Source organism: Microbacterium sp., from assembly GCF_047605725.1.
Lineage (GTDB): Bacteria > Actinomycetota > Actinomycetes > Actinomycetales > Microbacteriaceae > Microbacterium.
Map to the genome: position 1 here is coordinate 1 of NZ_JASGFE010000015.1, position 51,403 is coordinate 51,403.

The following is a 51,403-nucleotide window of genomic DNA, read 5'->3' on the forward strand; positions in this document are numbered from 1 at the left end:
CTGCGCCCCCGACAACCAGAACAAGGAGAAGACCCGCTTCCGCTACCAGCGCCGCGCCGACAGCACCGTGCAACTCGTCTCACCCACCGGCTACACCACCCGACAACCCCGACCCGGCGAAAAAGAAGCCGCGGCGATCCTCACACGCCTGCGCACACAGACCGCTACGACGCCCCGCATCCCTCCGTTCTGACGGGCGGCGACGGTAGTATTACATTGGTCGATCGCGAGGTATTACAGAGGTGGGATGTGAAGCTCAACACGAAAGGACAGGTCACGATCCCCGCCGAGCTGCGGCGGAAGCATGGCTTCGCTGCGGGCGACGAGGTGAGCGTGATCGATGACGGAGGAGTCCTGCGGATCGTCCACCACGACGACCTGACAACGGGCCAGCGCGCTGTGCTGCGCGTTCGCGGGAGCGCAGGGAACGGTCCCGCGACCGACGACATCATGGCCATGACCCGTGGAGAATAGGCGACCTGCCGTCCTGGTGGACACGAACGTCCTGCTCGACGTCGTGACGAACCATCCGCGCTGGTCGGACTGGTCGAGCGATGCGTTGGCACGCGCTCTTGACGCCGGTGATCTCGTCATCAACCAGCTCGTCTTCGCCGAGTTGTCCGTGCGATTCGCGTCCGAAGACGAGCTCACTGCCGTGATCGGTCAGCTGCGATTGATACGCGAGAACCTGCCCTACGAGGCGGCCTATCCCGCCGCGAAGGCATTCGCCGACTATCGACGACGCGGAGGATCGCGTACTGCGATCCTCCCTGATTTCTACATCGGCGCCCATGCTATCGTCAGGGGCCATACGCTTCTGACGCGCGATGCACGTCGCTACCGCACCGCCTTCCCGACGCTGAGGGTCATCGCACCCGACTGACGCTCGTGGGGATACCACCATCCGCTGACCCCGGCCCGCCGTAGGCGGCGCACAGCTGAGCCGGCAGCGGCCTGTCAGGACGCGCGGACGATGTCGACGCCGACACCGAAATACTGATGGACGAGGATGTTCCTGAAGCCGCGGATCTGCGGCCAGGCGGGATCCATCTCGACGAGGATGTCGATGTCGCTGCCGGTATGCGCGGTGCCGCGCGCGACCGAGCCGAACAGCTTCGGGGCCGTCGCCGCGGGGAGCGACCTCTACGGGCGATGGACGATCGGCCCCATGCCGCTGTGCGGGACATCCCACGATGCACGTCGGCACCCCGGTTACGCTGGGTGCCCGTGACCGCATCAGCCCGCCCTCGCATCGGCATCGTCGTCACGGACGAGTACTCCCCCGAGGATCCCGACCACGACACTCCGATCCTGCTCGCCGCGCTCCGCGAGCGCGGCGCCCTCGCCGAGCCCGTCGTGTGGCACGCCGACGAGACGGACCTCGGCGCCTTCGACCTGCTCGTGATCCGCTCGCCGTGGGATTACCCCGTCCGCTTCGACGAGTTCCACGCGTGGCTCGACCGGGCCGAGGCCACCACGCACGTGCTGAACTCGCCGTCGATGGTCCGCTGGAACCTCGACAAGCGCTACCTGCGCGGCCTGGAGAGCGCCGGCATCCGCGTCGTGCCGACGCAGTACTGCGCCACGGCCGACGAGGCGCGCGCGGCGCTCGACGCACACGGCGCGGAGCGGGTGGTCGTCAAGCCCGTCATCTCCGGCGGGGCTCGCGACACCGGGTTGTTCGACGCGCACGACCCGCGGGCGGCCGCCCTCGCCGCGCGCATCGTCGCCGGCGGCGGCGTCGCGATGATACAGCCCGAGGTCCCCGAGCTCAGCGCGGGTCGAGAGAAGGCGCTCTACGCGATCGACGGGCACCACACGCACGCGATCGCCAAGGGCGCGCTCCTCGAGCACGGCGGAAGCCTCATCGGCGGCGTCTACATCGAGCACCCCGAGCCCGTGCCCACGACCGCGGCCGAGCGCGCGTTCGCCGAGGCCGCACTGCGCGCGGTCGCCGAGCTCACCGGCGAGCCCGCGCCGCTCTACGCTCGCGTCGACACCGTCGACTCCGCCGACTTCGGGCTGGTCGCCCTCGAGGTCGAGCTCGTCGAGCCCGCCCTCAACCTGCACATCGCGCCGCACGTGGTCGGCATGGTGACGGATGCCGTCCTCCGTGCCGCCGCACGCACTTCCCCCCTACGATCGGGACTATGACCGATTCCTGGCTCGTCCTGGTCGCCAACGCCGGCGACGGAAGCATCAGCACGTTCCGACTCGACGGCGACGCGTTCGTCCGCATCGCGGTGACCGAGGGCCTGCCCGGCTGCTCCACCTTCGCGATCGACCCCGAGCGGAACCTCGTCCACGCCGCGGTCAAGGGCGATCCCGTCGGCATCCTGACCCTCTCCCTCGACCGCACGACCGGACGGCTCACACCGCTCTCGCGCCTGGATCTGACCGACGGCGGCATGAACTACCTCGCGCTCACGCGCGGAGGCACGGGCCTGCTCGGCGCCTCGTACGGCGGGGGCTACGGCATCTCCTGCCCGATCGTCGACGGTGTGGTCAAGGCGCCGGTCTCGCGGATCGCCTTCCCCAACCTGCACTCGGTGATCCCCAGCGCCGACGGCCGCTTCGCGTATTTCGTCTCGCTGGGCGCCGACCTCGTCGCCCAGTACGCGCTCGACGACGAACTCGCCCTGGTTCCGCTGGAGCCCGGGACTGTGGCCTGCCCGCCCGGAAGCGGCCCGCGACACCTCGTGCTGAACGAGGCGCAGGATGCCGTCTACGTGCTGACCGAGTTCTCCGGCGAGGTGCTGAGCTTCGCGCGCGACACCGCTGCCGGCGCGCTGACCCTGCGTGAGGCGACCACCGCGTACGACCCGACGAAAGGTCTCGGTCACAGCGTGTTCGGCGCCGACCCGATGGCCAACCACTTCATCTGGGGTGCCGACCTGCACCTCGCCGACGACGGGCGCCGCCTTTGGTGCACCGAGCGCACCGAGAGCACACTGGGCGCGGTCGCGATCGCCGCCGACGGCTCGGTGTCGGCGCCCGACCGCTTCTTCGTCACCGAGCCGCAGCCCCGCGGCTTCGCGGTGAGCCCCGACGGCGCCCACCTCGTCGCGGCCGGCGAGCGCTCCACGACGGTGTCGCTGTACCGCGTCGAGGGCGATCGGCTGGAGCTGCGTCAGCGCGCCGAGACCGGCGGCGGCGCCAACTGGGTGCGCTTCGTCGCGGCCTGCTGAGCGGTCACAGCATCCACAGCTCGAACTCCATCCCGCCGCCTCTGGGCGGATCGGCGATCACCGGCGGAGGCTGCTGATGGCGGCGCAGAGCCCGCAGCGGCGCGTCCCGCACGCGGCCCGCAGCTCCCGGCGCCCCGGCGCGCAGCCGGGTGAGCTCGCGGGCCCGGGGACCTGTCGGGATGTCGTCGGGAAGCGCCCCCGCGGCGACCAACCAGCCCGGCAGGCCCAGCAGCCGCGCCACGCCCGCGAGGCGCTCCGACTCGAACACGCTGTCGGGGTCGAGCTCCTCCCCGAGCAGCTCGGTCAGCCGTCCCGCGGCCTCCTCGTGCCCGCACAGCGCGGCGAAGGTCTCGGCGTGTTCTGTGCCCACCGGCTCGGACAGCACGTCCTTGTCGGCATCCGGCTCCTGGGACGGATCACTGGAGTATCGGCCGAGCTCCTCGCCGGACCGCCAGGCCACGAGCGCGAGCTGGCGATCTCGTCTCACGCGCACGGCGAGCACGACCCCCGGCATCCGCTCGGCGACGAAGGCGGCCGCCTCGATCACGCCGCGCCGCCCGTCGGCGACGACCCCGTCGCCGGGCTCACCGATCACCACCGCCCAGCCGTCGCCGGGCGGGGCGACCCACCCCGAGAAGTGGAGCTGGAGCAGCAGCGGCAGCAGTGCCTGCGCCGAGGCGCCGGCGGCGGGCAGCAGCATCGCCCCGTAGCTCATCCCGCCCTGGCTCGCCGGCACGGGCACGGACGGCAACGGCAGGTACACGCATCGATCATCCCCCATCCGGCGCCGCCGTGACGGCCCCCGGATGCCGGGAACCTGAGATACTGCTGGAGTCGACCACTCAGGAGAACGCACATGAACGACACCGGATCCATCACCCGCACCCCCGGCACCGAGACGGCCGTCCTCGCCGGCGGCTGCTTCTGGGGCATGGAGGATCTCATCCGTCACCAGCCGGGCGTGCTCGCCACCCGCGTCGGCTACACCGGCGGGCAGAACGACCACGCGACCTACCGCCACCACCCCGGTCACGCGGAGTCCGTCGAGATCGTCTTCGATCCGACGAAGACGACGTACCGAGACATCCTCGCGTTCTTCTTCCAGATCCACGACCCCTCGACCCTCAATCGTCAGGGCAAAGACCTCGGCACCAGCTACCGGTCGGCCATCTTCCCGCTCACGCCGGAGCAGGAGGAGATCGCCCGCGACACCATCGCGGACGTCGACGCCTCCGGCCTGTGGCCGGGCAGGGCCGTCACGTCGATCGAGCCCGCGGGACCCTTCTGGGAGGCCGAGCCCGAGCATCAGGACTACCTGCAGCGCAACCCGGAGGGGTACACGTGCCACTTCCCGCGCGCGGACTGGGTGCTGCCCCGGCGCAGCGCCACGGTCTGATCCGGCGCCCCGTTCAGCCGACCCCGCCGCCGCTCCGCCACGAGCACGTGGCAGACTCGGACGGGTGTGGATGGGCTGGATCGAGTTCGACCTCCTGCTCGGCGACGTGCGCTCGCTGAAGGAGAAGCGCAACATCGTGCGGCCGATCGTCGCCGGCCTGAGCCGGCGCACCGAGGCCGCCGCGGCCGAGGTCGGCTCTCTCGACCTGCACCGGCGCGCAACGGTCGGCGTGTGCGCGCTGGCCGGCAATGCCGCGCACGTGCGGGACGTGCTCGACCGCGCCGAGCGCCTGCTCGCCCAGGAGCACCCGGAGGTCACCGTGCTCTCGGCACGGCGCGGGCTGCACTCCAGCGACGACTGATATGTGACTCGTTTTGTCAAGTGCGCAGGGGGAAGCGCCGCCAGACTGGATGCCTGGCGGCGCTTGGTCGTTCGCCGGGGGGCTGGTCCGGGGTGCGGCGTGTCTGGTGACGCGTGGTCAGTCTGATATGCGCGGGTTGGTTACCGCATGACCCTTGTTCCGGCGAGAGCGTTCGAGCGTGTCTGAGGTCGAGCGTGGCCCGCCGGGGGGCGGCTGCTCACAGTCGGTCCGCTGGTGCGCTCCTCACGCTGCATGCGTTCCCGGGCGCCTGGCCGGGGGCGAACGAGCTTCTCGGGTCAGTCCATGACGGCCAGCGACCAGCACCAACCGGCGAGCTCGCGGGCGATCGCGGTGTTCGCGACGGTGTGCTTCTTGTGCTTCGCGGACAGCACCATCCATCGGTGGTGCAGGCGCCGGTTCCCCACGTCGCCGCGGGCCGCGGCCGCGGCCGGCGCTGCCGCCCATCGCGCCTTCATGACCTTCCCGGGTGCGTAGCGGGCCTTGTGATGCCAGGCCGCTTCGATCAGCAGCCGGCGGGCGTGCGTGTTGCCGGTCTTGGTGATCGCCCCGAGCGAGCGGGAACCGCCGGAGGAGTGCTCGGACGGCACCAGGCCCAGATACGACGCGATCGTGCGGCCGGTGAACCGGTCCCAGTCGCCGACCTCGACCGCGAGGGCGAACCCGGTCAGGGTGGAGATCCCGCGCAGGCAGCCCAGCCGCCTGGTCACGGCGGTGAACTCCGAATCCTCAGCCATCGTCAGGATGTCGCGGTCGAGCCGGTCGCGGCGCGCCAGGATGGCCGTGACGGCGTCGTAGCCGGCGTCGAACGCGTGCAGCGTTCCGGGACCCGCGTCGTCCAGCCCGTCGCGGCGGACCCGCCGCAGCCAGGCGTCATGCGCCCCGGTCCACGCGTCTTTCCCCGCCTCATAGACGATCCCGCGGCGCAGCAGCAGCTTCGAGAGCCGGTGCCGGGCCGCCATCAGCTCGACCCGGGCATCATCGCGGGCGCGCACCAGGTCGCGGGCGGATTCCTCCGCCACCGTCGGCACCCGCACCGCGGTCAGCTCGTCCATCCGCAGCAGCCGCGCGATCAGCAGCGCATCCCGGGCGTCGGTCTTCACCCTGTCCCCGGCCGGCCGGATGATCTTCGACGGAGCCGCGACCGTGCACGCCACACCCGCCGTCTCGAGCTTGCGTGCCAGCCCGAACCCCGTCGGGCCGGCCTCATACGCGGCATGCACCGGCCCATGCCGGCTCGCGATCCGCGTCACCCAGTCGACGACTTCCGCGTTCACCCCGGGAAGCTTGACCTCGATCACCTCACCGGTCGACAAGTCGATCGCCGCCGCCCGCACGCTCCGCGCGTGCACATCCAAACCAATCGCCGTACGCTCGTTGAACACCAGGGCCTCCGCTGCATGTCGGCATCCCGAGGCCACTCCTCGAGATGATCCACGAATCTGCACCGTGAGGCCCTGGGCCCACAAGAGCTTCAGAACCCCACACTCATAGGGTCTGAATCAGTCCTGCGGGCCGGCGAAGTCCTCGGGGTCGACGTCGTCGAGGAAGCGTTGGAACTCGGCGAGACTCTCCGCGGCTTCGGCCTCGGTGAGCACATCGGGCACGCCCGCCTCGTCCATGACGGCCTCGGCGACGCTGATCGGGATGCCCAGGCGCGAGGCCAGCGCGACGGCATCCGACGGCCGCGCATCGACGACGCGGTCGCCGCCGGGCGTCGACAGCGAGATCTCGGCGTAGAACGTGCCCTCATCGATGCGTGTGATCTCGACCCCAGTCGCCTCGGCGCCGGCCGCGGTCAGCAACTCGCGCATCAGGTCGTGCGCGAGCGGACGCGGCGGGGTCGCGCCCTGCACCGCGATCAGGATCGAGGTCGCCTCCAGCTGCCCGATCCACACGGGCAGGATCTCGCCCTCCCCCGGCAGTTCGTCGAGGGGCTTGAGGAGGAGGACGTGCTGATGCGCGCCGTCGAGCGCGACGCCGGCGACGCGTACCTGGACCATCTCGCCTCCCTCCAGCCATCGTAGGCACCGCGGCAGACATCGGGCGCGGCCCGGCCGAGACCCGTCACGGGCCGACGGATGCCTCCGCGAGGGCCGCCAGCTCGCCGCCTGCGTGATCGAGACCGGGCACCCCGACGATCGGCGCCTGGATCAGCACGGGCAGGCATGCCGCGAAGGGCGACGCCTCATCCCGCCAGCGCCTCGGCGATCGGCACGTCGCCCGAGTTGAAGCGGATCGTCGCGCCGACAGTCGCCGGCGTCTCGATCGCGGCCAGGACGACGGCCGCGACATCGGCACGCGACACCGACCCCGACGTCGCGGCGCGCGCGTCGATGCTCCCCGTCGGCGGGTCGAGCGTGAGCGTGCTGGGCGCGACGATCGTCCAGTCCAGACCGCTCCCGCGCAGGTGCTCGTCGGCGGCCGCCTTCGCCTCCGCGTAGGCGAAGAATCCGTCGGCGGGGGCGACGCCGTGGTCGAGGCGTGCACGGAAGTACGACACCATGACGTACCTGCGGACCCCCGCGGCGCGTGCCGCGTCGATCGAGCGGATCGCGGCATCCCGATCGACGGAGTACGTGCGGCCCGTGCCACCGCCGCCCGCGCCGGCGGACCACACCACGACGTCGTGGCCGCTCACGAGCCCTGTCAGTTGGTCGGTGTCGAGCGTCTCGACATCGGCGACGAGGGGAACCGCCCCGGTAGCGGCGACATCCGCCTCGTGATCGGGATTGCGGAAGACCGCCGTCACGTCGTGGCCTGCGGCCACGAGCAAAGGCTCGAGCAGCAGCGCCACCTTGCCGTGTCCGCCGATGAGCAGGATGCGGGCCATGAGGGCTCCTTCCGTCGCTGAATCGAGCCTATGCGTCACGGCCGTCCACCGCCGGGCCCGCGCGAGCTGGACCGCCGAGCAGATCACCCCGGCGTCGGCTCAGGGGATCCACTCCAGCTCGGGTCCGAGTCGCTCCGTGCGGGCACGACGCGCCTCCTCGGCCGCTGCGCGGTGCGCGCGGGCGAGGATCTCGTCGGCGTTGGCGGCCGCATCGCGCGCGTAGAGGCGCGCCTGCGCGGCGAGGTGGGCGGGTCCGAGGCACTCGAAGTACGAGAAGAAGCCGCGCGTGGGGTTCCGCACGGCCTGGACGGGGATGGTGTCGGTGTCGGCCATGCGCTCAGGTAACGCTCCCCGCATGACGAAACGTGATGAGAGCGGTGACGGGCCCGTTAATCCGGACTGTGAGTCCACCGAGTGCCGCGAGCCCGCCGCTCGCGCTCATCGGCCATGCCAACCCCGGAGAGTTGCGCGAAGCTCGGAGGATTTCGGCTGGATCCTCCGAACTTCGCGCGATCCTCCGAAGTTCGTGGCGGACACCTGGCCGTGGCATCCATTCAGCGGAATGCATTCGGCCCGCGTACCGTTGACCTCACCATGCAGCGCTTCGGAACCCTCTCCTTCGGACACTACGGGCCGCTGGGCGGCGGACGGATCCTCTCCGCGCGGGACTCGATGGTCCAGGCGATCGAACTGGCCGAGGGCATGGACGAGCTCGGGGTCAACGGCGCCTACTTCCGGGTCCACCACTTCGCGCGGCAGCAGTCCTCACCCATGCCGCTGCTGGCCGCCATCGCGGCGCGCACGCGGCGGATCGAGGTCGGCACCGGCGTCATCGACCTGCGCTACGAGAACCCGCTGCAGCTGGCCGAGGAGGCGGCATCCGTCGATCTGATCAGCGACGGACGGCTCGCACTCGGCGTGAGCCGCGGGTCACCGGAGACCGTCGTGCGCGGCTACGAGGCGTTCGGCTACACGGGATCGTCCGACCCCCGTGGCGCGGATCTGGCCCGCGATCACTTCGACACGTTCCTGCGCGCCGTCGAGGGCGAGGGCATGGCCGACCGCGATCCGCACAGCCCGTTCGGCGGCGGCACGGGTCGGCAGCGCATCGAGCCGCACTCCCCCGGCCTGCGCTCCCGGGTCTGGTGGGGAGCAGGCAACCGCGACACCGCGCAGTGGGCGGGCCGCATGGGAGTGAACCTCATGTCGTCGACGCTCCTCACCGAGGACCGCGGACTGCCGTTCGACGAGCTGCAGGCCGAGCAGATCGCCGCCTTCCGCGACGCATGGCGCGAGGCCCGGCACGCCGGCGAGCCGCGCGTGTCGGTGAGCCGCTCGATCTTCCCGATCACGACCGCGGAGGACGAGCTGTACTTCGGAGGGCGGCAGGACGGCGACCAGGTCGGCGTCATCGACGGCATGCGCTCCACCTTCGGCAAGACGTATGCCGGGGCGCCGGACGTCCTGGTCGAGCAGCTGAAGGCGGATGCCGCGATCCGCAGCGCCGACACGCTCATGCTCACGATCCCCTCGCAGCTGGGCGTCGCCTTCAACCTGCACCTCGTCGAGTCGTTCGCCCGGCATGTCGCGCCGGCGCTCGGCTGGCAGCCGAACACGGAGGGACCGGTCGAAGGAGACGCGATCTGAGTCGCGGCACGACCCAAGTACCTCCGCACGAGCAAGCGACGGTGATGAAAATGACAAAGCAAACGAAACCAGACGAAGTACTCGCTGACCGTTTCGAGAACTTCGATTTTGAGAACGCGGTTCACTCCGGACGTGACCCATTGCGTGCCCTGCACTGGGCGGCGCAGTTCCGGGACTACGCCAATCAGCAACTCACCGTTGTCGTTGCGGAAGCGCGAGAGTCAGGCGCGACCTGGACGCAGATCGGAGACGCGCTCGGCGTCAGCCACCAGGCTGCGATGAAGCGCTACAAGCAGTCCGCCTGAAGCCTTCCCGACGAGTTTCTCGTGCGCCATAGTGTTGGGGCGTGGAGATTCTGCGACTCGCTGGGCCGCCGGGCGTCGGGAAGTCAACGGTTGCGTGGACGCTCGCTCAGCACGCAGCCGAAACCGGCATCCCCGTCGCGTATCTTGACATCGACCAACTGGGTATGTGCTATCCCGCCGCCGATGATGACCCAGATCGTTGGCGGCTCAAAGAGCGTGCACTTCGACGGTTGGCGCGAAAATTCGCGGCTGCGGGCGCGGAGCGCTTGATCGTTTCGGGAGTGGCGTCCCCCGACGCTCCCCCGCCAGCCAGTGAGTTTCCCACCTGGTCTCTCTGGCTCAATGCGCCCGAGACGGTTCTTGGCGCGCGTCTGGCAACACGGGGCTGGACAAGCGAACGCGTTGCAGAGGTCGCGTCGATCGGCGCCTCCGAATCGAGCCGTGCTGATCCGAGTTGGACTCGGCTCGAGACCGGTGAGCGAGCACCGCATCAGACGGTGGCCGACGTGCTCAGGGCCCTGGATGCCAGCCCTCCACTCCATGCTGCCGCACCCTTCTTCACCCCCGAGTCCGCAGATCAGCACCGAAGTGACAGTGGGCCATTTCGCGTGTTGTGGTTGTGCGGACCGCGCGTAGCCGGCACTTCAAGCGTTGGTTGGGCTGTTGCCACTGAGGCATGGAGCAAGGAGTATCGCACCGGGTTCATCGATGCGGCACAACTCAGCTTCGTCTGGAACATCGACCGCCCTGTCGGGGCATGTCATGCCCAAGAGCTTGCACACGTCTTCCGAGACGCTGGCGCCCAGAGCGTGGTCATCGTCGCACCCCTGCTGGTCGACCCCCGCGCGGTGCGTCAGACGCTGGCTTCTGACGGCTTCGGCTGGGTTCGGATACGTGCCGACGAGGATGCCCGCCGTGAGCGCATCCGGCATCGCCGCCAAGGGCGCGGTCCCGTCCTGCCTGGCGATGATCTGGTTGCGGCGCCCGAATCAGTGCTCGAATCGGTACTCGCGGAGGGAAGCACGCAACTCGGGATGCCCCTTCGTGACGGCGAGGCTCTGCTCGACACCAGCTGCTTGACGGTTCTCGAGGCCGCCTCGCGCGTCCAGGCAGTCGCTGAGTCGTAATGCGACTCTCGTGGTCTCAGCCGAGATCACGGTGGTTCCCGTCATCCGCGGGCTTCCCGGGTCAGAGGTCTCGGACGGTCATGAGCGAGTGGCCGCGCTCCGGGTCGACGCGGATGGTTTCGGCCGCGGTGAAGCCGAGCCTCGCCAGCACGCGTCGCGAGGCGGTGTTCCACTCCCACACCGATGCGCGCAGCCGGGAGACCCCCCCCGTCGGCATCGATCCAGCGATGAGGCGGGACCCGAGGGTCGCGCTCGCTCCACAGCTCGCGGTGGAACGCGGCATCCCCCTCCGCCCAGGGACGCAACGTCAATCGTTCGGTCTGGAGCAAACTCGTCCTCTCTGCCACGGGTGCTCGCACGTCTCAGCGCGCCGCGAGCGCGTTCTTGGCCAGGAACGTCGCCGGCTTCAGCCCGAGTCGTGGCTCGGCAGCACGGAAGAGGCGGATGGCCTCGAGCTGGGTGGTGATCTGCCGGCCGGCGGTGCCCCGCAGCAGGTCCGCCGCCCAGTCCATCGCCGGCTGAGGCGGCTGTGCCGCCTCGGGCACGTCGCCGCCGAATAGCTCCGCGAGCCGCTTGCGCGGGTCCTCACGGTCGCCGAATACCAGCGCAGATGCTCGTCCTTGCATGATGACCTCCTGATTCCGGTTCCCTTGTCACGGTAGGGGACGGCGGATACCGCGACCTCCACCACGAGGCGGATTCCCGCCGATTCCGTCCTGTGCTGCGAGGCCCGCACCCTCCCCCGCGTGGCGGACCCACGACGCGAGTAGCCTGTGCTCATGGCCCAGCGTGAACTCGTCGTGTTCCTGCATGGGCTCGGCACCGGCCCCTCGTCGTGGGCGTCGCAGCTCGCGTCGCTGCCACCGGGCTTCGCCGGCTTCGTTCCGCCCATCGCGGGGCTCGACGCCGGCGACCCGACCCCGTTCACGCTCCGTCGCGCCACCGCTCGTCTCCTCGACGAGCTGGATGCCCGGGGCGCCGCACGCGTCCACCTGTGCGGGCTCTCCCTCGGCGCGATGGTGGCCACGCAGCTCGCGATCGACCATCCCGAGCGCGTGGCCTCGCTCGTCCTCTCCGGCGGTCAGGTGCATCCGCCGCGTGCGCTCATGGCGCTGCAGTCCGTGCTCCTGCGCGTGCTCCCGGAGCGGATCGTCGCCCCCGACGGCACCGGCAAGGAGCGCGTCATCGCCGTGTCGCGCGAGATCGCCGGCACCGACTTCCGCGACCGGCTCGCAGCCATCACGGCGCCGACCCTGGTGCTGTGCGGCGCGAGGGACGTCGCGAACCTGCGCGGCGCGAGGGCTCTGGCGGCCGGCATCCCGAACGCACGCCTGCATCTCGTCACGGGCGGCGGTCACGAGCTGAACACGGACAAGCCCGCGGAGTTCACCGGCCAGCTGCTGGCCTTCCTCGCCTCAGTCGGCCCGTCACTCCACGGGGACGAGGGCGGAGATCACCCGATCGGGCCGTGAGTAGAGGTTCATCGTCGCGCCGCGGAGGAATCCCACCAGCGTGAGCCCGGACGCCTCGGCGAGGTCGACCGCCAGCGACGAGGGCGCCGACACCGCGGCCAGCACGGGGATGCCGGCCATCACGGCCTTCTGCACCAGCTCGAAGCTCGCGCGGCCGGACACCTGCAGCACCGTGCCGCGCAGCGGCAGGCGGTCGTGCAGCAGCGCCCAGCCGACGACCTTGTCCACCGCGTTGTGCCTCCCCACGTCCTCGCGGGCGACGAGCAGCTCCCCCGTCGAGCCGTCGAACAGGGCCGCCGCGTGCAGGCCCCCGGTCTTCTCGAAGGCGGCCTGCTGCGCGCGCAGCCGGTCGGGTAGGCCGGCGAGGAACCCGGCATCCACCCGCACCGCATCGCCGGCCACCTCGAAGGACGACACCGCCTCGACCGCGTCGATCGACGCCTTGCCGCACAGCCCGCACGAGCTCGTCGTGTAGAAGTTGCGGGCGAGGGAGAGGTCGGGCCGCACGGCCCCGGGCGCGAGGGTGACGTCGAGGACGTTGTAGGTGTTCCCGGTGCCGTCGGAATCGATGAGGTCCGGGATGCCGGTGGGCTCTGCGGCCGGCCGATCAGCCGGCCCGCCGCAGTGGATCGCCGAGCGGAACTGCTCGCCGCGCGAGATCACGCCCTCCGAGACGAGGAAGCCCGCGGCCAGCTCCACGTCATGGCCCGGCGTGCGCATCGTCACGACCAGCGGCGACCCGCCCAGCCGGATCTCCAGCGGCTCCTCCACGACGAGCGTGTCGGTGCGGCGGGTCGCTCCGTGGTCGTCCGCCGAGCCCACGGTGACCCGTGTGATCGAGCGGCGCGCCGTGATCCGACCCATGGCGCCATGCTAGCCCGGCGGCAAGGCCCGGGTGGCGTCAGGCTCGGGCCAGGCCCGGATGGACCCGGTCAGCCGCCGACCGCGTCCCGCTTACAGGGCGAAACGGCCCCGCGACCCCGCCCGGGCCCTGAAACCACCGATCGGCCCTGTAAGCGGGACGCACGAGCCGGCTGCCGCGGCTCGGGAGGGCCCGACCGCGGCTCCGGGGGCCGGACCGCGGCGGGAGGAAGCGGCGACCACGCCGGCACCGACCGGTCAGCCGCCGATCGCGTTCATGCCGCGCGCGGGCTGCAGGAACGCCGGGTCGTTGATGGCGTGCCCGGGGAGCTTGCCGCGCGCGCACGAGCGCAGCATCGCGTCGATCGCGCCGTCCCGGCCCCCGCCGCGCAGCACCGGGATGAGATCGTACTCGGTCGTGGAGAACAGGCAATTGCGCAGCTGTCCGTCGGCGGTGAGCCGCAGCCGGTCGCAGTCGCCGCAGAACGGCGCGGTCACCGAGGCGATCACCCCGACGGTGTGCGGCCCGCCGTCGAGCATCCAGCGCTCCGCGGGCGCTCCCCCGCGGCCCGGCACGGGGGTCAGGCTCCAGCGGGCCGAGAGCGTCGCGAGGATCTCGTCCCGCGTGACCATGCGCGTGCGGTCCCACGTGTGCCCGGCATCCAGCGGCATCTGCTCGATGAAGCGCAACTGCGCGTCGTGCGCGATCGCGAAATCGACCAGCTCGATCAGCTCGTCGTCGTTGACGTCGCGCATCGCCACCGTGTTGAGCTTGAGTGGCCGCAGGCCCGATGCCGCAGCCGCCGCGATTCCGGCCAGCACGTCGTCGAGGCGGTCACGGCGTGTGAGCGCGTGGAACCGGTCGCGGCGCAGCGTGTCGATCGAGACGTTCAGGCGGTCAAGGCCCGCCTCGATCAGCCCCGGCAGCAGCTCGGGAAGGCGGATGCCGTTCGTCGTCATCGCGAGCTCCACCGGACCCGACGAGCCCTCGACGGCGGCCAGGCGCCCCACGACCTCGACGATGTCGGGGCGCAGCAGCGGCTCGCCGCCGGTGAGCCGGAAGGTCGTGATGCCGTCGGCCGCGGCCACCCGCGCGACCCGCTCGATCTCGTCGAGCGTCAGGATGCTGGACCGGGCCAGCCACTCGTTGCCCTGCTCGGGCATGCAGTACGTGCAGCGCAGTGAGCAGCGATCGGTGAGCGAGATGCGCAGGTCGCGATGCACGCGGCCGTGGGTGTCGACCAGCGGGTCGCCGAGGGTCGCACACGGATCGGTCGTGGCGGCTCGCAGCGCCGCGGGCAGCGGCAGATCGCGCACGCCGGTGCGCGGCATCCCGATCGTCACCGGAATCGCCGTCACGGCCTGCTCCGTCGACGTCCCATCCCTTCGAGGGTATCCGCGCCCCGCCAGGACCGGCACACCCCCTGCCGGGCGGTTTCGGCGCCAGTTCCCTGCGATGGCGCCACATGTTCGTACGGGCCGAAGCAGTAAACTGGCGCCAACCCCGCGGGGCGACGCTACGGGATGCAGGAAGGTGTCGCCAACAGGGGAAGAAGGGATGCCGGCACTGGGGGGCGGATCGGCGCCGACACCGGGCAGGCACGGGAGGTGCTCAGGTCGGGCGCCGCTCCAGGCGGACGACCACGGACTTCGAGGTCGGGGTGCCGCTCACGGCGGCGGTCGAGTCGAGCGGCACCAGCACGTTCGTCTCCGGGTAGTACGCGGCGGCGTTTCCGCGCGGCGTCGAGTACGGCACGATCCGGAACGCCTCGGCACGGCGCTCCTCGACGTCTCCGTCGGGACGGACCCACTCCGAGACGAGGTCGACGACCTCGCCCTCGGCGAAGCCGGCCGCACGGACGTCCTCCGGGTTCACGAGCACGACGCGCCGCCCGCCGTGGATGCCGCGATACCGGTCGTCCTTCCCGTAGATCGTGGTGTTGTACTGGTCGTGCGACCGCAGGGTCTGCAGCAGCAGTCGCCCCTCCGGGATGACGGGGTATTCCAGCGGGTTGGCGGTGAACTGCGCCCGGCCATCGGAGGTGGCGAACCGGCGCGCGTCGCGCGGCCCGTTCGGCAGGAGCAGCGTGCCGCCCTTGTCGATGCGCCGCTCGTAGTCGTCGAACCCGGGCACGACGCGCTCGATGTGCCCGCGGATCAGCGCGTAGTCGTTCTCCAGCGCAGCCCAGTCCGCGTGCGGCACGTTCGCCCGCTCGGCCCCGTCGAACAGCAGAGCGCACAGGCGCGCGACGATCGCGACCTCGCTGAGGAGGTCGTCGGCCGGCGGGGCGAGGCGCCCGCGCGAGGAGTGCACGGCACCCATGGAGTCCTCGACCGACACCCGCTGCTCGGCGCCCCCGCGACGGTCGCGGTCGGTGCGTCCCAGCGTCGGGAGGATGATCGCCCGGCGACCGGTCACCACGTGCGAGCGGCTGAGCTTGGTCGACACCTGCACGGTGAGCCCGACGCGCGCCATGCCCTCCTCCACGACGGCGGTGTCCGGCGTCGCGCTGACGAAGTTGCCGCCCATCGCGAGGAACACGCGGGCGCGGCCGTCGCGCATCGCGCGGATCGCCTCCACCGTGTCGTGGCCGTGCGCACGGGGCGCGGTGAAGGAGAACTCGCGGTCGAGGGCGGCGAGGAACGACTCGGACGGCTTCTCGTAGATGCCCATCGTGCGATCGCCCTGCACGTTGGAGTGCCCCCGCACCGGGCACACCCCGGCGCCCGGCCGGCCGATGTTGCCCTGCAGGAGCAGGACGTTGACGACGTCGCGCAGCATCGGGACGGAGTGCCGGTGCTGCGTGAGCCCCATCGCCCAGCACACGATCGTGGCACTCGACGCGCGCACCCGCTCCGCGACGCGTCGCAGCTCTTCTTCGGGGATGCCGGTGGCTTCGACCAGCTCCGTCCACTCGACCTCGCGCATCGCCGCGGCGTAAGCATCGAACCCGCTCGTGTGCGCGTCGACGAACGCGCGGTCGACCACACCGCCGTCGCGGTCCTCGGCCTCGAGCAGATGCTTGCCGATCGCCTGGAACAGCGCCTGATCGCCGCCCAGGCGGATCTGCACGAACTCGTCGGCCAGCGCCGTGCCGCCCAGGATCACCCCGCGCGGGGTCTGCGGGTTCTCGAACCTCAGCAGGCCCGCCTCGGGCAGCGGGTTGACCGCGACGATGGTCGCGCCCCGCTGCTTGGCCTTCTCCAGGGCGCTGAGCATGCGCGGATGGTTGGTGCCCGGGTTCTGCCCGGCGACGATCAGGAGGTCGGCTCGGTGGACGTCCTCGATCGACACCGTGCCCTTGCCGATCCCGAGCGTCTCGGTGAGGGCCGACCCGGACGACTCGTGGCACATGTTCGAGCAGTCCGGCAGGTTGTTCGTGCCGAGGCCGCGCACGAGCAGTTGATAGAGGAAGGCCGCCTCGTTGGAGGTGCGGCCCGACGTGTAGAAGATCGCCTCGTCGGGGTCGTCGAGCTCGCGCAGGGCCTCCGCGATCTCCCGCAGCGCGGCGTCCCACGAGATCGGCCGGTAGTGCGTGGCGCCCTCGTCGAGGATCATCGGGTGCGTGAGCCTGCCCTGCTGGCCGAGCCACCAGTCGTCGTGCCCGCGCAGCTCGTCGACCGAGTACGCGGCGAAGAACTCGGGAGTGACCCGGCGCAGCGTGGCCTCCTCGGCGACCGCCTTCGCCCCGTTCTCGCAGAACTCGGCGATGTGCCGCTTGTCCTCCTCCGGCCACGCGCAGCCGGGGCAGTCGAAGCCGTCCTTCTGATTGACCCGCAGGAGCGTGCGGATGCTGCGGGTCACGCCCATCTGCTCGTTCGCGATCTCCAGCGCATGGAGCACGGCGGGAACGCCGACGGCGACCTTCTTGGGCGCCGTGACCCGCACGCGCGACTCGTCGATGTCGGCGGTCGGGGGCTTGCTCGCCATGGCGTCTCCCTGGTCGGCTGGTCACGCAGGATCGGTCCCATGCTACGACCGTGGTCGCAGCGGGCGGGCTCCGGCGTCCCCCCGCGCGCCCGGGTCTGTCGTGGGGCAGTGCTAGCGTGACGAGAACAACCCGCCGCGCCGGCGCGCGCACTGCACCCCTGGAGCCGACATGGAGCTGCTCGACCCGCTGCTGCTGGCACGATGGCAGTTCGGCCTGACGACGCTGTATCACTTCATCTTCGTGCCGCTGACCCTCGGCATGAGCGTCTTCGTCGCCATCTTCCAGACCGTGTGGCACCGCACGGGCGATGTGCGGTGGCTGCACCTGACCCGCTTCTTCGGCAAGATCTTCCTCATCAACTTCGCGATGGGCGTGGTCACCGGCATCGTGCAGGAGTTCCAGTTCGGCATGAACTGGTCGTCGTACTCCCGCTTCGTGGGCGACGTGTTCGGTGCGCCGCTCGCGTTCGAAGGGCTCATGGCCTTCTTCTTCGAGGCCACGTTCATCGGACTGTGGATCTTCGGGTGGGATCGCCTGCCGCGCGGCATCCACCTGGCGAGCATCTGGATCACCGCTGCGGGCACCTGGATGTCGGCGTACTTCATCCTGGCCGCCAACGGGTTCATGCAGAACCCGGTCGGCTACCAGATGGCCGCCGACGGCAGTCGCGCCGAAATGGTCGATTTCGGCGCTCTGCTGGTCAACCCGGTCGCCCTCACCCAGTTCCCGCACACGATCTTCGCCGCCGGCATGTTCTCCGCCGGCGTCATGATCGCCGCCTGCGCGTGGCTCATGCGCACCGAGCACAAGGAGACGGTGCGCCCCGCACTGCGGTTCGGCCTGTGGGCGATGGTCGTCTCGTTCGCCGGCGTCGCGCTGTCGGGCGACCAGCTGGGCTTGGTCATGGTCGAGACGCAGCCCATGAAGATGGCCGCCGCAGAGGCGATGTTCGACTCGGCGTGCGGGGCGGATGCCTCGTTCTCGATCTTCTCGATCGGAACCCCCGACGGGACCGCCGAGATCTGGTCGCTACGCGTGCCGTACGTTCTCGCATTCCTCTCCACGCATACGTTCGACGGCTGCGTCGAGGGCATCAACGACCTCAACCTCCACTACGCGCAGGAGCTGTTCCCGCAGTTCGCCGACCAGGTCGACGGCAACTTCGCGCCCATCCTGTGGGTCACCTACTGGTCGTTCCGCTGGATGATGGGCTTCGGCGGCGCCGCCGCGCTGGTCGCCGTGGCGGGCCTCTGGGTCACCCGCAAGAGCGCGAAGCGGCCGGTCGCCCCGTGGATGTGGACGATCGCGATCCTGCAGGCGCCGTTGGGTCTGCTCGGCATCCTGGTCGGCTGGATCTTCACCGAGATGGGCCGTCAGCCCTGGATCGTGTTCAGCCTCATGCTCACCCAGGACGGCGTCTCGGAGAGCGTACCGGGCTGGAACGTGCTGGTCTCGCTCATCGCGTTCACGCTGCTGTACGCGGCGCTCGCGGTCGTCGAGTTCGGCCTCATCTTCAAGACCGTGCGCAGGGGCCCCGACCGCCTGCCCAGACCCGGCGAACCCGATCCGTCCGCGCTCCCGGTTCAAGACACCCCGACGACGGTCTACTGAGGAGGACGGCCATGGAACTCGCACAGCTCTGGTTCTTCATCGTCGGCGTCCTGTTCGTCGGCTACTTCGTCCTGGACGGCTTCGACTTCGGCGTCGGGATGTCACTGCCGTTCCTCGGCAAGGACGACGTCTCGCGACGGCAGATCATCAACACCATCGGCCCGGTGTGGGACCTCAACGAGACGTGGGTCATCGTCGCGGGCGCGTGCCTGTTCGCCGCGTTCCCGGAGTGGTACGCGACGATGTTCAGCGGCTTCTACCTCGCGCTCCTGCTGATCCTGCTCGCCCTGATCATGCGCGGCGTCTCGTTCGAGTACCGGCACCAGCGCGACGACCCGCGCTGGAAGGCGCGCTTCGACCGCATGATCGTGATCGGCTCGGCCGCTCCGGCACTGCTGTGGGGCGTCGCGGTCGGCAACATCGTGCAAGGCGTGCCGATCGACGCGGACCACGAGTTCACCGGGTCGCTCCTGACTCTCCTGAACCCGTACGGGCTGTGGGTGGGCGTCACGACGCTGCTGCTGTTCTTCCTGCACGGCGTGTACTTCGTGGGGCTGAAGACCGACGGACAGGTGCGCGAGGACGCGCACGCGCTGGCTCTCAAGGCCGCCATCCCGACAGTCCTGTTCGCGGCGGGAACCGTCGCCTGGACGATCATGCTCGCGGTCGGGCGCGAGGCGCCGCTGCTGTGGGCGGTCATCGCGTGCGGCGCCGTGGCCGCCGTCATGCTCGTCAACTCGATCGTCTTCGCCCGGATGCGCAAGGACGGCTTGGCGTTCGCGATGGGGGCGGTCACGATCGTCTTCGCCGTGCTGATGCTGTGGCTCGCGCTGTTCCCCTATGTCATGCCGTCGTCGACGGATCCGGCAGGCAGCCTCACGATCGAGAACGCGTCGAGCACCGAGTACACGCTCACGATCATGAGCTGGGCGGCGGTCATCTTCCTGCCCCTCGTCCTGCTGTACCAGGGCTGGACGTACTGGGTGTTCCGCAAGCGTGTCACTCGCGCACGCATCGAGAAGGCAGCCGCCACCGCGCACTGAGCCACGGCATCCATCCCCGGATCCCCGAAGGAGAGTCCATATCCGAGCCCGTCGTGGTCACCGCGATCTTCGCGCCGAATGAGGGCTCTCGCGACGCCGTGCTCGACGGGCTGCGCGTGCCGATCCGGGCGGCGCGCGAGTACGGCAGGATCGAAGGATGGCGCGACGCAGGACGACGGATGCCGGTCGCCGCCCCGGCGCGTCCACCCGGGGTCGCGACGGCACCGACCCCGGCCCGGCCCCGCGCGCCGCGCCCGTGGACCCGCGGCTCCTGCGCTACGCGACGGCCTCGCGCGGGTTCTTCGCCGTGGCCGCCGCCATCGTGCTCGCCCAGTCGGCCGTCATCGTGGGGTTCGCGTGGCTGGTGACCCGCGCGCTCGTCGGCGCGATCGACGGTGAGCCTCTGGACCGGCTCTGGCCCCTGCTCGCGGGGGCCGCGGGACTGCTGCTCGCGCGCGGAGCGCTCGTCGTGGCATCCGAGACCAACGCCGCCCGCGGCGCTGCGCACGTCTCGCTGCAGCTGCGCGCGCGGCTCGTCGAGGCGATCGGGACCCTCGGCCCGGACTGGATCGGCCGCCGCAACGCCGCCGCGCTCGCCGTCACCGCCGGTCACGGGCTCGAATCCCTCGACGCCTACTTCGGCCGCTACCTGCCGCAGCTGGTCGCGACGATCTTCACGACCCCCGTCGTGCTGATCGCGATCTGGGTGGCCGACCCGATCTCCGGCCTCACGGTGCTCGTGACCCTCCCGCTCATCCCGCTGTTCATGGTGCTGATCGGACTTGCGACCCGCACGGTGCAGCGGCGCCAGTTCGACACGCTCCGCCGGCTCGCGGCGCGCTTCGCCGACACCGTCGGAGGCCTCGGCACGCTCAAGGTCTTCGGCCGGCAGCATCGCGCGGCCGACTCGATCGAGACGGTCACACGCGACTACGCACGCGAGACGATGACGGTGCTCCGGGTGTCGTTCCTGTCCGGCTTCGCGCTGGAGTTCCTCGCCTCGCTGTCGGTCGCACTCGTCGCCGTGACGATCGGACTGCGCCTGCTCGAGGGCGAGCTGTCGCTCCTGATCGGCCTGTTCGTGCTGCTGCTCGCGCCGGAGGCGTACCTGCCGATCCGCCAGGTCGGCGTGCAGTTCCACGCCGCTGCCGAGGGCGTCGCCGCCACAGACGACCTGTTCGCGGTGCTCGACGAGGCGAGTGCACGTGATCCGGCGCCCACGCCACTCTCCGCGAAACCTCCCGTCTGCAACGATTTCCGCTCGGAAACGTTGCAGACGGGAGGTTTCGCGCGTCGGGAACGGGATGCCGACCGTCGACCGGACGGGATGCGCGCCGCCACGGGGCTCATCGTCGACGGGGTCCGCGTCCGCCGCGGCGACGCGCTCCTGCCGCCGGTGAGCCTCACCGTCGCGCCTGGCGAGCTGGTGCTCGTGGAGGGGCCGAGCGGGACCGGCAAGTCGAGCGTCGTCGCGGCGATCCTGGGCTTCGCCGAGCACGAGGGTCGTGTGAGCGTCGACGGCGACTCGGATGCTGCGGCCCGCCGCCGCCGCATCGCCTGGACCGGCCAGCGCCCCGGCCTCGTCGCCGGCACGATCGCCGACAACGTCGCGCTCGGCGACGGCGTCCCCGACCCCGTCCGCGTCGCCGATGCACTGCGTCGCGCGCAGGCCGGCGGCCTCGACCCCGCCCACGTCCTCGGCGCGGCCGGGGCCGGCCTCTCCGGCGGTCAGGCGCAGCGGGTCGCCGTTGCGCGGGCGCTGTACCGCCTCGACGTGCTGTCCGAACGCGCCGGCGCCCCCGGCATCCTGATCCTGGACGAGCCGTCCAGCGCGCTGGATGCCGAGACCGAGGCCGCCCTGTGGCGTCAGCTGCGCGCCGTCGCCGACGGCGGGGCCGGGGCCCTCCTCATCTCGCACCGCACCTCGGCGCGAGAGGTCGCCGACCGCATCGTGCGCCTGAAGCCGGCGGAGGTTCGCGGATGACCGACGCGCGCGGCATCCTGCGCGCCGCCCAGCCTCCGGCGCGACGCTTCGCACCCGCGGTCCTCGCCGGCCTCGGCACCGCGCTCAGCGCCATCGCGCTTCTCGCGGCGAGCGCGTGGCTCATCGCGCGGGCGGCCGAGCAGCCGGCGCTGATGTACCTGTCCGCGGTCATCGTCGTGGCGCGCGCGTGCGCGCTCAGCCGCGGCGTCTTCCGCTACCTGGAGCGGCTCGCCGGTCACCAGGCGGCCCTCGCCCAGCTCGCCGCCGTGCGCGCGGCGCTCGTGCGCCGGATCGTGCCGCTGGCCCCCGACGGCATCGGCCACGCCCGACGCGGCGACATGCTCTCCAGCCTCGTCGACGACGTGGAGGAGCTGCAGCACCTGCCGCTGCGGGTCGTTCAGCCCCTCGTGGCGGCGGCCCTGGCTGCCGCGGCGAGCGTCGTGTTCGTGTGGCTCCTCTCCCCCGTCGCAGGAGCGGTCACCCTCGCGTGTCTGGTCGCGGCCTTCGCCGCCGCCGTGCGGCTCGGCTGGGCCGTGGGAGCGCGCGCCGAGCGCGCGCTCGCCCCGCTCCGGGCCCGCGTCGCCGATGCCCTCCTCGACCAGTTCGTCGCGCTCGACGTGCTCACCGCCTACGGCGCGCTGCCGCAGTCGGTCCGCCGCGTACACGAGGCCGATGCGGCCCTGCGAGCAGCGACAGTCCGGCGCGCGTCGGCCCAGGGGCTGACCGCGGGCACCGTCTCGCTCCTGGCCGGCCTCGCCTCGCTGGGCGTCCTGGTCGCCGCCGCGCCGCACGTGGGCCAGGGCGGGTTCACCGGGCCGGCGCTGGCCGTCGTCGTGCTCCTCCCCATGGCGGTGTTCGAGATCTTCGGCCCGGTGCCGCTCGCCCTCGCCTCGTGGCGGCAGGTGCGCTCGGCCGCCGCGCGCATCGCCGAGGCGGTGCCGGATGCGGTGCCCGACGGCATCCCGCACCACGAGCCGGCGCCCACCGGCACGGCTTCCGCGGTGGGCGACGGAATCGTGCTGACGGATGCCGCCGCGCACTGGCCCGGCACCGATCGGGGCGTGCGCGGGGTCGACCTCGCGATCGCACCCGGCGAGCGCGTGCTCGTGATCGGCCCGAGCGGGGCGGGCAAGACGAGCCTGGCGCACCTGCTCGTACGCTTCCTCGACTACACCGGCTCGTACACGCTGGGCGGCGTCGAGGCGCGTACCCTCTCGGGAGACGACCTGCGCCGCACGGTCGGCCTGTGCGAGCAGTCGCCGTATCTGTTCGACGAGTCGGTGCGGCAGAACCTGCTGTTCGCGCGGGAGGATGCCACCGACGCCGACCTGCACGCCGTGCTCGACCGCGTCGGCCTCGGACCCTGGCTGACCGCGCGCGGCGGGCTCGACGCGCGCGTCGGCGACCGGGGATCGCTGGTGTCGGGTGGTCAGGCGCAGCGCCTCGCGCTGGCGCGGGCGCTCCTGGCCGACTTCCCGGTGCTCGTGCTCGACGAGCCCACCGCGGGGGTCGACCCCGCGGCATCCGACGCCCTGCTGGCGGAGCTGCTCGGAGCTGCCGGCGGCCGCACGGTCGTGCTGATCTCGCACGTCGAGGTGCCGCTGGGCCTCGTCGACCGCGTGGTGCGGATCGAGGACGGCGGTCTCGTCCCCTGACCCGCCGCCCCCGGCGGCCCGCCCTGTCGGACCGCACTTCGAGCTCATCGACCGGAATGGTGCCCGGACGAAGGCTGGATGCGCGGGCGCTGTGCCGTCGGCTTGGAAGTCGGAAGGCGCTTGCGCATGGCCATGAGAGCAGCAGCGCGCACGGCACGGTGCCGCGGGACTCGGTCGGTCTCAGACCGGCACGAACCGCACGTCGGCGGGGTCCGCCCGCAGCCGCACGACCGTCCCGGCGGCAAGGCCGAGGCCTGCGACGGTGTCAGCTGCGACGTCGACGGCGACGGCCGGCTCTACCGTGTGCACGCGTGCGCCGGAAGGCGTCTGCTCGAGCCGCGCGATCCGGGCGAGCCACGTGCCCGGGACCGGCTCGGTCGCCCCCGCGAGCCGGGTCGGGCCCGTCCACGACGGGTCCACCACGCCTTCCAGCCGTACGGCACCCGGCCGCACGAGCGCCGCGATCGGCCCACGGGGCGACGCGGCGGCGCGGGATGCCGCGTCCGCAGACTCCAGGACGACTCCACCCGAGCGCCACCTTCCGGCATCCGCGTCGCCGACGAGGCGGTTCACGCCCGCGACCGCCGCCGCGAACCGCGACCCAGGTGTCGAGAGCACCTCGCGCACCGCCCCCTCCTGGCTCACGCGCCCGTCCTCGACGATGACGAGGCGCCGTGCCAGGGATGCCGCGTCCACGGCGTCGTGCGTCACGACGAGCGTCGTCACCTGCGCGTGCAACAGCTGCTCGGCGACGAGCGCGCGGATCTCGCCCGCCGTCTCGGGGTCGAGCGCCGTGAGCGGCTCGTCGAGCAGCATGACGCGGGGAGAGGTCGCGAGCGCGCGGGCGAGCGCGACGCGCTGCTGCTGACCGCCGGACAGCTCGGCCGGACGCTGGGCGCCGAACCCGTCGAGTCCGACGCGGCCCAGCCAGTCGTCGGCCTCACGCCTCGCGTGGTCGCGATCCGCGCCGTGCGCGCGCAGTCCGAAGGCGACGTTGTCGCGCGCCGACATGTGCGGGAACAGGCGGGGCTCCTGCCCGAGCAGCACGATGCCACGCCGGTTCGGCGGAACGGGGCGGCGACCCGCGACATCCGTCCCGTCGATCCGGACGAATCCCTCGCGCAGCCGCGTCAGGCCCGCGATCGCTCCGAGCAGCGTCGACTTGCCCGCGCCGCTCGGCCCCATGATCGCGACCGTCTCGCCGCGCGCCGCCGACACGGCGACATCGAGCCGGAAGTCGCGCCGCGCGACGACGACGTGCGCGTCGAGCTCGCCCGCCGTCACCCGGGCGCTCCCGGGCGCCAGCCGCGCACGAGCAGCAGTGTCCCGACCGCCGTGACCAGCAGCAGGAGCGAGAGCGCCACGGCGGTGCCCTGCCCCACACCGGCACCGTTGAAGGCCGTGTAGATCGCGAGCGGCATCGTCTGCGTGACGCCCGGCGCGTTGCCGGCGAACAGTGCCGTCGCACCGAACTCGCCGACCGCGCGGGCGAAGCACAGCACGGTGCCGGCCACGAGCCCGGGCGCCGCCAGCGGCAGCGTGACCCGCGTCAGGATGGTCCACCGGCCCGCGCCGAGGGACGCCGCGGCCTGCTCGTACCCGACCCCGGTCGTGCGCAGCGCTCCCTCCAGGGCGAGCACGAGGAAGGGCAGCGCCACGAAGGTCTGGGCCACCACGACCGCCGCCGTCGTGAACGGGAGGCGGATGCCCCACCACTGGTCGACGAGCGACCCGACCGGACTCGTGCGTCCGAGCAGGAACAGCAGCGCGACGCCGCCGACCATCGGCGGCAGCACGAGCGGCACTGTCACGAAGGCCCGCAGCACGGCGCTCACACGAGGCCCGGAGCGCGCGATGAGGATCGCGAGCGGAATGCCGAGGACGAGGCACGCGGTCGTTGCGACGAGGCCGGTCGACAACGACAGCACGAGCGCGTCGATCGCCGCCGCCGCAGTGATGTCGGCCCACAGCGTCGACCACTCGACGCGCCCGACGAGCGCCGTCAGCGGCAGCACGAGGAACGCGAGACCCGCGAGGGCGGGCAGCAGCAGCCAGCGCGGCGAGTAGCCGCGCGACTCGTCGTGACCTGTCATGCTCTGGCTCTCACGGATCAGGGCGCACCGAACCCGTACGACGCGAGGATCTCCTGCCCCGCGGGGCTCAGTACGAACGCGACGAACGCGTCGGCCGCTTCGGGGTTGGGCGCGTCGTCGAGGGCGACGAGCGGATACCGGTTCACGACGTCGGCCGCTCCCTCCGGCACGAACGACTCGACGTCGTCCTTGCCGATGACGTCGGTCGCATATACGAGCCCGGCATCCGCCTCGTCGGCCTGCACCTTCGTGAGCACGGCCGTCACGTTCTGCTCGAGGCTCGCGGGCGTGACGGCGACGCCGGCGGCCTCGAGCAGGCGCTGGGATGCCGCGCCGCACGGCACCTCGGGGGCGCACAGCACGACTGTCGCACCGGCGAGGCCCTCGAGGTCGTCGATGCCTGCGGGGTTTCCCGCGGGCACCGCGACGACGAGCGTGTTGGTCGCGAACAACTCGGCGGCGGAGGCGAGGCCGGCATCCGTCACCTTCGTCATGTTGTTCTCGTCGGCTGAGGCGAAGACGTCGACCGCCGCCCCCTCGATGATCTGCGTCGCGAGCGTGCTCGACCCGTCGTAGCGGATCGGCTGCACGTCGACGTCGGGATGCTCGTCCTCGAACGCCGCCGCGATGTCGTCGAACGCCGCGGTCAGCGACGCCGCCGCGAAGATCACGAGGTCGCCTTCCAGCGCCGGCTCGGCCGACGCCGTGGCGGTCGGAGACGGGGATGCCGCGGGCTCGGCGCTCGCGCATCCGGCGAGGAGGACGACGGCAGCAGCCGCAGCGGCGGCGAGGACAGGTCGGCGCATTTTCAGCCTTTCGGGGTCTCGACGATGACGGTGGTGGCCTTCACGACGGCGACGGCGAGCGACCCGATCTCCAGGCCCAGTTCGCGCACGGCCTCCGCCGACATGAGGGATACGACGCGGTGCGGTCCCGCCTGGATGTCGACCTGCGCCATGACGCCGTCGGCCTGCACGCGCGTGACGATCCCGACGAACCGGTTGCGGGCGCTGGAGAGCACGTCGGCGGGATCGGGCGGCGTCGATGCGAGCTCGACGGCGCGCGCGGCCAGCGCTTCACCGGCGATCTCGACGGGCGATCCGTCGAGAGCGGGCAGCTGCCCGTGCTCGATCCAGCGGCGGACGGTGTCGTCGGAGACGCCGAGCAGCCGCGCGGCATCCGCTATGCGATAGCTGGTCATTGATCAACCGTAGCCGTCTTTTCACCGCGGATGCGGAGTCTTCATGCCATTAGCCACCGCTCTTGCGGCTCCCGACCTCACGTGGTCGGGCAGCGGGTAGCGTGAGGGGATGCCCCTCCCCCCGCTGGTCGAGCCTGTCGCCGCGCTCACCGACGCGGAGCGCGAGCGCACCGCACGGCACGCCGCGCTCGCGGGCTTCGGCGAGCTCGCGCAGCGCCGCCTCGCCGCCGCGCACGTCGCGGTCGTCGGAGCGGGCGGTCTCGGCTCCGCCGTCGTGCTCGCCCTCGCCGCGGCCGGCATCGGCACGCTCACCGTCATCGATGACGACGACGTCGACGCGTCCAATCTGCAGCGTCAGGTGATGCACCGCAGGTCGGACATCGGGTCGCCGAAGACCGACAGCGCCGCGCGGGTCGCCGCCGACCTCTCCGACACCGTCGTCGTCCCGGTCGCGCGACGACTCACGCGCGAGAACGCCGCCGAGCTGCTCTCGGGTGCCGACGTCGTGATCGACGGCTCCGACCTGTTCGCGACGCGCGCGGCGGTCGCCGCCGGTGCGGAGGCCCTCGGCATCCCGCTCGTGTGGGGCACTGTTCAGGAGTTCGACGCGCAGGTGACGGTGTTCTGGAACCGCCCGCCCGAAGGCGTCGCGCCGGTCGTGCTGGCCGACCTGTATCCGGCGGACACCGTCGGCGCCCTGCCGACGTGCGCCGAGGTCGGCGTGCTCGGCGCACTGTGCGTCCAGGTCGGCGGGATGCTCGCGCTCGAGGCGATCAAGCTCGTCGCCGGCGTCGGCGAGCCGCTGCTGGGCCGCATCATGCTGGTGAACGCCCTGCGCGGCCGGCAGACGGAGGTGACGCTGCGCTCCGCCGCTCGGATGCGGCATCCTGTGGGTATGACCGACGACCTCCCGCACGATGCCGCACCCGCCGCCCCCGCGCAGCTGACAGCCGCCGAGATGCTGGCAGCCCAGGATGCCGGCGCGACGCTCCTCGACGTGCGGGAGCCGTGGGAGACGGATCGGGGCATCGTCGCGGACTCGCTGCTGATCCCCCTCGGCACGCTGCTCGCGGACCCGGGCCAGGTCGATGCCGAGCGCGTCGTCGTCATCTGCGAGCACGGCCTCCGTGCCGCGCGCGCCGCGGAGGCGCTGGCGGCGTGCGGCGTCGCGGCCGATGTCCTCGCCGGCGGGCTCGCTGCCTGGCGAAACGGCGCCTGATGCAGCCCGGGCTGCGCAGCGTCGAGGAGCAGCTGGGGCGCGTGCTGTCGCACGCGCATCCGCTCGGCGTCGAGGAGGTCGAGCTCGCCGACGCGCACGGACGCACGCTGCGCGCCCCGCTGCGCGCACGAGTCGACATCCCCGTCTTCGACAACTCGGCGATGGACGGCTTCGCGGTCCGCTTCGACGACGTCGCGGATGCCGCGACCGACGCTCCCGTTCGCCTCCGCGTCGTCGCGGACCTTCCCGCGGGCAGCCCGCTCGACCCGCGCTTGGGCGCGGGCGAGGCCGTGCGGATCATGACGGGGTCGGTCGTGCCGTCGGGTGCCGATGCGATCGTCCCCTTCGAGGACACGCTCGGCGGGCTCGGCGACTCGCTCGGCGACATCGCCGTCACCGCGGCTCCCGCTCGGCGCGGTGCGCACATTCGGCGGCGCGGGGAGGATGTCCGCGCGGGCGACGAGGTGCTCGGAGCCGGAGCGGTGCTGGGTGCGCTGCAGCTGGCGGCGGCCGCAGCCGCCGGCATCCCGCGCGTCACCGTGTCCCGGCGCCCACGCGTGGCCATCGTCTCGACCGGCTCGGAGCTCGTCGAGCCGGGGCTGCCGCTGGAGCGCGGGCAGATCCCCGAGTCGAACAGTGTGCTGCTGGCCCGCCTCGCCGAGGAGGCCGGCGCCGACGTCGTCGTGCGGCGCAGCGTGCCCGACGACGGCGAGGGCCCCGTCCAGGCGGTCGCGGAGGCAGCCGCGCTCGGAGCGCACGTCGTCGTGTTCTCCGGCGGCGTGAGCGCCGGCGCGTACGAGGTCGTCAAGAACACTCTCGCCGGCGACATGGAGTTCGCCAGGATCGCGATGCAGCCCGGCAAGCCGCAGGGCTTCGGCGTCCGCGACGGGATGCTGCTGTTCGGGCTCCCGGGAAATCCGGTCAGCGCCGCCGTGTCGTTCGAGGTGTTCGTGCGGCCCGCGCTGCTCGCGCTGCACGGGCGGACCACGCTCACCCGACCCGTGCTGCGCCTTCCCGCGGCAGCGGCGTGGCGCACGCCACCGGGACGTCGACAGTACCTTCCCGCGGCGATCGACCGTTCCGACCCCGGCCGGTGGACCGTGGCGCCGGCGACCTCGGGCGGGTCGGCGTCGCACCTGGCCGGCGGACTTGCCAGCGCTGAGGCCTACGCCGTCGTCCCCGCCGAGGTGGCTGCGGTCGCCGTCGGCGAGCTCGTCGATGTCATGCTGATCTCATGAGTCCCGCAGACGCCGCGAGCAGCCCGGCCTCCGGCGAGCACGCCGGCACGCCCGCACCGCGCTTCACCCATCTCGACGACGCCGGCAACGCGCGCATGGTCGACGTCACGGCCAAGCGGCCCACCGTCCGCGCCGCGACCGCGCGCGGGTTCGTCCGCTGCTCTCCCGACGTCGTGGCGGCGCTCCGCGACGGCACGGTGCCGAAGGGCGACGTCCTCGCCGTCGCCCGGATCGCCGGCATCCAGGCCGCCAAGCGCGCGCCTGAACTGCTGCCGCTCGCGCACGTCATCGGCGTGCATGGCGCCGTCGTCGACCTCGCCGTCGGTGACGACGGGGTCGCGATCGAGGCGACCGTGCGCACCGCCGACCGCACCGGCGTCGAGATGGAGGCGCTCACCGCCGTCGCCGTGGCCGCGCTCACGATCGTCGACATGGTGAAGGGGCTCGACCGTGCGAGCGTGATCGAACACGTCCGCATCATCGCGAAGGAGGGCGGGCGCTCGGGATCGTGGATGCGCCCCGGCGAGCCGTGAACGCCTTCGGCGCCTCGCGCCCCGCGTCCCCCACGCTCGGCGCGATCCCGACACTCGGCGGATCCCCCACGCGCCCCGCGTCCCCCACGCTCGGCGCGATCCTCCTCGCGGGCGGGCGGGCGACGCGCCTCGACGGCGAGGTCAAGCCGCTTCTCGACGTGGGCGGACGCACCCTGCTTCAGCACGCCGTCGACGCCGCACGCGCCGCCGGCGCGCATCCGATCACTGTCGTCGCCCCCCGGCTCGTACCGGAGCTCGACGTCGAGTGGACGCGCGAAGACCCGCCCTTCGGCGGCCCCGCCGCGGCGATCGTCGCGGGCCTGGCCGCATGGGCGGCGCGCGGGCACGATCCTGACTGGATGCTTCTGCTCGCATGCGACCTCCCTCGTGCCTGCGCCGCCGCTGCGCGGTTGATGGAGGCCATCCTGCTCCTGCCCTCCGACACCGACGGCGTGTGCCTCGGCGACGCCTCATCGAGGCCGCAGTGGCTCACCGGCGCCTACCGCACGGCGGCACTGCGCAGGTCCGCGGCATCCCTCCCGCGCGGCGGCCGGGATGCGCCGATGCACGCCCTTCTCGACGATCTCGCGATCGCGGTGCTCGCCGCCCCCGACGACATCGTGCAGGATGTGGATACCTGGGACGACCTGGACCGCGCACGAGGAGAAGCACGATGAGCGACCGCACCCTTCCGCCCGAGGCACTCGACGACTGGGCCGCCGCACTGCAGGCCGAGCTCGGCCTCGCCGACCCGCTGCCGATCTCGCTCGTGCTCGACCTCGCGCGCGACGTCGCAGTCGGAGTCGCGCGGCCCGCCGCCCCGCTCAGCGCGTTCGCCGCGGGACTGGCCGCGGGCACCGCAGGCGGCACGCCCGAGCAGGTGCGCACCGCCGTTGCCGCCGTCACCCGCCTCGCCGATCAGTGGGAGGGCTGATGGCCCGCGTCCGCCTGTTCGCCGCCGCGGAGGACGCTGTCGGCGCCGACACGCTGACCCGCGACGAAACCACGCTCGGCGCCCTCCGGGCGGCGCTGACGGCGGAGTTCCCGGACCTGGACGGCCTCCTGCCCCGCTGCGCCGTGCTCGTCGGCGGTGCCCGCGTCGACGACGACACCCCGCTCGGCGTCGACGACGTCGTCGACGTGCTTCCCCCGTTCGCCGGCGGCTGATCCGCGCGCGACGCAGGCGGGCAGCAGCCCCGGCGGCTGTGCTCAGCCGCCCAGACCCTTCCAGCGGGTCGTGCCGTCGGTCTCGACCTGCCGCTTCCACACCGGCAGTTCGCGCTTGACGGCCTCGATGAGGTCGCGGCACACCTCGAACGCCTCGGCGCGGTGCGCCGAGGCCACGGCGATGACCACGGCGAGGTCGCCGACCTCCAACCGCCCGATCCGGTGGCTGACCGCGACGAGCGCGTCGGTCGTTCCCCGCGCCACCAGCGCGATGCGGCCGAGCACGGCCTCGGCATCCGGATGCGCGGAGTACTCCAGTGCGACGACGGGGGACGCGGCATCCGGATCGTGATCGCGCACACGACCGAGGAAGGTCACGACGGCGCCCGCACGCGGATCGTCGACGGCGTCGAGGTGGACGGCCACCTCGAGCGGTTCGTCGGCGATACGGGCGAGGCGGACGGCGTTCACGGGTGATCGCCGCCGGAGAGCTGGTCGATGACGTGCCAGGCGACGGAGAGGACGACCGGCATGCCGGATGCCACCGCGTGCGGCGAGCCGGCCAGGTTCACGATCAGGGCGCCTCCGGCGATCCCCGACAGGCCCCGCGAGAGCATACCCGCGGGTTTGGCGGCAGCGCCGATGCGACGAAGCTCCTCGGCGATCCCCGGCACCGCACGCTCGAGCACGCGTGCGGTGCCCTCCGGGGTCTCATCGCGCGGCGAAAGTCCCGTGCCGCCGGTCGTGACGACCAGTCGCGCTCCCGCGCCGATCGCCGCGCGGAGGGCCTGCTCGACGCTGTCGGCGCCGTCGGGCACCACCGTCGCCTCCCCGACGTCGAAGCCCGCCGCACGGAGCAGCTCGGCGGCCACGGGCCCGCTGGCATCCGCGCGCAGGCCCGCCGCGGACCGGTCGGAGACGGTGATCACCGCGGCGAGCATGCCCATCCTCCCAGCCTAGGACCCGGTGTCGATCCGCCCCCGCCCCCCACCCGGGCCCGCCCGCGAGTCACTGCCTCCCGTGCCGGGTCACTGCCTTACTCGCGAGTCACTGCCCTCCAGCGCAGTGAGTCGCGCCTGAAGCAGTGACTCGCGGGGCCAGGGGCGGGGCAGGCTGAGCGAAGAGCCCGCTCAGCGGCGGCCGGTGCCGAAGATGCCCCGGATCACCCCGGTCAGAATCGTCTGCGTCGACTTCGACCCGAGCACCTGCTCCAGCGGGCTCTTCTCGGCTCTGCGCGTGGTGCGCGTGCGGCTTCCGGCGGCCTTCAGGAGCCGGTCGTACTCCCGCTGCCGCTCGCGCGCCTCCTTGTCGGCCTGCTTCTGGATCGCCGCCTGCTGCTTGGCGTACTCGGCATCGGCCTTCGCCTTCGCAAGCGCCGTCTGCTCGGCCGCCTCCGCCTCGGCGGCGGCATTCATCTTGGCCGTGAGCACCTCGCGCGCCGACTCGCGGTCGATCGCGGTGCCGTACTTCGCGAGCAGGGGGGATGCCGCGACAACCGCATCGATGGCGGCATCCGGCGTCGGCGACATGAGCCCCTGCGGGGCGCGCAGGCGCGTCCAGGCGACCGGCGTCGGCGCACCCTTCTCGCTCATGACCGTGACGATCGCCTCACCGGTGCCGAGCTCCTGCAGCACGCGCTCGAGGTCGTAGCCCGATCTCGGGTAGGTGCCGACGGTGGCCCGCAGCGCCTTCGCGTCGTCGGGGGTGAAGGCGCGCAGGGCGTGCTGCACGCGCGAGCCGAGCTGCGCGAGCACGTCGGAGGGCAGGTCCTTGGGGGTCTGCGTCACGAAGAAGACACCGACGCCCTTCGAACGGATCAGCCGCACCGTCTGCACGATCGAGGCGAGGAAGTCCTTCGACGCGTCCTTGAAGAGCAGATGCGCCTCGTCGAAGAAGAACACGAGCTTCGGCTTGTCCGGGTCGCCGACCTCGGGGAGCAGCTCGAACAGCTCGGCCAGCAGATACATGAGGAACGTCGAGAACAGGGCCGGCTTGTCGGCGACGCCCGGCACCTCGAGGAGGTTGACGACGCCGCGCCCATCCGCGGCCGTGCGCAGGAAGTCCTTCACGTCGTACTCGGGCTCGCCGAAGAAGACGTCGGCACCGCCGTCGGCGAACGTGATGAGCTCGCGCAGGATGACCCCGGCGGTCGCGGGCGAGAGCCCGCCGAGGGTCTTCAGCTCGGCCTTGCCCTCGTCGCTGGTGAGATAAGTGAGCACGGCGCGCAGGTCGCTGAGGTCGACCAGGGCCAGACCGTGCTGATCGGCGTAGTGGAACACAAGGCCGAGGCTCGACTCCTGCGTCTCGTTCAGGCCCAGGACTTTACTCAGCAGCAGTGGCCCGAAGCCCGACACGGTCGCCCGCACCGGCACGCCCTTGCCGATGCCGCCGAGCGCGTAGTACTCGACGACGGATGCCGCGGGGCTCCAGTCCTGCCCGATCGCCTTCGTGCGCGCGAGCAGCTTGTCGCTCGGAGCTCCGGCGGTCGCCATGCCGGACAGGTCGCCCTTGATGTCGGCCGCGAACACCGGCACGCCCTTGGCTGCGAGCTGCTCGGCAAGACCCTGGAGCGTGCGCGTCTTGCCGGTGCCGGTCGCGCCGGCGACAAGCCCGTGGCGATTGATCATGCCGAGCGGGATGCGGATCTGCGCCTCGGCGACCGGGTCGCCGTTGACGAGGGCCCCCACGTCGAGCGTCTCGCCCTCGAAGGCGTAGCCCTTGACGATCGCCGCGACCGCCGCGTCATCGAGCGGCCCGGCCGCCTCGGCCGCCCCGCCCCCGCCCGCGTCCCCGCCCCCGACGCCCGAGGGTGCCACCTCCTCCGCCGAGGGTGCCACCTCCTCCGCCGAGGGTGCCACCTCCTCCCCCGAGGGTGCCACCTCCGGCACTCCGGCGGAGGCGCCGGCCGCGCGAGCCCTGGCATTCTCGGCCTCGGCAGCCGCGAGCGCGGCACGGGCCTGCGCCGCTTTCAGCTGCGCCTCGGCCGCCTCGGCCTCGGCTCTCAGCCGCGCGAGATCGGCTTCGGCGGCGGCGACGGCGGGGTCTTCGGCGGCACTCATGCCGTCAGCCTAGCGAGCCAGGGCTGCGCGCTCACGGCCGAGAGGACCGGCCAGCGCGACGGCGACCAGAAGCGCGGCACCTGCCCCGATCAACGCCCCGCCAACCGTATCGCTGAGCCAGTGCGCATGCAGAATCGTCCGGCTGAGGCCCATCGCGATCATCCACGCGGCTCCGGCGACGGCGACCCAGACCCGGGGGAACAGCACGAACAGCACCACGGCGATCGTCGCCGCGTTCGCCGTGTGTCCCGAGGGGAACGAGCCGTAGTCGGAGACGACGAGCATGTCCTCGGGCCGCGCCCGCCCGAAGGCGTGCTTGGCGAACTGCACGATCACGGCACTCAGCATGGAGGCCAGTAGGAAGCACGCACCGCCCCAGGTTCGGCGCACCATGATCAAGGCCAGCGTGGCTCCGATCGGAACAGCGTAGACGCCCAGCCACCCGCCGCCGAGGAGGTTCATGGCGAGCGCTAGAGTCACGAGCGGCTCCGGCGCGCCGACGGCGACCCCGTTCCACCATCGATCGACAGCGGGCGGGGCTCCCGCGGCGACCACCCATGCCCCGATGCCGGCCGCTGCACCGACCAACAGCAGCCCGGCGACCAGCCCCGCGATGCGAAGCGTGACCGGTGCGATCCTCCGGTTGCGGTCCATCTCCCCATTCTGCCCGGCCGGCTCGCCCCCTTCGCGTCCCGTTCACAGGGCGAAGTGGCACCTACGGGCCCCCGACGGCACCGAAAGCGCGATTCGCCCTGTACGCGGCACGGCCACCGGCCGATCCTGTCCGCGGCGCCCCGCCGGGGACGACGAAGACCTCCGGGCCCAGGGCCCGGAGGTCTTCGTACAGCGAGGTCGGGCGGCGCGGCCGCCCCGACTCACTTGAGGGTGACGGTCGCGCCGGCCTCTTCGAGCGCGGCCTTGGCCTTCTCGGCGTCGTCCTTGTTCGCGCCCTCCAGCACGGGGGCGGGGGCGCCGTCGACGACGGCCTTGGCCTCGCCGAGGCCGAGCGAGGTGAGCTCGCGGACGGCCTTGATGACCTGGATCTTCTTGTCGCCGGCGGCCTCGAGGATGACGTCGAACGAGTCCTTCTCCTCGACCTCCTCGACCGGGGCGGCGCCACCGGGCGCGGCGGCGGCCACGGCGACCGGGGCGGCGGCGGTGACGTCGAAGACCTCTTCGAACTGCTTGACGAACTCGCTGAGCTCGATGAGCGACAGCTCCTTGAAGGCGTCGATCAGCTCGTCGGTGGTGAGCTTTGCCATGATTTCTCCTTGTTGTGGTTACTCAGCCGGGCCGATCAGGCCGCGGACTCCTGCTTCTCGCGCAGCGCGTCGACCGTGCGGACGGCCTTCGACAGCGGTGCGTTGAAGACGTACGCCGCCTTCGTCAGCGAGGCCTTGAGGGCACCGGCGACCTTCGCCAGCAGCACCTCACGGCTCTCGAGATCGGCGAGCTTGTTCACCTCGTCCGCGGTCAGGGGGGCACCGTCGAAGTAGCCGCCCTTGATCACGAGAAGAGGGTGAGCCTTGGCGAAGGCACGCAGGCCCTTCGCGACGGCGACCGGGTCGCCGTGCACGAAGGCGATGGCGGACGGACCCTTCAGTCCGTCGTCCAGCGCCGAGATCCCCGCGTTGTTCGCGGCGATCTTGGTCAGCGTGTTCTTCACCACGGCGTATTCCGCGTCCTGACGGATGCTGCCGCGAAGCTCCCTGAGCTGCGCGACCGTCAGACCGCGGTACTCGGTCAGCAGGACGGCGTTCGAGCTCTCGAAGTTCTTCGTGAGCTCGGCGACCGTCGCTTCCTTGTGCGCCATGGCCACTCCTTGTGTCTACGAGGCGCTCCACGGTGGTGGGGCGCCGGCCTCAGACCTCACCGCAAAGAAAAAGCTCCGGCGCACGCGCACGGAGCTCGAGTCCTGGATCCAGGAGTTCTATCTGTGTCACCTGCGCGGGCCCCTGCTGAGCAGTGCTTCGATCGACGCCCGCTTTCGCGCGCGCCGACGACCGGCGGTCTTCGGTTGCTCCCACCCTACGGCACCCGCCGGAGTGCGCCAAATCCGCGCCCGGGTGCCCGGATCAGCCCTGCAGGAACCAGTCCCGCTGCACGTTCGACACCTCGGGCAGGCTGCGGCCGGGCCGGGGCGCGGCCCAGCGCACGCCGTTGGCGAGCACGCGCTGGATCTCGTCCTGGTGGTACACCGGGTACTCCTGGTCCCCGGGGCTGAAGTAGAAGATCCGTCCCTCGCCACGCGTATAGGTCACGCCGGAGCGGAACACCTCGCCGCCGGTGAACGACGAGATGAACACCAGCTCGTCGGGCTCGGGGATGTCGAAGTACTCGCCGTACATCTCCTGCGCCGGGATGACGATCGGGTTCGGGATGCCGTCGACGATCTCATGCCGCGGGGCGACCGTCCAGACCAGCTCGCGCTCCGCCTCGTTGCGCCACTTCAGCGAGCACGTCGTGCCCATGAGGCGCTTGAAGATTTTGGAGAAGTGCCCGGAGTGCAGCACGATCAGGCCCATGCCGCCGAACACCCGCTCCTGCACCCGGTCGACGATGGCGTCATCGACCTGCTCGTGCGCGATGTGGCCCCACCACAGCAGCACGTCGGTGGCATCCAGCACCTCGCGGGTCAGCCCGTGCTCGGGCTGGTCGAGCGTGGCGGTGCGCACCTCGACCTCGTCGCCCAGGTGTGCGCGCAGACCCGCTGCGATCGCCCCGTGGATGCCCTCGGGATAGTCGCGGGCGATCGAAGATGGCTCGCCCCGCTGCTCGTGGACGTACTCGTTCCATACCGTGATGCGCAACGCCATCAGAGCGTCACCTCTCTTCCTTCTGTCGCAGACCGGTAGCAGGCGTCGATGATCCGCGCGCGACCGAGCGCGAGCGAGCCGTCGTGAGCCGACCACGTGCGCGGGTCGCGCACGTGGGAGACGAAGTCACTCACGACGCCGTCGTGAGCGCGCCCGGAGACCGGCTCGATCCGACGGTCGGCGATCTCGCCCGCCTCGTCGATGTGGATCGTGAGGTCGCCGGAGACCTCGCCGGAGCCGGCCCGGATCACCAGCTCCGCACCGCCGTCGGTGGCGAAGACGCGGAAGTCCATGACGTCCTGCGGGTCGCGGTAGACCGCCCACGAGGTCTCGATGACGAGGCTCCCCCCGCCCTCCAGACGCAGGAAGGCGGTCGCGAAGTCCTCCACGTCGAACGACGCCGAGCGCGTGCGGTCGGCCGTCTCGCGAGCCATGCCGCCGATGCCCCGCGGACCGAGCTCCGAAGCGGTCACGGCGCTCACCGACACCACGCGCGGCTCGCCGAGCAGATGCAGCGAGAAGTCGAGCACGTGCACGCCGATGTCGATGAGCGGCCCTCCGCCGGCGCGCTCGCGATCGGTGAACCAGCTGCCCAGGAGCGGGATGCCGCGGCGGCGCAGCCACGACGCACGGGCGTGGTAGGGACGGCCGATCTCGCCGCCGGAGACGACCTCGGCGAGGGCCTGCACGTCGCCGCGCAGCCGGTGGTTGAACGCGACCTCCAGGACGCGTCCGGCCCGGCGTGCCGCGTCGACCATCCGCTGCCCCTCGTCCCCGTCGCGCGCGATCGGCTTCTCGCTGAGCACGTGCACACCCCGCTCGAGCGCGGCGATCGCGATCGGGGCGTGCAGGAAGGTCGGCACCGCGACGCTGACGGCGTCCAGGCCCGGCAGCTGCAGCAGGTCGGTCCACGACTCGAAGAGCCGCGTCACGCCGTACTGTGCACCGAGGGAGTCCAGCAGGTCGCGCTCCTGCGCCGCAAGGGCGACGACCTCGACGCCAGGGAGGTCCGCGTACGCCGCGAGGTGCTGCTGCCCCGCCCACCCGAGACCGATGACCCCGACCTTCAGCTGCGGGTCGGTGGTCGTTCCGGTCATCGGGATGCCGCTCCTTCTGGTTCGCGCCTCGGCCTGGCCCCGACGATCCTATCCCCGCCGGAGGGCGCCTTCGCGCAGGGCCGCGCGCCCGGACCGGGTGTCGCGGCGATGGCGGGTCGGCGCCCCGGCGTACGCTCGAACGCGTGACCCCGGAGCTGGCCTCGCGCATCGTCGCGGACTCGCGCGATCGCGTGGCGTGGGTCCGTGCGCGCTCCCGGGGCATCACCGCGACGGACGTCGCCACGCTGACCTCGCTGGGCGCGATCCCGCGTGCCGCCGACGCGAAGCTCCTCGGCTCGGGCTTCTCCGGCAACGCCTACACCGCGCACGGACGCCGACGCGAGCCGGAGATCGCCGCGTGGGTGGCCGCGACCCACGGCATCCAGCCGTCGTCGGCGCTGTTCCACGCGGTCGTCGAGCGCCGGCACCTCGCCACCCCCGACGGCGTCGCCGTCGACCCCGCGGGCCGCATCACGCTCGCGGAGATCAAGACCACGAACAAGACCTGGCGCTCGATCCCGCGCTCGTACCTGCGGCAGGTGTGGTGGCAGCAGCACGTGCTCGGCGCGGAGCGCACGCTCGTGGTCTGGGAGGAGCACGTCGGCTTCGTCCCGGTCGGCGACGAGCCGCGCTGTGCGTGGGTCGATCGCGACGAGGCCGAGATCGCGAAGCTCGTGGGTCTTGCCACCGCCCTCATCGACGAGCTCTACCTGCGCACGGTGCGGCAGCGACAGGCGGATGCCGCACCCCGGGCGCCGCGCGAGCCGTTCACGCCGCGCGAGCCGTTCCGCGCGCTCGCCCTCGCCGACTGATCTCCCCGCCCTCACCACCGCGAGACCTCCCGTTTGCACCGCTTTTCGGCCCAAAACGGTGCAAACGGGAGGTCTCGCGACAGGGGTCGGGGTGATAGTTGATAGAAGTCAATCATCGGCGTATAGTTGACTCAGTTCAACCATCCGCGCCGACGGCGCCGCGGCATCCGCACCCGTCTCGAAGGGCCCCCATGTCCGATTCCGAAGCGCCCACGGCCTCCCGTCGGCGCGTGCTCGAAGCCCTCTCCGGGCTGCTCCTGGGCATGTTCGTCTCAATGCTGTCTGCGACAGTCGTCTCGACCGCCCTGCCGGTCATCGTGCACGACCTCGGCGGCGATCAGACCGCGTTCACCTGGGTGGTCACGGCGACGCTGCTCACAACCGCGATCTCCACCCCGATCTGGGGAAAGCTCGCCGACCTGCTCGACCGCAAGGCGCTCATCCAGGTCGCCCTGATCATCTTCGTGCTCGCCACGGCCGCCGCCGGTCTCGCCCACGACGCCGCGTTCCTCATCGCCGCGCGCGCCGTGCAGGGTCTCGGCGCCGGAGGGCTCGCCGCCCTCAGCCAGATCATCATGGCCGACATCATCAGTCCCCGCGAGCGCGGCCGCTACATGGGGCTGTTCGGCGCCGTCATGGCGCTGGCCACGATCGGTGGGCCGCTCCTGGGCGGCGTCATCACCGACGCGTTCGGCTGGCGGTGGAACTTCTACGTCGCCATCCCGTTCGCGATCGCGGCGCTCGTCGTGCTGCAGGCCACGCTCCGCCTCACTCGCGAGCCGCGCAAGGTGCGCATCGACGTGCTCGGCGCGGTGCTGCTGTCGACGGCCGTCTCGCTGCTGCTGATCTGGGTCACCAGCGCCGGCCGCGACTTCGAGTGGTGGAGCCTGCAGACGGTGCTCATGACCGGTGGCGCGCTGCTGGCCGCGCTGCTGTTCGTGATCGCCGAGCTGCGCAGCAGCGAGCCGCTGGTGCCGCTGCACCTGTTCCGCAACCGTACGTTCACGCTGTCGGTGCTGGCGTCGATCGCGACCGGGATCGCCATGTTCGGGGCATCCGTCTTCCTCAGCCAGTACATGCAGATGGCCCGCGGAGCCACACCCACCGAGGCGGGTCTGATGACGATCCCGATGATCGGCGGGCTGCTGGTCTCCTCGATGGTGGTCGGGCAGTTGATCAGCCGGTACGGCCACTGGAAGATCTATCTCGTGATCGGCTCCGTCCTGCTGACGGCGGGCCTCGGGCTGCTGACGACGCTGCACTACGACACCGACTTCGTGCTCGTCTCGGTGTACATGTTCCTGATGGGCGCCGGAGTCGGCATGACGATGCAGAACCTCGTGCTGATCGTGCAGAACACCGCCGACCCGAGCGAGATCGGCGTGGCCAGCTCCGGGGTCACCTTCTTCCGCAGCCTCGGCGGCACCGTCGGGGTGGCGGTCATGGGCGCCGCGCTCGCCACGCGCGTGGGCGACCTGTTCGAGCAGAGCAGGGAGTCGCTCATGAGCGCGATCGCTTCCCTCGGAGCCGAAGGCGCGGAGGTCGCGACCCAACTGCAGTCGGGCACGCTCCCGGCTGTCTCGACGCTTCCGCACGCGGTCCGCGTGGTCGTGGAGGACGTGTACGCGCAGGGCATCTCGCACTCGTTCCTCATCGCGGTGCCGTTCGCCCTGCTGTGCCTCGTGGCGATCCTCTTCCTCCCCAACATCCCGTTGACCCGCATGACCACGCGCGAGCGCGTCACGGCGGGCGAGGCGGATCTTGCGACGGTGTCGGTGCCGGCCGGCATGGACGCGGCCACGGGATCGATCTCGACCGTCCGAGCGGATGCCGAGACCGAGCGGGGCCGAGATGACTGACGTGCGCGACGCGACGCCCGAATCCGTGCGCGAGACGACCGGACCGGAGGAGGCGGTGGGCGGCAGCGGAACCCGCGACGCCGGGCGGGATGAGGCCGTGCAGGAGCTGGAGGCCGAGTTCGGCGCCCTGTTCGCACGCGCGCGCCGGCTGATGGCCGAAGCGGCCGGGGCCATCAGCCCCGGACTGCAGCCGGGCGCGTACAAGGTCTTCACGACGATCGCACGGCGATCGGGGTGCACGCTGTCGGCGCTGGCGGACGAGCTGGGCATCGACAAGGGACAGCTCAGTCGTGCGGTGACGGAGCTGGAGGGCCTCGGCCTGGTGTCTCGAACACCCGCTCCGGACGACCGGCGCGCCCAGCTGCTGTCCCCCACGGCGCACGGCAGCGCCAGACTGGAGGCGGCGCGCGGCGCACGCCGCCGCGCGATGGCGGACAGGCTGTCGACCTGGCCGGTCGAAGACATCCGCGACCTCTCCCGGCTGCTGCGCGCCCTCAGCGGCGGCCTCTAGCGGCACGCTCGCCCGGCACCGGACCCGAGGCCGGGCCGGGTTGCGTCCCGCTTACAGGGCCAGATGCACCATACGGTCGCCTCGGAGGCTGAACCGGCCACTTCGCCCTGTAAGCGGAACCTCCGGCGCTCGTGCCGCGCCCTCGTACTCCCGGCGGCCGCGGCAGTACGGTGGGCGCATGGGTCTTGCGATCATCTCGAACCGGCTGCCCGGGTGATCGCCTCCCTCCTCGCCGGGTTCGGCCTCGGCCTCTCGCTCATCGTCGCGATCGGCGCGCAGAACCTGTTCGTGCTGCGCCAGGGCATCCGCCGCGACCACGCCCTCGTGGTCGCGGCCGTGTGCGCGCTGTCCGACGCCGTGCTCATCGTCGTCGGCGTCTCCGGCCTCGGCGCGCTCCTGCAGGCCCTCCCGTGGCTGATCGACGCGGTGCGCTGGGCCGGGGCGCTCTTCCTCGCCGGCTACGCCGCCCTCGCCGCGCGGCGAGCGTTGCGGCCGTCCGGCGCGGCGCTGCGCGCCGACGACCCCGCGCCTGCGGCCCGCACGCGCCTCGGTCCGGTCGTGCTCACGTGCCTCGCGCTGACCTGGCTCAACCCGCACGTCTACCTCGACACGGTGTTCCTGCTCGGCTCGGTCGCGGCCACCCACGGCGACGGACGCTGGTGGTTCGCGGCGGGGGCGGCTGTGGCATCGGTCGCCTGGTTCTTCGCCCTCGCCGTCGGCGCACGCGGACTCGGCCGCTGGCTCGCGACGCCGCGCGCCTGGCGGATCCTGGACGGGCTCATCGCCGTGGTCATGCTCGCCATCGCCATCTCGCTGGTCCTGCCGCGCTGAGAGCCTGCGAGGATGGGCGCATGAGGCGCGTGCACGTGGTGGTCACCGGCGAGGTTCAGGGCGTGGGATACCGGTACACGATGCAGCACGTGGCGACGGATGCCGGTGTCTCGGGCTGGGTCCGCAACCGCTACGACGGCAGCGTCGAGGCCGAGATCGAGGGCACCGACGACCAGGTCGACCGGGTGCTGGCCTGGACGGCCCGCGGCCCGCGCTGGGGCCGCGTGCGCGAGGCCCGGGTCACCGAGCTCTCCCCCACCGGAGGCAGCGGGTTCGAGGTGCGGCGCGACGCCTGATCCCGACTACTGGTTCGAGAAGGCGGCGTCGAACGATGCCGTGGGCTTGGGCCACAGCAGCGACCGCACGTACTGCACCGCCTGGGCGGCGCCGTGCAGGCGGTCCATGCCGGCATCCTCCCACTCGATCGAGATCGGGCCGGTGTAGCCGATCGCGTCCAGCGCACGGAACGAGTCCTCCCACGGCACGTCGCCGTGACCGGTCGAGACGAAGTCCCAGCCGCGACGCGGATCGCCCCACGCCAGGTGCGAGCCGAGCACGCCGGCGCGGCCGTTGCGGGGGCGCATGCGCGTGTCCTTGCAGTCGACGTGGTAGATCCGGTCCTGGAAGTCCCAGATGAAGCCCACCGGGTCGATGTTCTGCCACATCATGTGCGACGGGTCCCAGTTGAACCCGAAGGCCTCGCGATGGTCGATCGCCTCCAGGGCGCGCACGCTCGTCCAGTAGTCGTACGCGATCTCGTTCGGGTGCACCTCGTGCGCGAACCGCACGCCCTCCGCGTCGAAGACGTCGAGGATCGGGTTCCACCGGTTCGCGAAGTCCTCGTAGCCGGCCTCGATCACCGACGCGGGCACGGGCGGGAACATCGCCACGTACGGCCAGATCGCAGACCCCGTGAAGCCGACGACCGTGTCGACGCCGAGCTTGCGGGCCACGCGCGCGGCGCGCTTCATGTCCTCGGCGGCGCGCTGGCGCACACCCTCGGGGTCTCCGTCCCCCCACACGTAGGGGCGCACGATCGCCTGGTGACGGAAGTCGATCGGCGCGTCGCACACCGCCTGGCCGGCGAGATGGTTCGAGATCGCGAAGACCTTCAACCCGTGCCGATCGAGGATCTCGAGCCGGGACGCGACATAGGCGTCGTCCTCGTCGGCGCGCTTGAGGTCCAGGTGGTCTCCGGATGCCGCGATCTCGAGGCCGTCGTAGCCCCACTCGGCCGCGAGCCTGGCCACCTCCTCGAACGGCAGGTCGGCCCACTGGCCGGTGAACAGCGTCACGGGGTGCGATGCGGTGGTCATGGCAGCTCCTTCGGGGGTTCAGATGGCGGGGACGTCGATCCACGCGCCGGTGCGCGCCGACTCCAGGACCGCGGCGGTCAGCTCGGCCGCCCGCACGCCGTCCGCGAAGGTCGGGAGTCCGTCCGGAGTCTCGCCCGCCGCCGCGGCGTAGGCGTCGGCGATGAAGGCGTTGAAGGCGTCCTGGTAGCCCATCGGGTGGCCCGAGGGCACGATCGAGAGCCCGCGGTCGCCGATCAGACCGGGATCGCGCAGGATCAGCTGCGAGCCGTCGCGCTGCCCGATCCACAGTCGCTCCGGGTCCTCCTGCTCGAAGCGCACGCTGCGCTCGGTGCCGTGGACCTCGAGCACGAGCCCGTTCTTGCGTCCGGGCGCGAGCTGGGTGACCAGGAGCGTGCCGAGCCCGCCGCCGGCCAGCTCGACCACGAGGGCGGCGATGTCCTCGTTGGCGACCGTCGCGCCGTCGCGCTCGGCGTAGACGGTGCGCGTGCGTGCGGACAGCGCGCGGATGCGGTCACCGGTGACGAACTCGAGCAGGTCGCACAGGTGCGACCCGATGTCAGCGAAGGCCCGCGAGGCACCGCCGGCTGCGGCATCCGCCCGCCAGTTGGTCTCGGAGGCCGCCGCCAGCCAGTCCTGCAGGTAGGCCCCGTCGATCGTGAGGATCGTGCCCAACTCTCCCTGCTGCACGAGGGCGCGCGCGTGGCGCACGATCGGGTGGTATCGGTAGACGAAGGGCACCGCGCCGACGACGCCCGCGGCCTCGGCCGCGTCGGCGACGGCACGCGCGTCGGAGACCGTGGTGGCCAGCGGCTTCTCGCACACCACGTGCTTGCCCGCGGCGATCGCGCGCAGCGCCTGGTCGGCGTGCACCGCGTTGGGGGTGCACACGTGCACGACGTCGACGTCGGATGCCGCGATCACCGCATCGACGTCGGGGGCCGCCCGCTCGATGCCGAGCGCCGCGGCGGCGCGCTCCCCCGACTCCGGCGAGGATCCGGCGACGGCGACGAGGCGCCCGCGAGCGGCGCGCACGGCGCGGCTGTGCACGGCGCCCATGAACCCGCCGCCGAGGATGCCGACGCCCGGGCCCGTGCCGCTCACGAGGCCGCTCCTGCCTGCCGCACCGCGCCGGGATCCAGCGTCGCCTCGAAGGGATCGCGGTCGTCGGGGACGAGAGGGATGTCGCCGACCGTGCTCCCCACCTCGACGAACCGGCCGGAGGCGGCCGACTCCTCGATCGCGACGAGCGCGTCGAGCACGTGGTAGCCGAGCTCGCCGGTCGCGATGTGCGGCACCCCTGCGCGGATGGCGCGGGCCATGTCGAGCACCCCGAGGCCTCGGCCGGCCTCGATGCCCACCGAGGGCACCGGATGCCACTCCGGCTCCGCGCTCATCCGCTTCAGGGGCGCGGCGCGCGTGATGCGCACCTCGCCGCCGAAGGTGTTGGGGTCGGGGACGACGAGGGTCCCCTCGGTGCCGGTGATCTCGACCACGCCGGTGCGCGCGAGCGGCGAGTCGAAGCTCAGCACGCTCTGGCTCGTCGCACCCCCCTCGAACTGGGCGATCGCCTGCACGAGGGTGGGCACCTCGACCGGGAACTCCGTGCCGGCGCGATCCCCCACCTGGATGCGGCGCGTGGCGCGGCCCTTCGTGGCGACCGCGGCGACGCGGGCGAGCGGCCCGAGCAGATGCACGAGCGCGGTCAGGTAGTACGGACCCATGTCGAACAGCGGGCCGGCGCCGCGCGCGAAGAGGAACTCCGGGGCGGGGTGGAAGATGTCCGGCCCGATGTACTGCATCGTGGTCTGCGCCGACAGCGGCACCCCGATGTCGCCGCGGAGGATCGCGCGGCGCGCGGTCTGCAGCCCGGGGCCGAGCACCGTGTCCGGTGCGATGCCCACGCGCAGGCCCGCGGCATCCGCCTGCGCCAGCAGACCCCGAGCGCTCTCCCGGTCGACCCCGATCGGCTTCTCGGACCACACGTGCTTGCCGGCGGCGATCGCCGCGGAGCTGACCGGCACGTGCGCCGCGGGGATCGTGAGGTTGACCACGAGCTCCACGTCTGGGTGGCTCAGCACGTCGTCGGGGCCGCCGCTGGCGGCGACGCCGTGCTGGGCCGCGCGTGCGGCGGCGAGTTCGGTGTTGAGGTCCCCCAGGAGCACCACGCGCACGTCGGGGAACGACGTCAGGTTCTCCAGGTAGGTGTTGCTGATCATCCCGGTGCCGATGAAGCCGACTCCGACCGACCCGCCGCTCATCGCACGCCCACCGAACGGAGGTAGGCGGCACTGTCGGCGATGGCCTGGAACAGGTCGCCGTCGTACCGGTCGAACTCGATCGCCGCGTACTCGGCGGCGGGGGCCGCGGCCAGGACCGCTTCAAGGCCGACCTCCCCGGATCCCGCGACGCGCTGGTCGAGCTTGTCGGCGGCGAAGTTCTCCAGATCGAGGAACGGGTCGATGCCGATGATGCCGTCCTTCGCGTGCAGCAGGCGCACGCGGTCGCCGAGGCGGCCGAGGAGGGCCACGACGTCCTGGCCGCCGGTGGCGGCCCAGAACACGTCGACCTCCAGCACCACGCGCGGGTCGAGCAGGCCCATGAACGTCTCGTAGGCGGTGACGCCGTCGAAGCTCTTGTGGAACTCGTGCGAGTGGTTGTGGTATCCGATGCGCAGCCCGCGCTCGGCGGCCTGGTCGACCAGGCCGTTGAGGCGGTCGGCGGTGGCGACCACCTCGTCGCGCGAGTACCAGCGGTCGGGAGCGACCATCGGGTCGATCAGCAGCTCCACACCGACGGTCAGGGCGTCGTCGAAGACCTGCGCGGCCGGCGGCACGTCCACGGTGCTGTCGCCGAAGCCCAGCCGATCGGAGAGGAACGGGGCGTGTCCGCTCGGCGAGCGCAGGCCCGCGGAGTCGAGGGCCGCGCGCAGTTCGGCCGCGCGCCCGAGGAAGCCGAAGGCCTCGACGTTGCGCAGCCCGATGGCCGCGAGCCGGTCGAGGGTTCCGCCCAGATCGGCATCGAGCGCCTCCCTGACCGAGTAGAGCTGAAGGGAGAGTTCAGGGGATGCCATTGCCACCTCGTCGTCGAACACGGCCGTGCGGCCGCGATGATCCTCGAAAAGGCTACACCGACGCCGGGCGCGTCGATGCCGCTCGCGCGCCCCCGCCGACAAGCCCGGGGGCGGCTCCTCGAACACCGCTGCCGCGTCGATGTGCGAGGTGAGATGTCCCGCTTACAGGGTCGTTGACGTCAACACCGCGGCCGGTGCGGGCCCGGTGTCGCCTGGCCCTGTAAGCGGGACAGAATCGCGGGCTGCACGAGGCAGCAGCGCCGGAACGCGAAGGGCCCCGCCGGAGGCGGGGCCCTTCGCGTCGCGTGAGCGATCAGAGCGAGGCGACGTCCAGCGGGATGCCCGGGCCGAACGTCGTCGACACCGCGCCCTTCTGGATGTAGCGGCCCTTGGAACTGGAGGGCTTCAGGCGCACGATCTCCTCGACCGCGGCCTTGAAGTTCTCGTCGAGCTGCTCGGCGGTGAACGAGGCCTTGCCGACGACGAAGTGCACGTTGGCGTGCTTGTCGACGCGGAACTCGATCTTGCCGCCCTTGATCTCCTCCACGGCCTTGGCCGGGTTGGGGGTCACGGTGCCGGTCTTGGGGTTCGGCATGAGGCCGCGGGGACCGAGGACCTTGCCGAGGCGCCCGACCTGACCCATCAGCTCGGGCGTGGAGACGGCCGCGTCGAACGCGGTCCAGCCGCCGGCGACCTTGGCGATCAGCTCGGCGCCGCCGACCTCGTCCGCACCGGCCGCGATCGCGGCCTCGGCGGCCGGGCCGGTCGCGAACACCACCACGCGCGCGGTCTTGCCGGTGCCGTGCGGCAGCATGACGGTGCCGCGCACCATCTGGTCGGCCTTGCGCGGGTCGACCGAGAGCTTGAGGGCGACCTCGACGGTGGAGTCGAACTTCTTCGAGCCCGTCTCCTTCGCGAGGGCCACGGCCTCGGTGGACGTGTAGACCCGGTCGCGGTCGATCTTCGCCGCGGCCGCTTCGTAAACCTTGGACTTTGCCATTGCCTTCTCCCCCTCAGTCCTCGACCGTGATGCCCATGGAACGGGCGGTGCCGGCGATGATCTTCGAGGCGGCCTCGAGGTCGTTCGCGTTCAGGTCGGGCTGCTTGGTCTCCGCGATCTGACGCACCTGCTCCTTCGTGAGCTTGCCGACCTTGGTCGTGTGCGGGGTCTTGGAGCCCTTGGCCACACCCGCGGCCTTCTTGATGAGCTCGGCCGCCGGCGGCGTCTTCAGGATGAACGTGAAGCTGCGGTCCTCGTAGACGGTGATCTCCACCGGGATGACGTTGCCGCGCTGAGTCTCCGTCGCCGCGTTGTACGCCTTGCAGAACTCCATGATGTTGACGCCGTGCTGACCGAGCGCGGGCCCGATCGGCGGCGCCGGGTTGGCGGCGCCGGCTTTGATCTGGAGCTTGATCAGGCCGGTCACCTTCTTCTTCGGTGCCATTCGTGTTTCCTTTCGTCGAGCGGATGCCGCGGCATCCGTTCTCCCGCGGCTCCGGCGTCTCCGGAGGGCGGTGTCGTCCGCGCGCACGCCGAAGCGGCACACAAACCATACGAGTCTACCCCAGGCCGCGGCGCACTTCGCGCCGCGGGGGCGGCCGGCCCTACGATGGGCGCCAGGCCGCCGAGAGAGGAAAGCGCACGTGGACGACGTCGACCTCGGCATCCTCATCATCCCGCTCGTGGCGTGTGTCGCACCGCTGCTGGCGACGCTCGTGCGCCGGGCCGTCATGGTGCCGCTCGTGGTCTTCGAGATCGCCCTCGGGATGCTGGTCGGCCCGGACGGGCTGGGCTGGGTGTCGGAGACCGCGTTCATGACCACGCTGTCGCAGCTGGGCCTGGCGATGCTCTTCTTCATGGCCGGCAACGAGATCGACCCGACCGCGCTGCGCGGGCGCACCGGGCGCCGCAGCATCGCCGGGTGGGCCCTGTCCGCGGCGCTGGCCGTCGCGGCGGCCGCGGTGCTCGGCGACGGCGTGGCATCGGCCGCGATCATCGCGATCGCGCTGACCGGCACGGCGCTGGGGACGATCATGCCGGCCCTGCGCGACAGCGGCATCGCCCGCACCCCGCTCGGGGCGACGATCGGGGCCGCCGGCGCGATCGGCGAGTTCCTCCCCCTCGTCGCGGTGTCGGTGCTCCTCAGCGGGCGGCAGCCGGTGGTCGGCGTGATCGTGCTGTGCCTGTTCGTCGCGATCGCGGCATCCGCGTTCTGGATCGCCTCGCGCGGCCCGCACCAGTGGCTGCGGCGCATGGTCTCGGCGACCCTGCACACGAGCGGGCAGTTCGGGGTCAGGTTCGTCGTGCTGCTCGTGGCCGCACTGGTCTGCCTCGCGCTCGCACTCGGCGTGGACTTCCTCCTCGGCGCGTTCACCGCGGGGATGCTCGCGCGCGTCGTGCTGCAGGACGGCGACCCGGAAGAGCTGCGCGTCATCGAGGCCAAGCTCGACTCGATCGCATTCGGGTTCTTCGTGCCGGTGTTCTTCGTGACGACCGGGATCTCGTTCCCGCTCGCGAGACTCCTGGCCGATCCGGCCACGCTCGTGCTCGTGCCGGTCTTCGCGGGCGTGATGCTGCTCGTGCGCGGCATCCCGGGCCTGCTGGTCCCCGCGCCGGGCACGACCCTGTCCGACCGGCGCACGGCGGCGCTGTTCACCGCCACGACGCTGCCGCTGGTGATCGCGGTCACCCAGATCGGCGCCGATCAGGGGCTGCTCGAGGAGAGCACCGCGGCGGCCATGGTCGGCGGCGCGATGCTCACCGTGCTGTTCTTCCCGCTCCTGGCCCTGCTGGGCCGGCACGACGAGGCGCCCGCAGCGACGACGGATGCCGACGCCCCGTTCCCGTTCGAGGCCCACGAGTAGCGGGCCACCGAGTTCCGGGTTCGTGTGCGCGCCCGGGCCGTCAGGAGGGCTCGGGAACGACCGCCACGCCGAGAGCGCGGGCCGATGCCACCAGACGTGCGTCGAAGGTGGCGAGCGTCGCGCGCTCGCGCAGCGCGGTTTTCAGCACACAGCTGTCCGGCAGCTTCAGCCCGGTGCGCTCGCGCAGCTCGGCGAGCTCGAGGGGGTCGTCGAGCTCGCCGTGAGGCTCGATGCCGAGCTCGGCGAGCGCCGCGGCGACGGCATGACCGCGCTGTGCCCGGATCGCCTGGATGAGGGTCTCGGCCATCGTGAGGCGGTGCGCGACGAGCCGATCGGCCGTATGGGCGCGGAACAACTCCCGCGCCGCGGCGAAGTGGGTGTCGTCGGCGTCGAGGATCGCGATCATGACGCTCGCGTCGAGAACGATCACTCCGCCCAGTCCTCGCGAAGCTCTTCGAGGTACCCGGCCGGATAGAGGCCGCGGAAGGATCCGGCCACCGCATCGATCGCGGCGCTCCGACGGGCCGCCTCCGCCCTGTCCACCTCGGCGAGCACCTCACCGTTCTCGGTGATCAACCGCACGATCAGCCGCGAGCGCGGTTCGCCCGGCCAGCGCTTCTCCGCCGCGTCGAGCGCGCGCGCCACCTCGTCGGTCTCTGTGATCTGGTAGCGGTGACGTGCGGTGGGCATGCCCGAAGTGTACCACCGGACTCTGCGTGCATCACCTGCGCGGGGGTCGTAGACCGATGCCTCGCGTGGGCTGCGGCCCGTCGGCTCAGAGCTTGGTGACCTGGTCGAACGACAGCTCGACCGGCGTCTCGCGCTCGAACAGCGAGACGAGCACGGTGAGCTTGCCGCTCTCGGGCTTGATCTCGCTGATCGTGCCGGGAAGGCCCGCGAACGAGCCTTCCTTGATCGTGATCGTCTCGCCGGTCTCGAAGTCGACCTCGGCGGGGATGGCGCGCGACTGCGTCGCCGAGCCCTTCGCGGCACCGGCCTTGGCGGGCGCGACCTCCTTGACCTCGACGAGCGACTTCAGCATGTTGAAGGCCTCTTCGAAGCGCAGCGGGGTCGGGTTGTGCGCGTTGCCGACGAAGCCGGTGACGCCCGGCGTGTGGCGTACGACCGACCAGGTGTCCTCGTTGAGCTCCATGCGCACGAGCACGTAGCCGGGGATCCGGACGCGCGTGACCATCTTGCGCTGCCCGTTCTTGATCTCGACGACGTCCTCCATCGGGACCTCGATCTGGTAGATGTCCTCCTCGACCTCGAGCGTCGACTTGCGCTGCTCGATGTTGGCCTTGACCTTGCGCTCGAAACCGGCGTAGGAGTGGATGACGTACCACTTGCCCGGGAGCGCACGCAGCTCGGCGCGGAACGCGTCGTACGGGTCCTCGTCGCCCTCCTCGGCGGCGGCGACGATGCCCGCGGCGGCCTCGAAGTCGGAGAGGAAGTCGCCGCCGAGCACGGGCTCGTCGGGCTCGCCGTTGACGTCGGGGCCGTCGTAGGGCGCGACCTCGTCGGCGTCGTGCGCGGCGCGCTCGGCAGCCTCTTCGGCGAGCGCGTCGGTCAGCACCTCGGCGGCTGCCTCGGCCTCGTCCGCATGGTCGATGTTCAGGGCGTCGTTCACGATCGCATCAGCCTCCGGGTCGTCGATGTCGATGTCGTCCAGGTCGGACTCGCCGGTGTCGTCGTCGGCATCCGCGTCGACGACATGCAGGGCGACGTGCTCGGCCGGCTCGACCGATCGCTCCTCCTCGGCGAGGATGTTGCCCTCCTGGGCCTCATCGTCCTCACTGGACTGCTCCGCGGCGGTCGCCCAGTCGACGTCGTCGACGTTTCTCTCAGACACTTGCGTTCTCTTCCATTGCGGCGCGGATGCCGCGATCGACGGCATCCGCGCGGAGTCGTGGGGTGGTCAGGGGGTGGCGCCGGCGGGTACGCCGAAGACGACGGTCGTGACCCAGACGAACAGCACGTCGAGGCCGTAGACGATGGCCATCATCACGACGACGAAGCCGAGCACGACGGCCGTGAACTTCATGAGCTCCTGCCGCGTCGGGGTGACGACCTTGCGGAGCTCGGCGAAGACCTGCCGGATGAACAGCGCGATCCGCTGGAAGAAGTTCGGCTTCTTCTCTCGGACGGCGCCGCCCGCCGCGACGATCTCGCCGTTCGGCTCGTCTTGGACCATCAACCCACCTGTATGACCTTCCGTGTGTCAGCAACCGCTGACGCGCAGGGCGGACAGGAATCGAACCTGCAACCTGCGGTTTTGGAGAC

At 71.7% G+C, this 51,403-nt stretch carries 60 protein-coding genes; 27 read left to right on the plus strand and 33 right to left on the minus strand.

Annotated features, from left to right (window positions below):
- The 3 genes from QM641_RS04850 to QM641_RS04860 all read left to right on the plus strand — a co-directional run.
- A partial coding sequence (locus tag QM641_RS04850) for a hypothetical protein (RefSeq protein ID WP_415114009.1) occupies nucleotides 1-193 on the plus strand: 193 nt, incomplete at its 5' end.
- A gap of 56 nt (nucleotides 194-249) precedes the next feature.
- Nucleotides 250-474 carry an AbrB/MazE/SpoVT family DNA-binding domain-containing protein gene (locus QM641_RS04855; protein ID WP_415114011.1) on the plus strand — a complete coding sequence of 75 codons (225 nt, stop codon included), beginning with the start codon at nucleotides 250-252 and terminating at the stop codon, nucleotides 472-474.
- Nucleotides 475-490: 16 nt separating this feature from the next.
- Nucleotides 491-883: a type II toxin-antitoxin system VapC family toxin gene (locus tag QM641_RS04860; protein ID WP_415114014.1), complete on the plus strand. Its 393-nt coding sequence runs from the start codon at nucleotides 491-493 to the stop codon at nucleotides 881-883.
- Between the two features lie 74 nt (nucleotides 884-957).
- On the opposite strand, the gene QM641_RS04865 is transcribed toward QM641_RS04860, so the two are convergent.
- Complete coding sequence (locus tag QM641_RS04865) at nucleotides 958-1,113, minus strand: nucleotidyltransferase family protein (RefSeq protein ID WP_415114121.1); 156 nt, start codon at nucleotides 1,111-1,113, stop codon at nucleotides 958-960.
- A 114-nt stretch (nucleotides 1,114-1,227) separates the two neighbouring features.
- On the opposite strand from QM641_RS04865, the gene QM641_RS04870 reads away from it, so the two are divergent.
- Together QM641_RS04870 and QM641_RS04875 are read left to right on the plus strand one after the other, a co-directional pair.
- Nucleotides 1,228-2,154 (plus strand): ATP-grasp domain-containing protein, encoded by a 927-nt coding sequence (locus QM641_RS04870; protein WP_415114016.1) that lies wholly within the window; start codon nucleotides 1,228-1,230, stop codon nucleotides 2,152-2,154.
- Nucleotides 2,151-3,188 (plus strand): lactonase family protein, encoded by a 1,038-nt coding sequence (locus tag QM641_RS04875; protein ID WP_415114018.1) that lies wholly within the window; start codon nucleotides 2,151-2,153, stop codon nucleotides 3,186-3,188. Before QM641_RS04870 ends, QM641_RS04875 begins: the two co-directional genes overlap by 4 nt.
- Nucleotides 3,189-3,192: 4 nt before the next feature.
- Here QM641_RS04875 and QM641_RS04880 read toward each other — a convergent pair whose 3' ends face one another.
- Nucleotides 3,193-3,951, minus strand: a complete 759-nt coding sequence (locus tag QM641_RS04880) for a hypothetical protein (RefSeq protein ID WP_415114021.1) — start codon at nucleotides 3,949-3,951, stop codon at nucleotides 3,193-3,195.
- A 93-nt stretch (nucleotides 3,952-4,044) separates the two neighbouring features.
- Here QM641_RS04880 and msrA point away from each other — a divergent pair, with 93 nt between their 5' ends.
- Nucleotides 4,045-4,584: a peptide-methionine (S)-S-oxide reductase MsrA gene (msrA, locus tag QM641_RS04885; protein WP_415114023.1), complete on the plus strand. Its 540-nt coding sequence runs from the start codon at nucleotides 4,045-4,047 to the stop codon at nucleotides 4,582-4,584.
- A gap of 64 nt (nucleotides 4,585-4,648) precedes the next feature.
- On the plus strand, nucleotides 4,649-4,945 hold the full coding sequence (locus QM641_RS04890; protein ID WP_415114025.1) for a DUF503 domain-containing protein: 297 nt from the start codon (nucleotides 4,649-4,651) through the stop codon (nucleotides 4,943-4,945).
- Nucleotides 4,946-5,241: 296 nt separating this feature from the next.
- Here QM641_RS04890 and QM641_RS04895 read toward each other — a convergent pair whose 3' ends face one another.
- From QM641_RS04895 to QM641_RS04910, 4 genes are all read right to left on the minus strand, one after another.
- Nucleotides 5,242-6,315, minus strand: coding sequence for an IS110 family transposase (locus tag QM641_RS04895; RefSeq protein WP_415114123.1), 1,074 nt, complete (start codon nucleotides 6,313-6,315; stop codon nucleotides 5,242-5,244).
- 150 nt (nucleotides 6,316-6,465) lie between these two features.
- Nucleotides 6,466-6,966 carry a bifunctional nuclease family protein gene (locus QM641_RS04900; protein ID WP_415114027.1) on the minus strand — a complete coding sequence of 167 codons (501 nt, stop codon included), beginning with the start codon at nucleotides 6,964-6,966 and terminating at the stop codon, nucleotides 6,466-6,468.
- A 185-nt stretch (nucleotides 6,967-7,151) separates the two neighbouring features.
- Nucleotides 7,152-7,796 (minus strand): NAD(P)H-binding protein, encoded by a 645-nt coding sequence (locus QM641_RS04905; protein WP_415114028.1) that lies wholly within the window; start codon nucleotides 7,794-7,796, stop codon nucleotides 7,152-7,154.
- Between the two features lie 99 nt (nucleotides 7,797-7,895).
- Nucleotides 7,896-8,129, minus strand: a complete 234-nt coding sequence (locus QM641_RS04910; protein ID WP_415114029.1) for a hypothetical protein — start codon at nucleotides 8,127-8,129, stop codon at nucleotides 7,896-7,898.
- A gap of 261 nt (nucleotides 8,130-8,390) precedes the next feature.
- Between QM641_RS04910 and QM641_RS04915 the strand changes: the two genes are divergently transcribed.
- The 3 genes from QM641_RS04915 to QM641_RS04925 are packed head-to-tail and all read left to right on the plus strand — an operon-like array spanning nucleotide 8,391 to nucleotide 10,875.
- A complete protein-coding gene (locus QM641_RS04915) occupies nucleotides 8,391-9,443 on the plus strand; it encodes an LLM class flavin-dependent oxidoreductase (RefSeq protein ID WP_415114030.1) in 1,053 nt (350 codons plus the stop codon).
- A gap of 50 nt (nucleotides 9,444-9,493) precedes the next feature.
- The gene (locus tag QM641_RS04920) at nucleotides 9,494-9,748 is read left to right on the plus strand and encodes a hypothetical protein (protein WP_415114032.1); all 255 of its coding nucleotides are present in this window, start codon (nucleotides 9,494-9,496) and stop codon (nucleotides 9,746-9,748) included.
- 41 nt (nucleotides 9,749-9,789) lie between these two features.
- The gene (locus QM641_RS04925; RefSeq protein WP_415114034.1) at nucleotides 9,790-10,875 is read left to right on the plus strand and encodes an AAA family ATPase; all 1,086 of its coding nucleotides are present in this window, start codon (nucleotides 9,790-9,792) and stop codon (nucleotides 10,873-10,875) included.
- A gap of 61 nt (nucleotides 10,876-10,936) precedes the next feature.
- Here the strand turns inward: QM641_RS04925 and QM641_RS04930 are convergent, their stop codons facing one another.
- Nucleotides 10,937-11,092, minus strand: a complete 156-nt coding sequence (locus QM641_RS04930) for a hypothetical protein (RefSeq protein WP_415114036.1) — start codon at nucleotides 11,090-11,092, stop codon at nucleotides 10,937-10,939.
- A 145-nt stretch (nucleotides 11,093-11,237) separates the two neighbouring features.
- Entirely contained in the window at nucleotides 11,238-11,501 is a 264-nt protein-coding gene (locus tag QM641_RS04935; protein WP_415114038.1) for a hypothetical protein, read from the minus strand.
- 153 nt (nucleotides 11,502-11,654) lie between these two features.
- Between QM641_RS04935 and QM641_RS04940 the strand changes: the two genes are divergently transcribed.
- The gene (locus QM641_RS04940) at nucleotides 11,655-12,347 is read left to right on the plus strand and encodes an alpha/beta fold hydrolase (protein WP_415114040.1); all 693 of its coding nucleotides are present in this window, start codon (nucleotides 11,655-11,657) and stop codon (nucleotides 12,345-12,347) included.
- Here QM641_RS04940 and fdhD read toward each other — a convergent pair.
- The 3 genes from fdhD to QM641_RS04955 all read right to left on the minus strand — a co-directional run bounded on the left by fdhD (nucleotide 12,303) and on the right by QM641_RS04955 (nucleotide 17,139).
- On the minus strand, nucleotides 12,303-13,211 hold the full coding sequence (gene fdhD / locus QM641_RS04945) for a formate dehydrogenase accessory sulfurtransferase FdhD (RefSeq protein ID WP_415114042.1): 909 nt from the start codon (nucleotides 13,209-13,211) through the stop codon (nucleotides 12,303-12,305). The genes QM641_RS04940 and fdhD overlap by 45 nt on opposite strands.
- 255 nt (nucleotides 13,212-13,466) lie before the next feature.
- The gene (gene moaA / locus QM641_RS04950) at nucleotides 13,467-14,540 is read right to left on the minus strand and encodes a GTP 3',8-cyclase MoaA (RefSeq protein ID WP_415114125.1); all 1,074 of its coding nucleotides are present in this window, start codon (nucleotides 14,538-14,540) and stop codon (nucleotides 13,467-13,469) included.
- Between the two features lie 280 nt (nucleotides 14,541-14,820).
- Nucleotides 14,821-17,139 (minus strand): FdhF/YdeP family oxidoreductase, encoded by a 2,319-nt coding sequence (locus tag QM641_RS04955; protein ID WP_415114044.1) that lies wholly within the window; start codon nucleotides 17,137-17,139, stop codon nucleotides 14,821-14,823.
- Between the two features lie 169 nt (nucleotides 17,140-17,308).
- Between QM641_RS04955 and QM641_RS04960 the strand changes: the two genes are divergently transcribed.
- The 4 genes from QM641_RS04960 (at nucleotide 17,309) to cydC (ending at nucleotide 23,433) form a co-directional block, all read left to right on the plus strand.
- The gene (locus tag QM641_RS04960) at nucleotides 17,309-18,751 is read left to right on the plus strand and encodes a cytochrome ubiquinol oxidase subunit I (protein WP_415114046.1); all 1,443 of its coding nucleotides are present in this window, start codon (nucleotides 17,309-17,311) and stop codon (nucleotides 18,749-18,751) included.
- A gap of 11 nt (nucleotides 18,752-18,762) precedes the next feature.
- Nucleotides 18,763-19,794: a cytochrome d ubiquinol oxidase subunit II gene (cydB, locus tag QM641_RS04965; RefSeq protein ID WP_415114048.1), complete on the plus strand. Its 1,032-nt coding sequence runs from the start codon at nucleotides 18,763-18,765 to the stop codon at nucleotides 19,792-19,794.
- A 157-nt stretch (nucleotides 19,795-19,951) separates the two neighbouring features.
- Nucleotides 19,952-21,778 (plus strand): thiol reductant ABC exporter subunit CydD, encoded by a 1,827-nt coding sequence (gene cydD, locus QM641_RS04970; protein ID WP_415114050.1) that lies wholly within the window; start codon nucleotides 19,952-19,954, stop codon nucleotides 21,776-21,778.
- A complete protein-coding gene (gene cydC, locus QM641_RS04975; protein WP_415114052.1) occupies nucleotides 21,775-23,433 on the plus strand; it encodes a thiol reductant ABC exporter subunit CydC in 1,659 nt (552 codons plus the stop codon). The genes cydD and cydC overlap by 4 nt, the downstream gene beginning before the upstream one ends.
- Before the next feature lie 180 nt (nucleotides 23,434-23,613).
- Here cydC and QM641_RS04980 read toward each other — a convergent pair whose 3' ends face one another.
- From QM641_RS04980 to QM641_RS04995, 4 genes are read right to left on the minus strand one after another with little or no spacing between them, the layout of a single operon-like run.
- Nucleotides 23,614-24,717, minus strand: a complete 1,104-nt coding sequence (locus QM641_RS04980; RefSeq protein WP_415114054.1) for an ABC transporter ATP-binding protein — start codon at nucleotides 24,715-24,717, stop codon at nucleotides 23,614-23,616.
- Complete coding sequence (gene modB / locus QM641_RS04985; protein ID WP_415114056.1) at nucleotides 24,714-25,526, minus strand: molybdate ABC transporter permease subunit; 813 nt, start codon at nucleotides 25,524-25,526, stop codon at nucleotides 24,714-24,716. The genes QM641_RS04980 and modB overlap by 4 nt, the downstream gene beginning before the upstream one ends.
- Nucleotides 25,527-25,543: 17 nt before the next feature.
- The gene (gene modA, locus QM641_RS04990) at nucleotides 25,544-26,332 is read right to left on the minus strand and encodes a molybdate ABC transporter substrate-binding protein (protein WP_415114058.1); all 789 of its coding nucleotides are present in this window, start codon (nucleotides 26,330-26,332) and stop codon (nucleotides 25,544-25,546) included.
- A gap of 2 nt (nucleotides 26,333-26,334) precedes the next feature.
- Nucleotides 26,335-26,727: a TOBE domain-containing protein gene (locus tag QM641_RS04995; protein WP_415114060.1), complete on the minus strand. Its 393-nt coding sequence runs from the start codon at nucleotides 26,725-26,727 to the stop codon at nucleotides 26,335-26,337.
- 109 nt (nucleotides 26,728-26,836) lie between these two features.
- Between QM641_RS04995 and QM641_RS05000 the strand changes: the two genes are divergently transcribed.
- From QM641_RS05000 to QM641_RS05025, 6 genes are read left to right on the plus strand one after another with little or no spacing between them, the layout of a single operon-like run.
- The gene (locus QM641_RS05000; RefSeq protein ID WP_415114062.1) at nucleotides 26,837-27,946 is read left to right on the plus strand and encodes a ThiF family adenylyltransferase; all 1,110 of its coding nucleotides are present in this window, start codon (nucleotides 26,837-26,839) and stop codon (nucleotides 27,944-27,946) included.
- A complete protein-coding gene (glp, locus tag QM641_RS05005; RefSeq protein WP_415114064.1) occupies nucleotides 27,946-29,184 on the plus strand; it encodes a gephyrin-like molybdotransferase Glp in 1,239 nt (412 codons plus the stop codon). The genes QM641_RS05000 and glp overlap by 1 nt, the downstream gene beginning before the upstream one ends.
- On the plus strand, nucleotides 29,181-29,717 hold the full coding sequence (moaC, locus tag QM641_RS05010; RefSeq protein ID WP_415114066.1) for a cyclic pyranopterin monophosphate synthase MoaC: 537 nt from the start codon (nucleotides 29,181-29,183) through the stop codon (nucleotides 29,715-29,717). The genes glp and moaC overlap by 4 nt, the downstream gene beginning before the upstream one ends.
- Nucleotides 29,714-30,394, plus strand: coding sequence for a molybdenum cofactor guanylyltransferase (locus QM641_RS05015; protein WP_415114068.1), 681 nt, complete (start codon nucleotides 29,714-29,716; stop codon nucleotides 30,392-30,394). Before moaC ends, QM641_RS05015 begins: the two co-directional genes overlap by 4 nt.
- Nucleotides 30,391-30,651, plus strand: a complete 261-nt coding sequence (locus tag QM641_RS05020) for a DUF6457 domain-containing protein (protein WP_415114070.1) — start codon at nucleotides 30,391-30,393, stop codon at nucleotides 30,649-30,651. The genes QM641_RS05015 and QM641_RS05020 overlap by 4 nt, the downstream gene beginning before the upstream one ends.
- On the plus strand, nucleotides 30,651-30,884 hold the full coding sequence (locus tag QM641_RS05025; RefSeq protein ID WP_415114072.1) for a MoaD/ThiS family protein: 234 nt from the start codon (nucleotides 30,651-30,653) through the stop codon (nucleotides 30,882-30,884). The genes QM641_RS05020 and QM641_RS05025 overlap by 1 nt, the downstream gene beginning before the upstream one ends.
- A 42-nt stretch (nucleotides 30,885-30,926) precedes the next feature.
- On the opposite strand, the gene QM641_RS05030 is transcribed toward QM641_RS05025, so the two are convergent.
- From QM641_RS05030 to QM641_RS05065, 8 genes are all read right to left on the minus strand, one after another.
- Nucleotides 30,927-31,355: a molybdenum cofactor biosynthesis protein MoaE gene (locus tag QM641_RS05030; RefSeq protein WP_415114074.1), complete on the minus strand. Its 429-nt coding sequence runs from the start codon at nucleotides 31,353-31,355 to the stop codon at nucleotides 30,927-30,929.
- On the minus strand, nucleotides 31,352-31,831 hold the full coding sequence (locus tag QM641_RS05035) for a MogA/MoaB family molybdenum cofactor biosynthesis protein (protein ID WP_415114076.1): 480 nt from the start codon (nucleotides 31,829-31,831) through the stop codon (nucleotides 31,352-31,354). The genes QM641_RS05030 and QM641_RS05035 overlap by 4 nt, the downstream gene beginning before the upstream one ends.
- A gap of 183 nt (nucleotides 31,832-32,014) precedes the next feature.
- Nucleotides 32,015-33,943, minus strand: a complete 1,929-nt coding sequence (locus tag QM641_RS05040) for a helicase HerA-like domain-containing protein (protein ID WP_415114078.1) — start codon at nucleotides 33,941-33,943, stop codon at nucleotides 32,015-32,017.
- Nucleotides 33,944-33,952: 9 nt separating this feature from the next.
- A complete protein-coding gene (locus tag QM641_RS05045) occupies nucleotides 33,953-34,597 on the minus strand; it encodes a phosphatase PAP2 family protein (RefSeq protein WP_415114080.1) in 645 nt (214 codons plus the stop codon).
- Between the two features lie 221 nt (nucleotides 34,598-34,818).
- A complete protein-coding gene (rplL, locus tag QM641_RS05050) occupies nucleotides 34,819-35,205 on the minus strand; it encodes a 50S ribosomal protein L7/L12 (RefSeq protein ID WP_415114082.1) in 387 nt (128 codons plus the stop codon).
- Nucleotides 35,206-35,240: 35 nt separating this feature from the next.
- Nucleotides 35,241-35,756: a 50S ribosomal protein L10 gene (gene rplJ / locus QM641_RS05055; protein WP_415114084.1), complete on the minus strand. Its 516-nt coding sequence runs from the start codon at nucleotides 35,754-35,756 to the stop codon at nucleotides 35,241-35,243.
- A gap of 262 nt (nucleotides 35,757-36,018) precedes the next feature.
- Nucleotides 36,019-36,759, minus strand: coding sequence for a ThuA domain-containing protein (locus QM641_RS05060; protein WP_415114086.1), 741 nt, complete (start codon nucleotides 36,757-36,759; stop codon nucleotides 36,019-36,021).
- Nucleotides 36,759-37,856: a Gfo/Idh/MocA family protein gene (locus QM641_RS05065; protein ID WP_415114088.1), complete on the minus strand. Its 1,098-nt coding sequence runs from the start codon at nucleotides 37,854-37,856 to the stop codon at nucleotides 36,759-36,761. The genes QM641_RS05060 and QM641_RS05065 overlap by 1 nt, the downstream gene beginning before the upstream one ends.
- A gap of 143 nt (nucleotides 37,857-37,999) precedes the next feature.
- Here QM641_RS05065 and QM641_RS05070 point away from each other — a divergent pair, with 143 nt between their 5' ends.
- From QM641_RS05070 to QM641_RS05090, 5 genes are all read left to right on the plus strand, one after another.
- Nucleotides 38,000-38,668 (plus strand): YqaJ viral recombinase family protein, encoded by a 669-nt coding sequence (locus QM641_RS05070; RefSeq protein ID WP_415114090.1) that lies wholly within the window; start codon nucleotides 38,000-38,002, stop codon nucleotides 38,666-38,668.
- A gap of 191 nt (nucleotides 38,669-38,859) precedes the next feature.
- Nucleotides 38,860-40,527 carry a DHA2 family efflux MFS transporter permease subunit gene (locus QM641_RS05075; protein ID WP_415114092.1) on the plus strand — a complete coding sequence of 556 codons (1,668 nt, stop codon included), beginning with the start codon at nucleotides 38,860-38,862 and terminating at the stop codon, nucleotides 40,525-40,527.
- The gene (locus QM641_RS05080; RefSeq protein WP_415114094.1) at nucleotides 40,520-41,038 is read left to right on the plus strand and encodes a MarR family winged helix-turn-helix transcriptional regulator; all 519 of its coding nucleotides are present in this window, start codon (nucleotides 40,520-40,522) and stop codon (nucleotides 41,036-41,038) included. Before QM641_RS05075 ends, QM641_RS05080 begins: the two co-directional genes overlap by 8 nt.
- Nucleotides 41,039-41,251: 213 nt before the next feature.
- Entirely contained in the window at nucleotides 41,252-41,869 is a 618-nt protein-coding gene (locus QM641_RS05085; RefSeq protein ID WP_415114095.1) for a LysE/ArgO family amino acid transporter, read from the plus strand.
- A gap of 20 nt (nucleotides 41,870-41,889) precedes the next feature.
- Entirely contained in the window at nucleotides 41,890-42,165 is a 276-nt protein-coding gene (locus QM641_RS05090) for an acylphosphatase (RefSeq protein WP_415114097.1), read from the plus strand.
- A gap of 6 nt (nucleotides 42,166-42,171) precedes the next feature.
- Here the strand turns inward: QM641_RS05090 and QM641_RS05095 are convergent, their stop codons facing one another.
- From QM641_RS05095 to rplK, 6 genes are all read right to left on the minus strand, one after another.
- Nucleotides 42,172-43,185, minus strand: coding sequence for a sugar phosphate isomerase/epimerase family protein (locus QM641_RS05095; RefSeq protein WP_415114099.1), 1,014 nt, complete (start codon nucleotides 43,183-43,185; stop codon nucleotides 42,172-42,174).
- Between the two features lie 18 nt (nucleotides 43,186-43,203).
- Nucleotides 43,204-44,286 (minus strand): Gfo/Idh/MocA family protein, encoded by a 1,083-nt coding sequence (locus tag QM641_RS05100; RefSeq protein ID WP_415114101.1) that lies wholly within the window; start codon nucleotides 44,284-44,286, stop codon nucleotides 43,204-43,206.
- A complete protein-coding gene (locus QM641_RS05105) occupies nucleotides 44,283-45,443 on the minus strand; it encodes a Gfo/Idh/MocA family protein (RefSeq protein ID WP_415114103.1) in 1,161 nt (386 codons plus the stop codon). The genes QM641_RS05100 and QM641_RS05105 overlap by 4 nt, the downstream gene beginning before the upstream one ends.
- Nucleotides 45,440-46,255 carry a sugar phosphate isomerase/epimerase family protein gene (locus QM641_RS05110; RefSeq protein ID WP_415114105.1) on the minus strand — a complete coding sequence of 272 codons (816 nt, stop codon included), beginning with the start codon at nucleotides 46,253-46,255 and terminating at the stop codon, nucleotides 45,440-45,442. Before QM641_RS05110 ends, QM641_RS05105 begins: the two co-directional genes overlap by 4 nt.
- 313 nt (nucleotides 46,256-46,568) lie before the next feature.
- Nucleotides 46,569-47,255, minus strand: a complete 687-nt coding sequence (gene rplA / locus QM641_RS05115) for a 50S ribosomal protein L1 (protein ID WP_415114107.1) — start codon at nucleotides 47,253-47,255, stop codon at nucleotides 46,569-46,571.
- Nucleotides 47,256-47,268: 13 nt separating this feature from the next.
- Entirely contained in the window at nucleotides 47,269-47,700 is a 432-nt protein-coding gene (gene rplK / locus QM641_RS05120) for a 50S ribosomal protein L11 (protein WP_415114109.1), read from the minus strand.
- 199 nt (nucleotides 47,701-47,899) lie between these two features.
- On the opposite strand from rplK, the gene QM641_RS05125 reads away from it, so the two are divergent.
- Nucleotides 47,900-49,120 carry a cation:proton antiporter gene (locus QM641_RS05125; RefSeq protein WP_415114111.1) on the plus strand — a complete coding sequence of 407 codons (1,221 nt, stop codon included), beginning with the start codon at nucleotides 47,900-47,902 and terminating at the stop codon, nucleotides 49,118-49,120.
- A gap of 40 nt (nucleotides 49,121-49,160) precedes the next feature.
- Here QM641_RS05125 and QM641_RS05130 read toward each other — a convergent pair whose 3' ends face one another.
- The 4 genes from QM641_RS05130 to secE all read right to left on the minus strand — a co-directional run bounded on the left by QM641_RS05130 (nucleotide 49,161) and on the right by secE (nucleotide 51,314).
- Nucleotides 49,161-49,550 (minus strand): type II toxin-antitoxin system VapC family toxin, encoded by a 390-nt coding sequence (locus tag QM641_RS05130; RefSeq protein WP_415114113.1) that lies wholly within the window; start codon nucleotides 49,548-49,550, stop codon nucleotides 49,161-49,163.
- Complete coding sequence (locus QM641_RS05135; protein WP_415114115.1) at nucleotides 49,547-49,810, minus strand: hypothetical protein; 264 nt, start codon at nucleotides 49,808-49,810, stop codon at nucleotides 49,547-49,549. Before QM641_RS05135 ends, QM641_RS05130 begins: the two co-directional genes overlap by 4 nt.
- An 85-nt stretch (nucleotides 49,811-49,895) precedes the next feature.
- Nucleotides 49,896-50,972 carry a transcription termination/antitermination protein NusG gene (gene nusG / locus QM641_RS05140; protein WP_415114117.1) on the minus strand — a complete coding sequence of 359 codons (1,077 nt, stop codon included), beginning with the start codon at nucleotides 50,970-50,972 and terminating at the stop codon, nucleotides 49,896-49,898.
- A gap of 66 nt (nucleotides 50,973-51,038) precedes the next feature.
- Nucleotides 51,039-51,314 (minus strand): preprotein translocase subunit SecE, encoded by a 276-nt coding sequence (gene secE, locus QM641_RS05145; RefSeq protein WP_415114119.1) that lies wholly within the window; start codon nucleotides 51,312-51,314, stop codon nucleotides 51,039-51,041.
- Between the last annotated feature and the right edge of the window lie 89 nt (nucleotides 51,315-51,403).

Bases quoted from the DNA above. Each gene is read 5' to 3' on its own strand.
- QM641_RS04935 (WP_415114038.1), bottom strand. From the start codon at position 11,501: ATGCAAGGACGAGCATCTGCGCTGGTATTCGGCGACCGTGAGGACCCG.
- moaA (WP_415114125.1), bottom strand. From the start codon at position 14,540: ATGCCGCGCACCGGCGTGCGCGATCTGCCGCTGCCCGCGGCGCTGCGA.
- modB (WP_415114056.1), bottom strand. From the start codon at position 25,526: ATGACAGGTCACGACGAGTCGCGCGGCTACTCGCCGCGCTGGCTGCTG.
- QM641_RS04875 (WP_415114018.1), top strand. From the start codon at position 2,151: ATGACCGATTCCTGGCTCGTCCTGGTCGCCAACGCCGGCGACGGAAGC.
- rplL (WP_415114082.1), bottom strand. From the start codon at position 35,205: ATGGCAAAGCTCACCACCGACGAGCTGATCGACGCCTTCAAGGAGCTG.
- moaC (WP_415114066.1), top strand. From the start codon at position 29,181: ATGAGTCCCGCAGACGCCGCGAGCAGCCCGGCCTCCGGCGAGCACGCC.
- QM641_RS05135 (WP_415114115.1), bottom strand. From the start codon at position 49,810: ATGCCCACCGCACGTCACCGCTACCAGATCACAGAGACCGACGAGGTG.
- cydD (WP_415114050.1), top strand. From the start codon at position 19,952: ATGGCGCGACGCAGGACGACGGATGCCGGTCGCCGCCCCGGCGCGTCC.
- QM641_RS04960 (WP_415114046.1), top strand. From the start codon at position 17,309: ATGGAGCTGCTCGACCCGCTGCTGCTGGCACGATGGCAGTTCGGCCTG.
- QM641_RS05065 (WP_415114088.1), bottom strand. From the start codon at position 37,856: ATGACCGGAACGACCACCGACCCGCAGCTGAAGGTCGGGGTCATCGGT.
- QM641_RS04930 (WP_415114036.1), bottom strand. From the start codon at position 11,092: ATGCCGACGGGGGGGGTCTCCCGGCTGCGCGCATCGGTGTGGGAGTGG.
- modA (WP_415114058.1), bottom strand. From the start codon at position 26,332: ATGCGCCGACCTGTCCTCGCCGCCGCTGCGGCTGCTGCCGTCGTCCTC.
- QM641_RS04905 (WP_415114028.1), bottom strand. From the start codon at position 7,796: ATGGCCCGCATCCTGCTCATCGGCGGACACGGCAAGGTGGCGCTGCTG.
- rplK (WP_415114109.1), bottom strand. From the start codon at position 47,700: ATGGCACCGAAGAAGAAGGTGACCGGCCTGATCAAGCTCCAGATCAAA.
- QM641_RS04940 (WP_415114040.1), top strand. From the start codon at position 11,655: ATGGCCCAGCGTGAACTCGTCGTGTTCCTGCATGGGCTCGGCACCGGC.
- QM641_RS05105 (WP_415114103.1), bottom strand. From the start codon at position 45,443: ATGAGCGGCGGGTCGGTCGGAGTCGGCTTCATCGGCACCGGGATGATC.
- QM641_RS04910 (WP_415114029.1), bottom strand. From the start codon at position 8,129: ATGGCCGACACCGACACCATCCCCGTCCAGGCCGTGCGGAACCCCACG.
- secE (WP_415114119.1), bottom strand. From the start codon at position 51,314: ATGGTCCAAGACGAGCCGAACGGCGAGATCGTCGCGGCGGGCGGCGCC.
- QM641_RS05020 (WP_415114070.1), top strand. From the start codon at position 30,391: ATGAGCGACCGCACCCTTCCGCCCGAGGCACTCGACGACTGGGCCGCC.
- fdhD (WP_415114042.1), bottom strand. From the start codon at position 13,211: ATGGGTCGGATCACGGCGCGCCGCTCGATCACACGGGTCACCGTGGGC.
- QM641_RS05075 (WP_415114092.1), top strand. From the start codon at position 38,860: ATGTCCGATTCCGAAGCGCCCACGGCCTCCCGTCGGCGCGTGCTCGAA.
- QM641_RS05110 (WP_415114105.1), bottom strand. From the start codon at position 46,255: ATGGCATCCCCTGAACTCTCCCTTCAGCTCTACTCGGTCAGGGAGGCG.
- QM641_RS05045 (WP_415114080.1), bottom strand. From the start codon at position 34,597: ATGGACCGCAACCGGAGGATCGCACCGGTCACGCTTCGCATCGCGGGG.
- cydC (WP_415114052.1), top strand. From the start codon at position 21,775: ATGACCGACGCGCGCGGCATCCTGCGCGCCGCCCAGCCTCCGGCGCGA.
- QM641_RS05025 (WP_415114072.1), top strand. From the start codon at position 30,651: ATGGCCCGCGTCCGCCTGTTCGCCGCCGCGGAGGACGCTGTCGGCGCC.
- glp (WP_415114064.1), top strand. From the start codon at position 27,946: ATGCAGCCCGGGCTGCGCAGCGTCGAGGAGCAGCTGGGGCGCGTGCTG.
- QM641_RS04955 (WP_415114044.1), bottom strand. From the start codon at position 17,139: ATGGCGAGCAAGCCCCCGACCGCCGACATCGACGAGTCGCGCGTGCGG.
- rplA (WP_415114107.1), bottom strand. From the start codon at position 47,255: ATGGCAAAGTCCAAGGTTTACGAAGCGGCCGCGGCGAAGATCGACCGC.
- QM641_RS04915 (WP_415114030.1), top strand. From the start codon at position 8,391: ATGCAGCGCTTCGGAACCCTCTCCTTCGGACACTACGGGCCGCTGGGC.
- rplJ (WP_415114084.1), bottom strand. From the start codon at position 35,756: ATGGCGCACAAGGAAGCGACGGTCGCCGAGCTCACGAAGAACTTCGAG.
- QM641_RS05095 (WP_415114099.1), bottom strand. From the start codon at position 43,185: ATGACCACCGCATCGCACCCCGTGACGCTGTTCACCGGCCAGTGGGCC.
- QM641_RS05040 (WP_415114078.1), bottom strand. From the start codon at position 33,943: ATGAGTGCCGCCGAAGACCCCGCCGTCGCCGCCGCCGAAGCCGATCTC.
- QM641_RS04920 (WP_415114032.1), top strand. From the start codon at position 9,494: ATGACAAAGCAAACGAAACCAGACGAAGTACTCGCTGACCGTTTCGAG.
- cydB (WP_415114048.1), top strand. From the start codon at position 18,763: ATGGAACTCGCACAGCTCTGGTTCTTCATCGTCGGCGTCCTGTTCGTC.
- QM641_RS05035 (WP_415114076.1), bottom strand. From the start codon at position 31,831: ATGGGCATGCTCGCCGCGGTGATCACCGTCTCCGACCGGTCCGCGGCG.
- msrA (WP_415114023.1), top strand. From the start codon at position 4,045: ATGAACGACACCGGATCCATCACCCGCACCCCCGGCACCGAGACGGCC.
- QM641_RS04995 (WP_415114060.1), bottom strand. From the start codon at position 26,727: ATGACCAGCTATCGCATAGCGGATGCCGCGCGGCTGCTCGGCGTCTCC.
- QM641_RS05080 (WP_415114094.1), top strand. From the start codon at position 40,520: ATGACTGACGTGCGCGACGCGACGCCCGAATCCGTGCGCGAGACGACC.
- QM641_RS04900 (WP_415114027.1), bottom strand. From the start codon at position 6,966: ATGGTCCAGGTACGCGTCGCCGGCGTCGCGCTCGACGGCGCGCATCAG.
- QM641_RS05060 (WP_415114086.1), bottom strand. From the start codon at position 36,759: ATGGCGTTGCGCATCACGGTATGGAACGAGTACGTCCACGAGCAGCGG.
- QM641_RS05090 (WP_415114097.1), top strand. From the start codon at position 41,890: ATGAGGCGCGTGCACGTGGTGGTCACCGGCGAGGTTCAGGGCGTGGGA.
- QM641_RS05000 (WP_415114062.1), top strand. From the start codon at position 26,837: ATGCCCCTCCCCCCGCTGGTCGAGCCTGTCGCCGCGCTCACCGACGCG.